Origin of the sequence: Pseudorhodoplanes sp. (assembly GCF_046289595.1) — a bacterium.
In the GTDB taxonomy this organism is placed as follows: domain Bacteria; phylum Pseudomonadota; class Alphaproteobacteria; order Rhizobiales; family Xanthobacteraceae; genus Pseudorhodoplanes.
Map to the genome: position 1 here is coordinate 1 of NZ_JBKBVB010000017.1, position 42,816 is coordinate 42,816.

Consider the following 42,816-nt stretch of genomic DNA (forward strand, 5'->3'; position numbering starts at 1 on the left):
AATTCGGTCCAGCCATAGCCATCGCGCGCGATGGCGCGCACCGCCCGCAAATCCACGGGCGGGCCCGCCCGATTGAGTCTGCCGACCAGACCGGACCAGGCGACATCGAGGCGCAGGTCTTTCGGCTTGTAGACGGCGCGCGCGCCGTCTTCGAAGGTGACGATGAACACCGAACGGCCGTTATTGTGACGGTCGGACAGGCTGCCCTCGATCCGCGAAACGCGGGCCGCGCCGTCGCCGTCTGCGAATTCGCGGCGCAGCATGTCGCGGTCGGCATCGAGCCGGACCGCGAATTCGCCGGCCGCTTCGATCCATTGCCGGGTGAGCGTTGCAATCAGCCGCAGCAGCACCGGCCATTGCTCGAACAGCTGCCGGAAGCCGCCGGCTTTCATGTCCGCGACGAAGCGCGCGTAGAGAGCAGCGCTTCCCGGCGTCGCCGGCTCGGAGCCGGAGGCAGCGCCGGTGCGCGCTGCCGAAAAGCGCTCATAGAGCGGGGGCGCACACAACTCGCACAACTGGTCGAGCAGCATCAGCCGGAGGCAGGCTTCGCCGTCCGGCGTGAACAGATTGCGGATCGATGCGCCGGTATCGGTCCACAGCCGCGCGGTTGCGCGGTCGACGACCGGCATCAGCAGATGCACGAAGGGGCGGTCTCCGGTGGCGAATTCACCGTTCCGGAATGGCTCGCCCAGCGCCGCCTCGATCCATATCGCGTCGTCGAGCCAGCCGGGGACGGGCGCCTGTGGCGCGACGTCAATGGCGGAAAGGCGGGACAGCACGGTTTGCGCAGACCATCCATCCCGCTCAAGCCGGCGCCGGAACAGGTCAGGGTCGCCATTTGCCGCAGCCTGACACCAGGCCGCGAGCCGCCGGTCGGCCGGTGCGGCATCGTCGGCGCGCTCCTGTCGCGCCTCGAAGGCATCCGACAGGCGCTCGTCAATGGTGGCGGCACGCTGCCTCAGCCACTGGTGGAATCGGTCCATAGGCTTCGTCTCAGGCGGCCTTTCGGCCAAAATGTTGCTCATCCCGGCAGGCGATCGATGCCGTCCGGGCGGAGCAAGATGCCCGGTGACGGCGCGATAGCAGGAGATCGGCCGGCTTTAAGGAGATAGGGATGATTTTGTGCGACCCTGGCGATTGGATACGACTCATTATCGATAACAACTCCCGCGCAAGGCAGACCGAAACTAAGGATTGATCAGGGCTGACCGTAAGGATGGTCTGCCGAGAAGCTGGGCGCTGATTGACTTTTTGGCGCACTTGGCCAATCCTGACGCCCGCCAGCAGGGGGAAATTGATCAGTTTCCTCGTTACTTTCTATGCATCTGGCGGATGAAAGGAATTACGCCATGACTCTCACCACCCTCAATCAAAAAGAAGAAGAGATCCTGAGCTTCGACGTGTCCGACGAGGCGCTGGAAAGCGCCGCAGGAACCGAGGCCTCTGCAAACTATACGCTCGGTTCGTGCACCGGCCTGTCGGTTTGCCCGGCCTGGTAATTTCCGGACCGATTTGTCTTTCGGACTGTCTGGCGCTGTTTCCGAAGAGATTCGGAGACGGCGTCATGCATTTTGGGGCCTGATTTCTTTCCCGCCTTTGCGGCGGCGGTCCGAACGCCCTGCCCATGAAGCGCCTCGCGCAACACATGGATCTCGCCCAATACAAGGGCCCCGCCCAATACAAGGGCCCCGCTCAAGAGCAGCGCGGCCGGGCCGCCCTGTTCACAAGCTACGCCCAACTTTCTGATCGATTCGCGCCGCATTCCCCGGGCGCGGCTTGCCGAAATTCGTTACCATAACGACGAATCACTGCGCGGGTCTTTGGCAAGGAGGCCGTGAGATGATCGTCACCGTGGCTACGATGAAGGGCGGCAGCGGCAAGAGCACGGTCGCAAGTTGCCTGGCGGTGTACTGGCATTTGCGCGGCCGCCGCCCGACACTCATCGATGCCGATCCGCAGCGCTCGATCATGGGACTGGCCGCACGCGAGCGCGGGCTCGGCGGTGTTGCCGTGATCGAGGATGCGAGCGAGGAAGCAACCAAGACGGCGCGGCGGCTGTCGAATGCAGGCGGCCTGGTCATCATCGACACGCCGGGCTTTCGCTCCAAAACCACCGTCGATTGCCTCGCGGTTTCGGATTTCCTGCTGGTGCCGGTCAAGCCGTCGCCCTTCGACGTCGACCGCACACTGGACACGCTTGGTTTTCTCACCGAGCGCCCGGACGGACGCCGCCCGCTGTTTCGCTGCTTGTTGACCCAGACCACGCGCGATTCGGTGATCGCCCGGCATATTCGCGCCGAACTTACCGAAGCGGGGCTGCCGGTGCTGCAGACCGAAATGCAGAATCGCGTGGCCTATCCGGAAGCCTCGCTGTGGGGGGCGACGCCCAGTCTGATCAGCTGGAAAGGGCCCGCTGCAAAAGAGATCGCCGCGATTGCCGAAGAAATCGACATGGTGCTCGGCCAGCAACAGGCCGCAGCATGACACGCAAACAGCTCCCAAAGGCGATCAAGCCGTCCGGCAGCAATCTGCGCTTCATCCCGATTGAGACCGAGGCGGAAGCGCCTGCCAGGCCCGGCAGGCCCGCGCCTGAGGCCGCCGTGGAGCCGGCGCCGTCCGTTGCCGCATCAGCTGTCGCGGCCGCGCCCAAAAGCGAGATCGACATCTGGCCGCCCTCGCCGCCGCCTGCCAACGATGCGCTTCCGGTCGCAACACTCGCTTCGCAACAGGCTGAAGCGGAGAAGCGGTTGCGGCTCGCGTTCAGGATCGTCGATCGCTACCGCATGTTTGCCGGTCTCGGCGGATTGGTGCCGATGCCCGCGGTGAATGTCGTCAGCGTGACTGCGGTCAATCTGCGCATGGTGAAGGCGCTCAGCGATCTTTATGGCGTGCCGTTCGAGCGCGACAAGACACGTGCAGTCGTGATCGGCCTTCTCGGCGGCGCAGCGCCGACCGGGCTTGCCGCCGCCACGTCCGCCACCCTGGCGTTTGCCGCGCCCGTTGCCGGTGCCGTGGGTATCGCCGTGTCGTCGGTCGCGGCCGCGACATTGACCCGCAGAATCGGGGTCTATTACGTCGCCCTGTTCGAATCCGACGCAGCCGCATAGCGCCGATCCGCTGAAATTTTGCGGGCCGGGTCGGCGCGCCCATCCGCTGCGGGCATTGGTCGGCGATCCCACCGCGCGCCTCCAAGGAGACCGTGGGCCAGGCGGTTACCGGCCGTGGCGTTGCCGATCCCTTGCCACCATCTGTGTGAGCGGCTTTAAGGGCATCCGGTTTGCGTTTCAGCCTCCGGGAGGTGGCCGAATGAACATGATGACCACGATCAAGCCTGTGCCTGCGGCGCCGCAGCGGCTGTTCATCGGCGGCCAATGGGTCGAGCCGATTTCGAAAGAGATGCTCGACGTCATCTCGCCGGTGACCGAAGAAAAAATCCTCAGCTATCCTGAGGCGGGACGTGCCGACATCGATCGCGCCGTCGCCGAAGCGCGCGATGCCTTCGACAACGGGCCCTGGCCGCGCATGGCGCCGGCCGAGCGCGCCAAATATCTGCGCAAGATCGCCGAGCTTCTGACGCAGCGGCTCGACGACATCGCCAATGCCTGGACGCTGCAGGTCGGCGCGCCGATCATGCTGACCAAGAAGCTGGTCGGCCAGAATCCGACGCTGTTCAATTATTATGCCGATCTGATCGAGCGCTATCCCTTCGTCGACGATCGCAAGCGCGACGACGGCGGCAAGGTGAAAGTGGCGAAAGAGCCGGTCGGCGTCTGTGCGGCGATCACGCCATGGAATGCGCCGCTGGTGCTGCTAAGCTACAAGGTCGCGGCGGGGCTTGCCGCCGGCTGCACCATCGTGTCGAAGCCCTCGCCGGAAACCCCGCTCGAAGCCTATATCCTGGCCGAATGCATCGAGAAGGCGGGACTGCCGGCCGGCGTGTTCAATCTTGTCCCAGCCGGGCGCGAGGGCGGCGACTATCTCGTGCATCACAGGGACATCGACAAGGTGGCCTTCACCGGCTCGACCGCGGCCGGCAAACATATTGCCGCGGTCTGCGCGCAGCGGCTCGCGCGCGTCAGCCTCGAGCTCGGCGGCAAGTCGCCGGCGGTGCTGCTGGATGACGCCGATTTCAACGCCGCGCTGCCGAGCCTGATGGTCTATACGATGCCGATCACCGGGCAGGTCTGCTTCTCGCTGACGCGCATCCTGGTGCCGGAAAAGCGCAAGCAGGAATTCCTCGATCTCTATGTCGGCGCGGTCTCGAAGATCAAGGTCGGCGATCCGTTCTCGCCGGAGACGCAGATGGGGCCGCTCACCATGGCGCGTCAGCTGGCGCGCGTGCAGGGCTATATCGCGGCGGGGCGCGCGGAAGGTGCGACCATCGCCTGCGGCGGCGGCCGTCCGAAAGGTCTCGACAAGGGCTATTTCATCGAGCCGACGGTGTTCACCGACGTGCATCCGTTCATGAAGATTGCGCAGGAGGAGATCTTCGGACCCGTCGTTTCGGTCATCGGCTATACCGACGAGGACGATGCGATCCGCAAGGCCAACAATTCCGTCTACGGGCTGGCGGCCTCGGTCTATACGACAGACGCCGAGCGTGGTTACCGGATGGCGCGGCGTTTGCGCACAGGCACGGTCACGATCAACGGCATGATCGTCGATCCGAAACAGCCGTTCGGCGGCTTCAAGCAATCCGGCGTCGGCCGCGAGGGCGGGCCGGAAGGGCTCGACAATTATCTGGAGACCAAGACCATCCAGTTTGCCTGATTGGCTGGATCAATTCCGGGAACGGCTGCCGGCTTATCGATGCAAATGCAACGATCTTAGAGGCGCGGCCTCCGGTTTCGCCAACGAAACCGGAGCCGGCAAATTGCAGCACGACGCGCGGCATTCGCGGCGTTGACGATAACGATGAACCATGCTGGACCATGATCCGGGCCGCCAATAGATTGCGGGCGGAAAACCGGTGCCAAAAACCGGCGCCAACGGCGCTCATTCAGCAACGCAGAGGAGGAATTGATGCTCAGAAAACTGACGACGATGCTGGCGGCGTCCGCCGCCGCCATATTGATGGCGGGCGGCATCGCGGCCGCTCAGGATGTCATCAAGATCGGCGCCAGCGCGCCGAAGACCGGCCCGCTCGGCGCGCCGGCCGCGGTGACGCATTGGCCCAACATCAAGCTGTGGTCGGAAGAGGTCAACAAGCGCGGCGGCCTGAAGGTCGGCGACAAGCAGATGAAGGTCGAGATCATCGAGCTCGATGACAAGACCACCGCCGACGAGGCGATCAAGAACATCACGCGGCTTGCCACCGTCGACAAGGTCGACTTCCTGGTGACACCCTATGCCACCGGCCTCAACGCCGCCACTGCGCCGCTGATCGCGAAGTTCGGCTATCCGCATATCGCGACCACGGCTGCGACCGACAATGTCGCCGAATTCGCCAAGCGCTGGCCGAATTCGGCCTGGATGCTCGGCACCTCCAGGCAGCTCGCCGAAGGCGCCGCCGAGGCGCTGAAGAAGCTGCGCGACTCCGGCGCCATCGGCAAGCGCGTTGCGCTTGTCAACGTCGCCGATGCGTTCGGTCTCGAACTCGTCCGCGCCGGCAAGCCCGCGCTGGAAAAGGCCGGCTTCGAGATCGTGTATGAAACCTCCTATCCGCTCGGCACCCAGGACGTCGCGCCGATCATCAGCGCGGCCAAGGCGGCCAATCCGGATGCCTTCGTCGCCTTCTCCTATCCGCCGGACACCTTCGCGCTGACCGACCAGGCGCGCATCCAGAAATTCGATGTCGGCGCCTTCTATGTCGGCGTCGGCACCGCCTTCCCGAGCTATATCGGCCGCTTCAAGGACGCCGCCAATGGCGTGATGGGCGTCGGCGGCATCGATCCGAATTCGCAGGCGATCGCGGATTACCGCAAGCGCCACAAGGACGTCACCGGCGTCGAGCCGGATTCCTGGGCGAGTGCGGTGACCTATGCCGGGCTTGAAATCCTCGGCCAGGCAATCGAACGGGCCGGCACCATCGACCGCGCCAAGGTGGTCGCGGAGCTGCGCAAGGCGCCGTTCAAGACCGTCATCGGCGAGGTCGATCTCAAGGACGGCATCAATCACAAGGTCTGGACCGTCGGCCAGTGGCAGGACGGCGTGTTCAATGGCGTGGCTGCCGATGGCATTCCCGGCGCGAAAGCGCCGGTCAAGAAAGAGCCCTGGAAGTAACGCTTCAAGGAGCGAAAATGTCCGGCGCAGCCGAGTGCTGCGCCGGACGATTTCTTGCGGGACCCCAATGGAGACGATCGTTACCGGCATTCTGCTCGGCGGAACCTACGCGCTGATCGCGCTCGGCCTGACGCTGCAATACGGCGTCGCCCGGATCATGAACCTCGCCAATGGCGAGACTTTCGTTGCGGCCTGTTTCATCGCCTTCTGGCTGTTCACGTCCTACGCGGTGAATCCGCTCTGGGGCATTCTGGTGATCGCCCCGCTCGCGTTCGTCGTGAACTGGGGCATCTATTCCATCCTGCTGCGGCCCCTGGTCGATCGCGCCAAGAACCAGGGCATGCTTGAGGTGGATTCCATCCTTGCGACCTTCGGGCTGCTGTTCCTGTTTCAGGGATTGATGCTGCGCGGCTTCGGCGGCGCCTATACGTCCTATACCTTCCTTGCCGATCGCTTCGACATTTTCGGCACCTATTACGGGCTGAACCGCGTGGTCGCGTTTGGCGCCGCCTGCGTGATCGCCGCGGGCCTCTATCTGTTTCTGTACAAGACGCGCTACGGCACCGCGGTGCGCGCGGTTGCGGTCAACCCGAACTCGGCCAATCTGGTCGGCATCGATGTGGCGAAGGCGGCGGCCTTGTGTTTCGCGCTCGGCGGCGCGCTGACCGCCTGCGGCGGCACGCTGCTCTCCACCTTCTATAGCTTCAACGCGTCGATGGGCGTGATTTTCACCATGAAGGCGCTGATCATCGTCATCATGGGCGGGGTCGGCGACGTGCGCGGCGCGGTGATCGCCGCCTTGATCCTCGGGATCGCGGAGACAGCGGTCGCGCGCCTGATCGATCCGGGGCTGACACTCGCCGCCACCTATGCGTTGTTCGTCCTGGTGCTGCTGTTCCGGCCGCAGGGCATTTTCGGCAGGCAACAGGCATGACGCAGCTCACTCCCAGCGAAATCCAGACGGGGGTCGCGGGCGCGGCCGCGTTTGCGCTCGCCGCCACGCTGCCGCTGTTCGATCAGGGCTATTACCTGTCGCTCGCCTTGAACATGGTGATGTATGCCGCGCTGTGCACGGCGTGGACGCTGTTTTCCGGGCCGACGCATTATGTGTCGCTGGCGACGGCCGCGTTTTTCGGGCTCGGCACCTACAGCGTCGGAATCGGCCTCGACCATCTGCCGTTCGGCGTCCTCGTGCTGATCGGCGGCGCGGTGGCGGCGGTCATGGCGGGCCTGGTCGGTGCTGCGACCCTGCGCATTTCCGGCGTTTATTTCGTGATCTTCACCTTCGGCCTTGCTGAACTGGTCCGCCAGGTCGTGTCCTACACGCAGGTCAAGGTGTCGAACAGCATGGGCCTCTATGTCTTCACCGATTTCACCGAGAAGCATATCTACTGGATGCTGCTGGCGCTGACCGCCGTGATCTTCTTCACCGGCTGGATCATCAACCGCTCGCGGCTCGGCTTTGCCATGCAGATCATCGGCAATGACGAAACCGTGGCCAAGCATTCCGGCATCGATACCGCGAAGCTGAAAATCATCCTGTTCATGATCTCCGGCGCCTTTATCGGCATGGCGGGGGCGATCCTTGCCCCGCGTTATGCCTATATCGAGCCGCCGGCGGCGTTCAATCCGATGATCTCGTTCCTTGTCGTGATCATGGCGCTGCTCGGCGGCACGCGCCGGCTGTGGGGACCGCTGGTCGGCGTCATTCCGTTCACGCTGCTGATGGACTTCGTGTCGGTGCGCTTTCCGAACGATACCTCGATCGTCATCGGCATCGCCTTTCTGGTGATCGTCTATCTGCTGCCGGACGGCATCACCGGCCGGCTCGAACAGCTTTGGACGCAGCTCAAAGGGCCGCGCGCGCCGGCCGGGCCGGTTGCTGTGGAAGAGCGCGCATGAGCACGGCGGCACTTACCGTCTCCGGTGCGCGCAAGGCCTTTGGCGGGCTGGTCGCGGTCAATGACGTGAGCTTCGAGGTTCGGGAGGGCGAACTCTTCGGCCTGATCGGACCGAACGGCTCCGGCAAGACCACGATGCTGAATCTGATTTCCGGTGCGCTGCAACCGGATGCCGGCGAGATCGTGCTGTCGGGCACGCGGATTTCCGGGCTGCCGGCGCATCAGATCGCCCGCCGCGGCGTCGCGCGCACCTTCCAGCTGGTGCGCATGCTGCCGGCCATGGATGCCGAGCATAATGTCATCGCCGGCGCGGTTTTCGGCCACCGGAGGCTTTGGGGTACGCAGGCGCGCGACGTGGCGCACGAATTGCTGGCGCTGGTCGGCCTGCGCGGCCGCGAGCATGTGCCGGTCGCCGCCATGACCTATATCGACCAGAAGCGCGTCGAGCTGGCGCGCGCGCTTGCGTCCGATCCGCGGGTGCTGCTGCTCGACGAATGGCTCGCCGGGCTCAATCCGAGCGAACTCAATATCGGCATCGAACTGATCGCGAAGCTCTCCGAGCAGGGCCGCACCATCATCATGGTCGAGCACGTCATGGACGCGATCCGCTCGCTCTGCGGACGCTGCGTCGTCATGAATACCGGCCGCAAGATCAAGGAGGGCGAGGTCGAGGAGGTGCTGGCCGACCCGGAGGTGATCGAAGCCTATCTCGGGGACGACGACGATGCTTGAGGTCAAAAATCTCAGCGTCCGCTACGGCCGCCATCAGGCGCTCGACCATGTGTCGGTCAAGGTCGACAAGGGCGAGGTCTGCGTCATCCTCGGCGCCAATGGCGCGGGCAAGTCCAGCCTTCTGAAGGCGATCGCGGGAACGGTCCGGGCCGAACCCGGCTCCGAGATCCTCATGAACGGCAAGCCGATCACCGGCATGAAGGCGCATCTGATCGTGGAGGAGGGCGTTGCCCTCGTTCCCGAAGGCCGCGGCATTTTCGGCGAATTGACGGTGGCCGAAAATCTCGAACTCGGCGCCTTCCCGAACCGTGCCCGGGCCCGCGAACGCGCGACGCTCGAGCAGATTTTCACGCTGTTTCCGCGCCTCGCCGAACGCCGCTCGCAGGTGGCGCGAACCATGTCGGGCGGCGAGCAGCAGATGGTCGCAATCGGCCGTGCATTGATGTCGCAGCCGGAAATCCTGATGCTGGACGAGCCCTCGCTTGGCCTGTCGCCGGTGCTGACCAAGGAGCTGTTCCGTTCGCTCGCCAAGATCGCCGAGACCGGTGTCGGGATTCTTCTCGTCGAACAGAATGCGCGGCAGAGTCTGAAAATCGCCGAGCGCGGCTATCTGATCGAAGTCGGGCGGATCACCGGCGAGGGCGCGGCGCAAAGCCTGATGACGGATCCGGCGGTGGTGAACGCCTATCTCGGCGGCGCGCGCCGTGACGCGAAGGCAGGTGCAATTGCGGTGCGGCTGCCCGCGCCGTTTCCCCTGCCGGTCGATCTCGCCGCGGTCGGCCGCCTGATCGGCAGTCTCGCCTCGCGCGCCGGTGCGATCCGCTCGGCATTCGTGCAGGCGCTGCGTCAATCCGCACCGCTGCCGAGCGCCTTTGCCGGCCGCTACGATCCGAAAAAGTCGGGCGATCCCTGGGCCGGAATCGCGGCGCTGCCGCAACCGGCGGTGCGCGAGAGCGTCGCCGCCGATGCGAAGCGGCTTGCCGACCACGCGGCCGAACTGGCGAAGGCGGCCTCGCTGCGCCACGCACGGCATATCCGCTCGCTGCGGGCGTCGCGCGAGAATCCGTCCGCCTTTGCCGGTGTTTACGATCCGGCGACGGCGCTGATCGAGGTCGATGCGCTCCATCCGGCAGGGCTGGCGCAGGCTGCGTCGAAACGCATGGCGGACCATATCCGGCAGCGGCGGCTCGCGGCGCCGGTGCCAAGCGCCTTCGCCCGCAAGGAGGAGCGGCGCGCTGACGAGGAACGCAAGGCCGAAGGCGACGCACTGCTCGGCCATAACAGCCGCGGCGTCGATATCGAGGCCGAGGAACAAGCGACCCCGGGCGCAACGCCGCAAGTGAGCGGCGGCATCGACATCGACGCCCTGGTATCGCGCGCGGCGCAGGTCCAGTCGCAGCATGTCGCGGCGCGCAGAAAGCGACTCACCATGGTCAGGCTCAAGCCCGGCGCGCTTCCGGGCGGCGGCGGACCGGATACCAAATAAGGCGCGCAGGGCGTAGGATCACGGCAAAGGCCCGAAACGGCAAAGCTTCAAGGAGACCCGACATGGCACGCGTATTCGAAGGCCAGTTTATCGGTGGACGCTCGTCCAGCCGCCGGATGTTCAAGGATTACAATCCCGCTGACGGCTCGGTCTGGGCGGAAGTCCCCGATTGCGGCCGCGCCGAAACCGCGGCTGCGATCGAGGCGGCGCAGGCCGCCTTCGCCGAATGGTCGGCGCTACCTTTCACCAAGCGCGCGCATTATCTCGAAAAGGCCGCGGAGATATTCGAGAAGCGCCGCATGGAGATCGTCGAGGCGTTGCAGGCGGAGGGCGGCGGCTGGTTCGGCAAGGGCATGTTCGAGACCGGCTATACGGCGGAAGTGTTCCGCGCGGCGGCGGCCTCGGTGTGGCAGGCCACCGGCGAGGTGCTTCCGTCGGAATACGGCAAGATCTCCATGGCGGTGCGCCGGCCGATGGGCGTGGTCTCGATCATCAGCCCGTGGAATTTCCCGTGCATCCTGTCCTCGCGCGGTTTCGCCTTCCCGCTCGCGGCCGGCAACACCATCGTGCTGAAGCCCTCGGAAGAGACGCCCTATTGCGGCGGGCTTCTGTTTGCCGAAGTGTTCGAGGAAGCGGGGCTGCCCAAGGGCGTGTTCAACGTCGTGACCTGTTCGCGCGACAATGTGCAGGAGGTCGGCGACGAGCTGATCGAGCATCCTTATGTGAAAGGCATCTCGTTTACCGGATCGACCGCGGTCGGCCGCCAGGTCGCGGCCAAGGCCGGCGCCCACCTGAAGAAATGCTGCGTCGAACTCGGCGGCAAGGACTCGCTGATCGTGTGCGAGGACGCCGACATGGAGCGCGCGACGCAGGCGGCGAATTTCGGCTCGTTCATGCATCAGGGCCAGATCTGCATGTCGGTCGAAAAGGTGCTGGTGCACGAGAAGATTTTCGACCATTTCCTGAAACGCTTCGTCGAGCGTGCCAAGCTTCTCAAGGTCGGCGATCCGACCAAGAACAAGGAGCACATCATAGGGCCCCTGATCAACGACAAGCAGGTCGCCAAGGTGCGCGAGCAGCTGGAAGACGCCATCGCCAAGGGCGCGAAGGTGGTGCTGGGCGGCAAGATCGAGGGCCGCTTTGTCGAGCCGACGATCCTCACCGGCGTCACGCCCGACATGAAGCTCTATCAGGACGAGACCTTCGGTCCGGTGGTGCCGGTGATCCCGTTCCGCACCGACGAGGAGGCGATCCAGATCGCCAACGATACCGAATATGGCCTCTCGGCCGGCGTGATGACCCGCGACGAGGGCCGGGGCCTTGCCATCGTCAACAAGCTCGACACCGGCAATTGCCATATCAACTGCTCGTCGGTGAATGACGAGCCGCATGTGCCGTTCGGCGGCTTCAAGGCGTCCGGCGTCGGCAAGCATGGCGGACGCTGGTCGCTGGAGACCTTCACCGAGACGCGCTGGATCACGCTCGACCGCGGCGGCCGGCCCTATCCGCCGATGTTCTGAGGCGGCCCGTCTTCGGTTGTCATTGCCCGCGAATGCGGGCAATCCAGTCATAATCGCGGAGCCGACTGGATGCCCCGCATGCGCGGGGCATGACAAGGCGAGAGTTCGACGGAGAACATGCGTGCTGAGTGTAGCGATTGGTAACTATCCGCATACGCGCCTTTTGAAGGAGCGGCTCGCGTCATCGAAGGATTTCACCTTCGTCGAGGTGTCGCCGATCACCAAGGCATTCGCGCAGATGGTGCGGCAGGGGACGTACGACATCTCCGAAATGGCGCTGGTCACCTTCCTGCAGGCCAAGGCTTACGGAAAGCCGCTGGTGCTGATCCCGGCCGCGGTCGCGGCGCGTTCGCAGGAGATCAGTCTGATCAAGCTCGCCAGGAATGACAGCATCAAGGGGCCGGCCGACCTGAAGGGCAAGCGGATCGGCGTGCGCGCCTATAGCCAGACGACGGGTGCATGGGTGCGCGGTATCCTGACGGAGAATTTCGGTATTGCGCCGGAACAGATTCGCTGGACCACGTTCGAGGATCCGCATGTCGCGGAATATTCCGATCCGCCATTCGCGACGCGGGCGAAGCCGGGCAGCGCGCTGCTCGACATGCTGCGCGGGGGCGAGCTCGACGCGATCATCGTTGGCAACGACAAGCCCAGCGACGCCGATCTCGCCGATGTCTATCCGGATGCGGAAGGTGCGGGCCGCGAATTTTCGCGCAAGCACGGCTTCGTTCCGGTGAACCATGTCATCGTTGCGAAGCAATCCCTCATCGACACGCGGCGCGATGCCTTGATGGCGTTCTGGGACGCGGTCAAGGCCGCCTGGAAGGACACCCCGTCGGCCAAGGATCTGCCGATCGGCCGCGCCGCGATCGCGCCGAGCGTCAGGCTCGCGCTCGACTATATTTCCGCACAGAGCATGCTGCCGCGGCCGATGACCGAGGCCGATGTCTGGGCGGGCTTGCCGGACGGCTTCTGAGGGGCGCGCCGCCGCCATCGGTCTGCCGGGCACAAAGCCTTCCGGCGATGGCCAGGCCATGCTGGAATTGAATGCCAGCTCGCCATCTGGCGACGAGCGCGCCCTTGGGCAAATGCGTTCATTGGAAACGGTCAAGACGTCGGCCGCTCAAGATACCGATTTATCTCGCGTGCAAGATGATCATCCCTCGGAAGGACCGGTCCTGGAAAAACAACTGCATTATTTTACGCGATGCAGAGAGATTTCATTCTCCCGCCTCTGTTGAGCGCGAAACTGCCGTCAATTGTTCATGCGACTTTCGTCGCGCGAACGCATCTAGGCGACGAAGTCTGTGCATGTTTTATTCCCGGCGCTCACGCGCATGTCACGCACACAGCCGTTTGCGTTCACGCCGCCTTGATTGGCGTGGAAGCAATCAACGCTTAGCTCCCGTCCCACTGCCGCGAATGCTTCGATGAGGTTCGCGGCCGATTGGAAGGAGACTGAGCATGTCCATCGTCAAGTCCGCCGTTCTTGCCGCAGCGCTGGTCGGCATCGCAGCAACGGCCAACGCGCAGAGCCGCGAAGACCTGAATTCCGGCTATCACGGCAACAGCCCGATCTACAGCTCGCCCTATGGCCCGCGAGACGAGATCGAACAGCGTGCGCGCGACGCGTTCGGGCAACAGGGCGTCTACGTTCCCCGTCGCGGCGCCGTGCAGTCCGTCCAGGCGCGCGTGCGCACCGACAACGGCGCGCGCTGACCGGGCAGCGTTCACGGCACCTTGATGCGCTGCCGGTGTAACGGCGCACTGTGATGGTGCGAATGACACGAAGAGAGGTCCGCGGCACCGTTTCGATGCGGGCCCCGCAACGATCACGAAGGAGCTTGAAGATGACTATTCTGAAGAAGGCCGTGCTGGCGGCATCCGTTGTCGCCGTCATCGGGGTTTCGGTTGCACATGCATCGAGCCGCGCCGAACTCGACAGCGGCTATCATGGCAACACTCCGGCCCAGACTCGCAGCAACCGGTAACCGAACGCGATGAAACCAGCGCCGGCGGGGTCGTCCCGCCGGTGTTGTTTGCTAAACCACCAAAAGCAAGGCGAGCCCCGACGAAGCCGCGTCACACGAACAGCGACATGACGGCTGCGGTTCGTCCGGCCTCGAACGCGCTGCCAAGCAAATAGGCGAACGCCAGCAATGCAAGAAAGCTCAAGAAGAACAGCGCGAACAGCACCATCGCGATCGCCGTGCAAAGGTCGAGATTCCGCTGAGGCCGATGGCGCCCGCGATCAGCGAAATAATCAGGAAGAAGATGGCCCATTTGAACATGAGAGTGTCGCGCTCCGAACAGCCTGTTCAGAACGCAATGCCGCACATTCGGTTCCAGAGCGGAACCTCGTGACATGGCGCTGCTGGCGTCAGGCCGCCATGCCGCAATAGCGCGAGAGCCGGATCGCAAGATCGAGCAGCGCCTCGTCGCCGCCCGCCCAGCCGATAAACGACAGTCCGGCCGGACATCCCTCGATCGTGCCGATGGGCAGCGAGACTTGCGGCAGGCCGGACAGCCCCGCGATGCAGGTCATGCGCATGGCGCGGGTGCGGAACGATTCATGTTCGGCATGGGGCGCATCGGCGCGTGGCGCAATGGCCGGCGATGTCGGCAGCACCAGCAGCGTGCCGGGCTGCGCGATCGCGCGGATGCGGTCGCGGGCACGCTCCTGCATCACCCGCGCCTTGGCCGCCATCTCGGCGGTGACTGTTGCGGCGGCGGCAAAGCGTTCGGCAACACCCGGACCGAATTGCGGCTTGGTGCGCGTGACGAAGTCGCCGTAGACCGACCAGATTTCGCGCGACTGGATGATCCGGAACGCCTCGCGCCAGGTGTCGAGTCCATCCGGTGCGATCCGCTGATGCGACGGCGCGGGCAGTTCGGTGGCCATTGCAGCCAGTGCGTCCTTCATCAGCGCGGCGACGGCGGAATCGGCTTCGGCAAAGGCATCGTCGAGCACCACGAGCCGGGCGATGTCTGCCGCCGTCGAGGCGCCGCCAAGCAGCACCGGTCCGACTTTCCGGAAGACCCCGGGCACATTCGAAAACCAGCCCACCGCATCGAAGGAATGCGCCATGCCCATGGCGCCTGCGAGATCGACGCGGCCATGCGTGGTGCGGATGCCATAAAGCCCGCAGAACGAGGCCGGAATGCGCACCGAGCCACCGGTATCGCTGCCGATCGCAAAATCGCAGGCATCCGATGCCGCAGCCGAGGCGGAGCCGCTCGACGAGCCGCCGGGAAGGCGGCCGGGCGCTCGCGGATTGACCGGCGTGCCGTAATGCGCATTCACGCCGGCGATGGAATAGAAGAATTCGTCGCACACCGTCTTGCCGGTGATGGTGGCGCCGGCATCGAGCAGCTTCTGCACCACGGCCGCATTCGTGGTCGCGGGCTTCTGCGCCGCCAGCCAGTCTGGATTGCCGCCGCCGGTGCGCTCACCGGCAATGTCGAACATGTCCTTGATGACGACGGAGAGCCCGGCGAGTGCGCCGTCGCCGGCTCCTGCGATCGGTGCTTTCAGGTCATGAGGCACGAAGGCCGAGCGGATGCGGGAGGGCATTACGAGGCTTTCTGCTGGCCGAGATACCAGTCGAGAATCTGCTCGCCGGTCCAGGACACGACGCCGGGCTTGGCGAGAATGTCCACGAAGGCGCGCTCGACATGGCCGATGCGGTGCGGCACCCCGGACAGATAGGGATGGCAGGCCATCGCCATGATCTTTGGCCGCTCTGCCGATTCTTCATAGAGGATGTCGAACTGATCCATCGCCCGGTCGTAGAACATCGGCGAGGGATGATATTGCGCGGTGAACAGCACGATATCGTGGATTTCGAAGTTGTAGGGCAGGGCGACCACCGGCTTGTGCGTGGTCTTCAGCGTCACCGGCTCGTCGTCCAGCACCCAGTCGCCGATATATTCGACGCCGGCCTCGCTCAGATAATCGAGCGTATCGAAGGTCTGGGTCAGACCGGGACCGAACCAGCCGCGCGGCCGCTTGCCGGAAAATTTCTCGATCACGTCCATCGCCTTCATGATGGTCGTGCGCTGGTCGTCGAGCTTGTGCATCGGGATCTGCTCGTAGCCATGCGCGTTCAGCTCCCAGCCGGCAGTCATGCAGGCCTCGACGACCTGCGGATAGCTTTCGCAAACCCGGGCGTTCAGCGTCACCGTCGGCCTGGCGCCGACCCGCTCCAGCATCTTCTTCATGCGCCAGAAGCCGACCCGCATGCCGTATTCATGCCAGCTCCAGTTCGGGTGGTCGGGCAGGAGCGGCTGCAATTGCGGCGGCACGATCACCATGCGCGCCATGGCGCGGGAAATATCCCAGTCCTCCAGCGCCAGCACCGGCCAGATCACCATGCGCACGCCGTCGGGGAATTGCAGTTTCGGCCGGGTTTCAATGGGTGAAAACGCGATCCGTTCACGCGGCTGCATGGGCATCGATCCTCCTTCTAATCGTTTGTCCGTTCGCCCCCGCGAAAGCGCGTACGCAAAGCCAAGACGACTCCGGTCCCGACCGCGCGGGAACGAACGGCGGATGTGGTTGCGTCGGCGCTATCCGATCACCCGGACCGGCTTGCCGTCGAGGAAGGCGCGGACCGCCTCCACGGTGCCGCCGTAGAAAATCCGGTAGCCGTCCTGCGTCACATAGCCGAGATGCGGGGTGAGCACGACATTCGGCAGCGTGCGCAGGGCATGGTCGCGCGGCAGCGGTTCGGTATCGAATACGTCGAGGCCTGCGCCTGCGATGGCATTGTTCTGCAATGCCGCGATCAGCGCGCCCTCGTCCACGATCGGCCCGCGCGAGGTATTGATGAGATAGGCCGTTGGCTTCATCATGCCGAGATCGGTTGCGCTGATAAGCCCGCGGGTGCGGTCCGACAGCACCAGATGGATGGTGATGAAGTCCGACTGCTGGAACAGATCGGCCTTGGTCGCATAGGCGACGCCGTGCTCCTGGCAGCGCTCGAGCGTCAGATTCGGACTCCAGGCGATCACCTTCATGCCGAATGCCTGGCCGACTTTCGCGACCCGCTGGCCGAGATTGCCGAGGCCGATAATGCCGAGGGTGTGGCCGAACAGGTCCGCGCCGACGGTCGCCTGCCAGGGCTCGCCCGCCTTCATGCGGGCATTCTCGGCGCTGATATGGCGGGCGAGGTCGATCATCAGGCCGATAGCGAGTTCCGCGGTCGGATGTTTGGCGCCCTCGGTGCCGCAGACCAGGATGCCGCGCTCCTTGGCCGCAGTGACGTCGATCGAGGCATTCTTCAGCCCGGTGGTCACGATCAGTTTCAGGTCCGGCAGCTTTTCGATCAGGCTGCGCGGGAAGGGGGTGCGCTCGCGCATCACGCAGACGATCTGAAAACCCTGCAGGGCGCGCGCGACGGCAGCCTCGTCGCCGAGCCGCTCGTTGAACACGGTCACGTCGATGTCGTCCGTCACTTTGGACCAGTCGGCCATCGACAGGGCCACATTCTGATAGTCGTCGAGCACGGCACAGCGGTAGCGCATCGGAAGTCCCTGTTGCTGGCGGATGGAGCAGGATCGGGGCGCAACACATAGCGGACCTGCAACGCAGCGCAACCTCACCGATCACAAGGCATTGAACCTTCGGACCCCGTCGTGCGACCGACCTTGGATCGATCCTGCCCCGCTGGTAGTCTGCCTGCCGGCACCGGGAGGGGGCTGCGGAGGCATTGGCCATGAAGCGTCTGACCGCAATCCTGTTCGGCCTGTGGGCCGCAGCCGCGCTGGCGGCAGGTCCGGCATTTGCCGAAAAGCGCGTCGCGCTGGTGATCGGCAATGGCGCCTACGAGAATGCGACCAGGCTCGCCAATCCGATCAACGACGCCACCGCGATGGCCGACCTGTTCCGCAAGGCGGGGTTCGACGTTGTGGAAGCCCGGACCGATCTCGGCAATCTGGAATTCAAGCGGGTGGCCCGTGAATTCACCCTGATCGCGCGCGATGCGGACATCGCGGTGATGTATTTCGCCGGTCACGGCATCGAGGTGAATGGTACCAATTATCTCCTGCCGGTCGACGCCAAGCTCGCCACCGATTTCGATGTCGAGGACGAGGCGCTCTCGCTCGACCGGCTGATCCGCGCGCTCGAACCGGCAAAGCGGTTGCGGCTGATCATTCTCGATGCCTGTCGCGACAATCCGTTTGTCACCACGATGCGGCGCAATATCGCCTCGCGGCAAGTGACGTCGGGACTTGCGAAGGTCGAACCGGCGACCAGCGATACGTTGATCGCTTTTGCGGCGAGGGCGGGTTCGACCGCCGAGGACGGCCGCGGCAAGAACTCGCCGTTCACGACAGCGCTTGTCAAGAATCTCACGGTGCCGGGACGCGATGTGCGGATTGCGCTCGGCTATGTGCGCGACGAGGTGTTGCGCACGACCGGCAACCGGCAGGAGCCGTTCGTGTATGGTTCGCTCGGCGGCGCGACCGTTGCGCTGGTGCCGGAACGCAAGCAGATCGCGGCGCCGCCGCCTGCGCCGCCTCCGAGCGTTCGCAGCGCCGATCCGCGCCTCGATTACGAATTCGCCGAGCGGGTCGGCACCAGGGAGGCGTGGGACTCCTTCCTGTCGGTGCACACGTCCGGTTTCTATGCCGATCTCGCGCGCGCACAGCGCGAGAAGGTCTCGCGCGCCGCGCAACCGGTCATCCCGCAAGTGCCGCCGCCGCCGCGGGTGTCTGCGGCGCAGCCGCAGCAGGATGGAACCGCGGCAACCGCCGAGTCGCCGGCCGCTCCAACGGAGTCGGCGCCGCCTGCGGCCGTCGCAGCTCTGCCGGAATCGGCCAGTCGTGAAATCGCGGTTCTGCCTGCGCCAAAAGGCGATCAACGTGTGATTGCGCGCGGTCTGCAAACCGAGCTGCGCCGGGTCGGCTGCGATCCAGGTGCGATCGACGGTGTCTGGTCGCCGAAAGCGCAGGCGGCGCTCGCGCTGTTCAACCGCCATGCCGGCGCCAGCCTTGATACCGAGCAGGCCACGATTGCCGCGCTCGATGCGGTGAAGGCGCAGCGCGGCCGCATCTGCCCGCTGATCTGCGGCGCCGGTCAGCAGGAACAGGGGGGCCGCTGCGTCGCCATCCCGCAACAGCCCAAACCCAAGAAGGAAGCAGTGCGGCCGCCGGAGCTGGGTGCTCGCGAAAAAGCGCGTGAACGCGCGCGCGAGCGCGCGCGTGCCCAACCGAAGCCGGAACCGAGGCGGCCGTCGGCAAGCCGCGCCGTCTGTCCCGCGGGCTCTTCGCCCTTCTCGCAGGGCGGCCGCATGTGCTGCGAAGTCACGCCCGATGGCCGCGGCGCGCCACGCATCTTCTGCCCCTGACGCCGCGCCGCCGGCACCGTCGAGAAGGGCCTGCGATCGCCGGGACCGGCGTCGCTTCGGCGCAACATCCCGCGCAACCGCAGCATGCTGCGGATCGACGTGCAATCGGCGCCGGAACGGGTCGTCCGGCGAATGCGCAGCGCCTCAATGCGCCTGCCGCTGCTTCGGCAACGACGCTGCCGCAGACCGCATCGGGACAAACAGGCAGCGCGTGTTGGCGCCCTGATGCTTGATCCAATGCTTGTCGACATTGTCATAGTCGCAGGCGCATCGGTAGAATTTGCCGTCCGGCGACCAGCCAGTGCGCTTGCGGACCTGACCGGTGGAACGGATTTCCCACTCGTCGTCCGGCAGCGATTTCAATTCGCGCTCCGAGACTTCCCAACAGCAATCGTTGGTGACGCAGCAGGTGGCCGGGATCCAGGACAGAAGCCACGGATTGGAATGGTATTCCCCGGCCATCGCGACGCCCGCAATGGTGAGCGCCGAAACCGCCGCAAGAGCCGGAGCCCAAAGGGCAAATCGGCGGAGCGGCTTGGCGAAAGCCGAACGGGACTTGGGCGTCCCGGCCAGCTCAGACGACACCGAAACACAAACCATCGGTGACTCGGTACAGTTGGTCATTGATCGTGACATGGCTTTTCTTCTCTTCTTTGGTTCGGGTTCATTGCACCCGGCAACGAAGGACCAAGCAAGCTTCGCGCCAATGCACCCTTGCGCAAGGCGCCCGTAAACGCCGCAAATTTTGCGTTTCCATCTTCCTCGCTCACGATCTTCCAGGTGCCCTTTGCTCGCAGACTTCGGACGAGTCCTGACGGATCGGAGTAAGGGGGTGCGATCGTGGTGATGGGGCCGTTACCATGCCGGGCGGATACCTGGCCGCGGCAGCGCCGGTGCCGGCGCATTGCGACGCGCGTCGCTGCAGCTCGGCTGTTTCGGCAATGCGGCCGTCGGGCGGATGGCCTTTCATCATCGCATCGACCGGCCGCACGTCGGCGCCCGCGATCGGTTCCACGAACGGCTTATCCGTCTCATGGTGAAACAAGGTTCACGTCTGTTCGCGCAGAACGAATCACGGCCGCGATTCGCGCTCCGCTTCGTGTATTAAGAGAATCTTGCGCCGCAGAGCCGAAGCTGCTTTTTGCTGCAAGCTGAACCGCCAAGCTCGTTGCGGACGCCGTCACAAGCACATCAGCACCACGATCAGCCAAACAAAAAGCCATATGCCGCTGCGGACGCTGTCGACTTTCGTGACCACCCTGCGCGCGCGTTCGGCCGCCGAGCTTGCGCCCTTCGCCGTTCTTGCGCTCGCCGCTGCCATGCTCGCGCTGTTTGGCAAAATCGCCGACGAGGTTCTGGACGGGCAGACTCACGCCTTCGACGAAGCTGTTTTGCGTGCCTTGCGCAACCCGGCCGATCCCGCCGATCCGCTCGGACCACCGTGGCTGGAGCATGTGATGCGCGACATCACCAGCCTCGGCAGCTTCACCGTCGTCGCACTCGTCACCCTCGGTGCGATCGGATACCTTCTCATGGACGGCAAGCGGCTCGCGGCGGTGTTCGTGCTGTTTGCGGTGGCCGGCGGCGGCTTGCTCAGCGAAGCGCTGAAGCTTGTCTTTGCCCGGCCGCGTCCGGAACTTGTGGCCCATCTCGTCGATGTGCAGACGGCAAGTTTCCCGAGTGGGCATGCGATGCTTTCAGCGGTCGCCTTCCTGACGCTCGGCGCGCTTCTTGCGCGGGTGCAGAGCCGGCGGCGGCTCAAGGCTTATCTGATCTTCGTTGCGATCGCGCTGACGATCCTGATCGGTGCGAGCAGGATCTATCTCGGTGTGCATTGGCCGACCGATGTGATGGGCGGCTGGTGCGCCGGCGCCGCCTGGGCGATGGGCTGCTGGGTGCTCGCAAACTGGCTGCAATCGCGCGGCAGCATGGAGCAGACCGATGCAAATGGACCGGCGAACAGGGTCTGACCGGCGTCGCGGTTAACGCTTCGTCAAGTCCGGTTTCGTAAAATTTGCGTGGCGGACCATCTGGCCGTGTCCGGCGGCCGCGTGCCGCGTAGCCGGGAGCCGAGTATGCCGCATTCGTCGAGTGCCCGCGACACGGGTCGGTGCCGGTCCTGCCAGACTCCGCTTCCGCACAGCGAGCCGATCCTGGTGAAATTCCAGCGCTGCTATTATTGCGGCGGCCACAACCCGCTCGGCGCGACGTGGCCATTGACGACAGCGCCGGTCGTCCTCGCGGCGACGCTCGGCCTGCTTGCGATCGTGTGGACGCATCTGCCGTCCTGACGCCGCTGCCCGCGCGCTCGGGAAAAGCCGCGCACCTCCTGACTTGCGCTTTCTGTATAGTGTCGTGCGAGCGTCAAGATTCGGCAGCACGATAGGACATGAAAAACAAAAGAAAGAAGGAGCGATCCCGAGCCATCGAGGCTGCCGGCGGGATCGTCGTGCGCGGACGGGTGCGCCCGCTTTTTGCGATCGTACAGCTTCGCCGCCAGAAGATCTGGGTGCTTCCGAAGGGCAAACTCAATCGCGACGAGTCGGCGCTGGCTGCCGCCAGGCGCGAGGCGATCGAGGAAACCGGCCACGACGTCGAGGTGCATGAGTTTCTGGGTGCGCTGGCCTACAAGTCGGGCGGCCGGCCAAAAACGGTGCGATTCTGGCGCATGCAGGCGAGCAGCCGGCCGGTTGCGAAACTGATGAACGATGTACGGGCCGTGCGCTGGCTGCCGCTTTCACAGGCAACCGCCAAACTCACTCACGAGCGTGAAAAGGCGTTTCTGGAAAAGACCGGGCGGCAAATTCAGCGGCAGCCGGTTGCGGCGAGGACGGCGCGTAAAGGCTCCGTGCGAAAAGCACAGGCCAGGCCGGCGCCGAGGTCCGGAAAAAGGTCCGCATCCGGGACTGGAACCAAATTAGAGGCGCTGCGGCTGAAAACCGGGTCCGGGCCCGGCACGACCAGGCCAAGAGCCAGGACTGCAAACAAGGTTCATCCGAAATCCAGCACCAAAGCAGGTGCACAGACGAAAGCCGAAGCGAAGTCCGTTGGCGCACGGCCAATCTCTGCGGCGCAGGCCAAAGGTGCTTCCAAGGGCGCTTTCAAGGGTGCTTCCGTGCGCCGCATCGAAACGAGCCGGAAGCAGCCTCGGAAGCCGGTTGCACGGCTGCGTTCCCGGCCGGCGCTGGCGCATGCTGGAAAGCCGCGGCGCAATGCCTTGCAAAAGCTGTGGACAATATTGGGCCGCTAGCAGATGCTCGCAGTCGACCGGCGGTTATGATGGGGTTCGGCGCGGCAGATGGCATGGCCCCGACTGCGGCGGAAGGAGAAGGATTGGTTATGGGACGTTCGAGCCATCGGCGATGCGTATCGGGCTACGCGTGGGGGCTTGCCTCTGCCCTTGCCCTTGCCGCGTTCGGCGGATCCGCGGAAGCCCGCTACGTCGATGGACGCGCGCTGGCATCCGGCGTCATCGGCGGGATGTCCGCCGGTGCGATTATGGGCGCTCCCTATTACCCGGCCTACGGTCAGGGGTTTTACCCGAGCTATCCGGCGCCGGTTTACTACGTCCCGCCGGCGGGCCCGCCGCCCGGTTGCGTGATCCGGCGGCAGCGGGTCTGGGACGGTCATCGCTGGCGCTGGCAGAAGCTGCGGATCTGTCACTGACGGTACCGCCCGCGTTCTGGCCGGTGGCTCGCGGCCTTGGAAATGCGGCCTTGGAAGTGCGGCCTTTGCAATTCGCTAACCTTGTGGGCCGCCCTTCCGCGATCACGCGGCTATCAAAATTGCGACAAATTGGCTGGCGACACTACGTCTCCGTAAGCTTTTACGGCTAGTTTCGCGCGCGGGTCATGAATCGCGCTGGCGCCCCCAGCCGGCCCCAGAAGGAGAACGTGCATGAGGAAGCTTTTCGTCGCGCTCGTCGCTGCGGTGACGATCGCGGGTGCGGTGGTCGCGTCGCCCGGTAGCGCCGACGCCCACTGGCGTGGCGGTGCTGTCGCCGCCGGCGTCGTTGGTGGTCTTGCCGCCGGTGCCATCATCGCCGGCGCTGCTGCCCCGTATTACTACGCGCCGCCGCCGCCGCCGGTCTATTACGCGCCGGCTCCGGTCTATTACGGCCCGCCTTGCCGCTGGGTGAAGCAGCGCTGGTGGGACGGCTATGGCTGGCGCGTGCGCCGCGTCCAGGTCTGCGGCTGAGCCGCCTTCATCTGTTTAAAAAAGCCCGGCTTCCGCCGGGCTTTTTCATTCGGGTTGTCACCGCAGGCCCGACATCCGTTGCGCCAGCGACTGCGAGGGCCAGCAATCGAGCGCGACACCGTTCGCCTTTTGCCACGCCCCGAGTGCGGCGCGGGTTTTCATCCCGGCCTTGCCGTCGATCTTGTCACGATAGAAGCCGGCCTGCGCGAGGTGGCGCTGGATCGTCTCGATATGGTCGGAGCGCGCCTGTTGAAGCTTGCCCCATGGCGTTGCAAAGCCGCCGCCGCCGGCAATGCGATCGGCCAGATTGCCGACGAACAGCGCGTAGAGATCGGCGAAGTTATAGCCCTTGAAGACGTAGAAATTCTTCAGCGTCAGAAAGGCGGGCCCGTTCAGACCGGCGGGCAGAAAGAGCGACGCCTCTTCTGTCATTTCCTTGCGCGTCGGCTTGTGCGTGAGCGGGGCATAGCCGCGCTTGATCCACTCGGCGACGGTCAGCCTGGTATCGGGTTCGGCGATCGAGCAATCGACGGTCGCGGGCAGCTTTACTTCAAAGCCCCAGCGCCGGCCCTTGTCCCAGCCCTTGGCGAGGAGCTGGCTTGCCGCAGAGGCCAGCGCGTCCGGCACCGAGCCCCAGATATCCCGGTGGCCGTCGCCGTCGAAATCGACCGCGTATTTGAAGAAGTCGGTCGGGAGGAACTGGGTATGCCCCATGGCGCCGGCCCATGACGCCTTCATCGCGGCGCGGGCAACGTGCTGCTCCTCCAGGATTTTCAGCGCCAGCAGCAACTCGCCGCGAAACATCTCCTTGCGGCGGCCGAGAAAGGCCTGAGTCGCCAGCACCTCGATCGTATCGTGCGGCAGCTTGGCCGCGCCGAAATTGGTTTCGCGGCCCCAGATCGCAAGGATCACCGCAGGCGGTACGCCGAAGCGCCGTTCGATCGCGGCAAGCGTTGCGCGATGTTCGGCGGCAAGCTTGCGCCCCTGCGCGGTCAGCCGCGACAGCGCGGCTTCCGACAGATATTGCGCTGGCGTGCGCTCAAATTCCGGCTGGCCGCGCGGGATCGCCTTGGGCTTGCCCGGGATCACGAGGTCGGGCAGCGACAGGTTCGGTTTCAGCCCGCGCGTGGCTTCGACAAAGGTTGCGCGCGACACTCCGATCTTCTCCGCCTCCGGCCACAGCGACTGGATGAAAGCGCGGAACTCGGCCTCGCTCTGCGCGGTGGCAGGCGGAGGCGCATAGAGCATCAGCAAAAGCACAAGAGCGGCCCGGATCATTCCGCGACTCGAGACCTGGAGTGGATCACACAGGTTGCCACAATGTTTGCGGCGGCACCTTGACCGTGACGGCTTCGCCTGCGCGGATCGTGCCCGGCCGTTCGACGGTGGCGACCACGCCCCGAAGGCCCTTGGCTTTGGCGGGAAAGGCGAGGTCCAGGCCGCCGGACCCCGCCCCGTGCGTGAGGTGCCGGGCGATCGCCTTTCCCGCGATCCGGCACGGTGCGTTCGGCGCCTCCACGACGATCGCCGCCTCGGCGAAGACGATGCGGGTTCCCGGCGGCAGCAGCGTGAAATGCGGGATGCCCGAGACCACGATATTGGCGCCGATCCATTCCGGCGCGACACGCTCAACCTGCATCGCGGCCGCGATCGCGGACAATTCCTCGCGTGACACGGCGGTGATCTGCCGGCCCGAACGCATATCCATGCCGCGCTTGTACCAGGGCTCGCGCGGGCCTGCCTTGCGCGTGAAGCCATAATGCCGGGTGCCGGCAATTCCCTGAAGATCGAGCGCAATTTCGAAGACGGCCCGCGTTTCCGGATAGGGCTCGGTTTCGACGAACAGCGCCTCGCAGAGCCCTTTGACCTCGCGGCCGGGCAGCGATTGCAGGGGCCCGGATACGGACGGATTCGGATTCATCGTCGGACTGCCATGCTTGCCTGCTTCATTCCGCGGGCTGCGGGTCTCCACTGCGCGCAATCAGATGCTGCTTCAGTTCCGCGATCTCGGCGCGCAACCGCTTCATCTCCTCGATGATCGGCTCGGTCTCCTGATGCAGCATTTCGCGTTCGGCCTCGCGCTCCTCGGCGAGGCCCTTCTCGTGCTCGGTCTGCATCGCGTTCACCACGACGCCGATGAAGAGGTTGAGCACAGCGAAAGTCGTCATAATGATGTAGGGCACGAAGAACGCCCAGGCATAGGGATATTTTTCCATCACCGGCCGCACGATGCCCATCGACCAGCTCTCCAGCGTCATGATCTGGAACAGCGAATAGGCCGAGGCGCCGATATTGCCGAACCATTCCGGAAAGGATTCCGCGAACAGCTTGGTCGCCATGACCGAGAAAACGTAATAGATCAGCGCCAGCAGCGCCACGATCGATCCCATGCCCGGCAAAGCCGTGATCAGCCCGCCGACCACCCGGCGCAGCGACGGCACGACGGTGATGAGGCGCATCACGCGCAGGATGCGAAGGGCTCGCAAGACCGACAGATTGCCGGTGGACGGAATGAGCGCGATCGCCACCACCGCGAAATCGAACAGGCTCCAGGGATCCTTGAAGAACGCGAGGCGGTGAACGAATATCCTCGCCGACAGCTCGATCACAAAGATCGTCAGCACAATCGCGTCGATTGCCAGCAGCACGGGGCCATAGGCATCCATCGCGGACTTGCTCGTTTCGAGCCCAAGCGTAATGGCGTTGAGCACGATCACAGCGGTGATGAACCATTCGGTGCGTGGGTTATCGAGGATCGATCGCAGCCAGGTGGTCACAGACGTCTCTCCGACATGTTGACGCCGGAAGCGACTGTCTTGCCGGCGTCATGTGCGATGCGCGACGCGGTAATCGCGTCGCGAGGTAGGGATGGATCAGTGTTACACGACTCATTGCAACCGGTCTGCCGGGTGCGGACGCAGCGGGTCGGCTTGCCGGACCGTTTTGATCAGACCGCGGGCATTCGTGAATGCCGGTTCAGACTTTTTGGCGGCATTTTTCCGGTACGCCCGGGCTAGCGGATCGCCACAATGAAGAGGCGCGGGAACCGCAGCAGCACCGTGCCGTCATATTGCGACGGATAAGCCGCTGCGATCCGCGCCGTGTAGGCCTCGAGAAAAGCCTGACGCTGCTCCGCGGTCAAGGGATCGATGAAAGGCCGCAGCGCCGTGCTCGTGAACCATTCCGTGACGGCCGTGCTTCCACTCAGCGCATGCTGATAATGTGCATGCCAGATGTCCAGCCGCGCGCAGAGCGGCTTCAGCGCATCGTAATAGGCGGACGGGGAAGGCAGGTCGGCGCGGCCGAGCGCCGTCCGGGGGTTGAGGGAGGCCCAGCGCGACTCGTTGGCGATCTCGCGCATCGCCAGATGCGAGGGCTCGTTGGTGTTGTCGGGCATCTGGACCGCCAGCACGCTGCCGGCCTGAAGGTTGGTCAGCAGGCGCTGCAGGACCGCGAGATGGTCCGGCACCCACTGGAAGGTCGCGTTGGAATAAAGCAGGTCCGCGCCGGCCGGCGCAGCCCAGTCCGTCAGGTCGGCTTGCACGAAGACGCATTGCGGCAGGCGATTGCGGGCCTTGTCCAGCATGTCGGGTGAGGAATCGACGCCGACGACGTCCGCATCCGGATAGCGCGCGACCAGAATCTCGGTGGAATTTCCCGGCCCACAGCCGAGATCGTAGATCGTCCGCGGCTCTGCGAGCGGCACCTGCGCGAGGAGATCGCGCGCCGGACGGGTGCGCTCATCCTCGAATTTTAGATATTGGGTCGCGCTCCAGTCGGCCATGGTGCTCTCTCGGCGTGGCCGTTGCAGCATTTTGTCCGGCAACGGCTGGAAAAACCCGATCGCCGCCGCGCTTATAGGCGATTCGCGACCTGACTCCGGGGGACAAAGGCCGTGGCAATCGTGAAATCCTGACGACAGGGATCGGCGAACATGCTTTCATGTCGTGGCAGCACTGGGGGGTGCACATGAAGAAAACCGCAATTGCCGCAGCCGTGATCGCAGGGCTGACGCTGTCCGCGCAGCCGGCATCGGCACAGTTTTGCATGGCGGGCATTATCGTTGCCGCGTTCTATGCCAATGCGACCGAAAACCGCGAGCTCAGCGCCAAGGAAGCGTCCACCTGCGGCCTGTTCTACGGCGCCGACCGCGACAAGGCGGTGCGGGGCGGCAAACCACCCGCTCCGCAGGCGAAAGCCAAGCCGGCGCCGAAGAAGACCGCGGCCAAGGCCAAGCCGAAGCAATAAAGCCTGCGCAATCGCGGCCTTTGCGGTCCCGGCGTGACGGCGGTCGCGCACAGCGCTACCGCGTGAACTTCTTGTATTTCAGCCGGTGCGGGATGATCGAGTCGGTGCCGAGCCGGCGCATCTTGTCGGCCTCGTAATCCTGGAAATTGCCCTCAAACCATTCGACATGGCTGTCGCCCTCGAAGGCCAGCATGTGGGTGGCGATGCGGTCGAGGAACCAGCGATCGTGGCTGATGATCACGGCGCAGCCGGCAAAATCCTCCAGCGCCTCTTCGAGCGCGCGCAGCGTGTCGACGTCGAGATCGTTGGTCGGCTCGTCGAGCAGCAGCACATTGGCGCCGGACTTGAGCATTTTGGCGAGATGCACGCGATTGCGCTCGCCGCCCGAGAGCGATCCGACCTTCTTCTGCTGATCTGCGCCCTTGAAGTTGAACGCCGAGCAATAGGCGCGGGAATTAACTTCCTTCTTGCCGAGCAGGATCTGGTCGAGGCCGCCGGAGATTTCCTCCCAAACCGACTTGCTGCCGTCCAGCGCGTCGCGCGACTGGTCGACGTAACCTAGATGCACCGACTCGCCGATCTTGATTGTGCCCTTGTCCGGCTTTTCCTGACCCGTGATCATCCGGAACAGCGTGGTCTTGCCGGCGCCGTTCGGTCCGATGACGCCGACGATGCCGCCGGGCGGCAGCTTGAAGGTGAGGTTGTCGATCAAAAGATTGTCGCCGAAGCCCTTCGTGAGCCCGTCGAACTCGATGACATTGTTGCCGAGCCGCTCCGCGACCGGGATGATGATCTGTGCGGTGGTATTCTGCTTCTGTGCGGATTTGGCCAGCAATTCCTCGTAGCGCTGGTAGCGCGCCTTGGACTTGGCCTGACGCGCCTTGGGCGACGCCGAAATCCACTCCTGCTCGGCGGCCAGCGTGCGCTGGCGCGCTTCCTCCTCGCGGCCTTCCTGCTCGAGGCGCTTCTGCTTCTGCGCCAGCCACGAGGTGTAGTTGCCCTGGTACGGGATGCCGCGGCCGCGGTCGAGTTCGAGAATCCAGCCCGTTACATTGTCGAGGAAATAGCGGTCGTGGGTGACGATCAGGATCGCGCCCGGATAATTGCGCAGATGGCCTTCCAGCCAGGCCACGGATTCGGCGTCGAGATGGTTGGTCGGCTCGTCGAGCAGGAGCAGTTCGGGCTGGTCGAGCAAGAGCTTGCACAGCGCGACGCGGCGGCGCTCGCCGCCGGAGAGCTTCGACACATCCGCGTCGTCGGGCGGGCAGCGCAGCGCGTCCATCGCCTGATCGACCTTGGAATCGAGATCCCACAGACCCTTGGCCTCGATCTCGTCCTGCAGCGCGGTCATTTCGTCCGCGGTCTCGTCGGAATAGTTCATCGCGAGTTCGTTGTAGCGGTCGAGGATCGCCTTCTGCTTGGCGACGCCCTCCATCACATTCTCGCGGACGGTCTTGTCCGGATCGAGCTCTGGCTCCTGCGGCAGGTAGCCGACCCGCGCGCCCTCGGCGACCCAGGCCTCACCGTTATAGTCGGTATCGATGCCGGCCATGATCCGAAGCAGCGTCGACTTGCCCGAGCCGTTGACGCCGAGAACGCCGATCTTGGCGTCCGGATAGAATTGCAGGTGGATATTCTCCAGAACCTTGCGGTTGCCGGGATAGACCTTGGTCAGGCCCTGCATGAAATAGATGAATTGGCGGCCGTTCATCGCTTGTCTTTCAGCCTTTCGGGCAAATCCGCGGCGGCTGCGCGGACGCGCCGGGCCTGCGGGATGTCGGGAAATGCGAGCTCTAAGTAGCGGCGGGCGGGGCAAAGGGCAAGATTTGCCGCGAGCACGAACGGGACTGTCCGTGGCTCGGTCCCCGGGCCGGTCGCATATCCGGGAGCCGCTTGCGGACCATGGAGGCGGGCGGCTTCCCGGGGCTGTTGTCAGGGCTGAATCTGCACAAAGCCGTCCTGGACCAGCTGGATAATGCGGAAATTGGCGCCGCTATTGACCGCAATGCCGGGGAGCAAATCCGCATTCACCCATTTGTTGTCGCGCGCGGTCTGACCGCAGATTTCGAAGCGGATCCCGCCTTTCTGGAGCATGGCGATCTGCTTCGCATATGGGTTGCCGGTCGTGGTCTTGCGGACCCGGTCATAGGCCTTGTCGTTCAACGCCCAATAGCCGGCGGCGCCATGAAAGATCGCGATGACCTGCCAGTCGGTTTTGTCGGCCGAGAATTGCTCCTGCATGATGCGGGCATAGAGGAGGCCGAAGGGCTCCGTCCCGGCATAGGCGAGGTGGTCGAGATTGAGAACGACTTTGGCGGTCTTCAGCTTGACGTCGACATCGATGCGCAAGTCCGGCGCGGCCTGCTGAGCGGAGGCGGCCGTGACCGACACAAGTAATACCAACATCCAGCCGGTCAGAAAGCGCCGCCAGCGGAGAACGAAGTGAGGCATGCGTGTCTCGCGGAAAATATCGTGCAGCAATCAATATCGTGCAGCTTGCGAAAATTCCATATCGCATACGAACGAAGGCGTTTCTGCCGGACGCGCGTCCCATCAGCTGCCCCAGATCAGGTGCGGGACGGTGAGCGTCACCTGCGGCACATAGGCGATGATCAGGACCGCAATCAGCAGTGCGAGCAGGAACGGGAAGAGCGGGCGCATCAGCTTGTCGATCGGTACGCCGCTCAACCCGCTGACGATGAACAGGGTCAGTCCGACCGGCGGCGTGACATGGCCGAGCGCCAGCGCGGACAGCAGCATGATGCCGAAATGCAGGGCGTCGAAACCCATCGCCATGGCGATGGGATAGAGGATCGGCGTCAGGATGATCAGCGCCGTCGCCGGGGTCAGAAAGCATCCGGCAATGAGCGACACCAGGATGACGTTGACCGCGAACAGTTCCTTCGAAGGCAGGTAGGTCAGGAGGAAGGCGGCGAGGTTCTGCGGCACACGTTCTACGGTCAGGATCCAGCCGAATACCTTGGCCGTCGCCAAAAGGAACATGATCGAGCCGATGGCGATCACAGAATCGCGCAAGAGCGGAACGATCGCCTTCAGCGGCAGGTCGCGATAGACCCCGAAGGTCAGCAACAGCCCGTAGACGAAAGCAATGGCGGCCGATTCCGTGACGGTGAACATCCCGGTGAAAATGCCGCCAAGGATGATCAGCGGCAGCAGCATCGTCGGCCCGGCCTTGAACAGGCTGCGCGTCAGGCTCGGAAACGAGAACGGCACCGGTTCGCCATAGCCGTTGCGCCGGCAGATGATATAGCTGATGACCATCAGCGCGATGCCGATCAGTACGCCCGGCACGATGCCTGCCGCAAACAGGCGGTCGACCGGGGTTCCGGTTAGCCACGCGAAGATGATCAGATCGATCGAAGGCGGGATGAGATTGCCGATCACCGAGGAGGTGCAGGTGACGATGGCGCTGAATGCGGCCGGATAGCCCCGCCGCTTCATCTCCGGGATCATCACCGAGCCGACTGCGACGGTGTCGGCGGTCGCCGCACCCGATATGCCCCCGAAAAAGATGCTGGCCAGTACATTGGCGTGTGCAAGCCCGCCGCGAATCCAGCCGACCAGGGCCTCGCACAGCGCCACGAGGCGCGGCCCGATGCTGCCCCGGCTGACCATTTCGCCGAACACGATAAAGAGCGGAATGGCGAGAAGCGGCGCGGAATCGATCGCGGCGACGATCTGCTGCGGCACGATGGTGCCCGGCAGGCGGCCTTGCCACAGAAGCGCCGCCGCGCAGGCCAAGGCCAGCGCGAATACCACCGGCACCGAAACAATGAGTGCCGCGAAGAAGGTGACGACCAGAACCGTGATCATTGCGGCCGGCTTTCGCCTGGATCGTTTTCAGCGCCGGACCGCAAGCGCAGCAGATTAAGGACGACGCCCGCAATCATGCAGGCCGACGACACCGGCATGGCCGCATAAACCCACGCCATGGAAATGCCCATGGTAGACGAGGTCTGGCCGGACACCCGCATGGTGATGCGGATGCCGTAAAACAACAGATAGGCGAGGGTGGCGAGGACGATCAGCAGGACCGCGGCTTCCAGAGCGCGGCGGCCGTCATTGCCGAGACGGCGCAGCAGCACATCGACGCGATGCAAGGCACCGGTCTGCGCCGCCGCGGCCGCGCCCATCAACGCGCACCAGACGAACGAAAAGCGCGCCAGCTCGGCGGTCCAGTGCAGCCCGATATTCAAGAGCGAACGGGAGACGAACTGACCGAACACGCAGAATACGATCACGACCAGAAAGAGCGCGGCCAGCCCGGCCTGGACGGCGAGCAGCCCGCGCTCGATCCTGCTCAGCATCTTCCAAGCTGCAGCGACGAACGATCAGCGCACCGCGCGGATGCGCTCGATCCACGCCTTGCCTCCGACCTTATCGGCCTGCGCATCGATGACGGACGCGGCACGTTCGGCCCAGGCGTCGGCATCCTTCAGCGTATGCACGGTCACGCCCATCTTCTGCAATTCCTTGAACAGCGCCTCCTCGCGCTCAAGGAACAGCTTGCGTTCGAACCGCACCGCAATATCGCCGGCCTTCAGCACCGCCTGCTGCTGTGCCGGCGTCAGGCTGTCGAAGGTCGACTTGGCCATCATCAGGTTATGCCAGCTGAAAATGTAATTGATGCGGGTGTAATGCGGCGCCACGGCCTGGAAGTTCATCGACTTGTAGCTGACGCCGGTGCCTTCGCCGCCATCCACCAGCTTCTGCTGCAGGCTGACATAGACGTCGTTCCAGGAAATCGGCGTCGACACCGCACCGAGCTTGTTCCAGGTCGCGACGATTGCCGGGTTCTCCATGGTGCGGACCCGCTTGCCTTTCAGGTCGTCGAGCTTGGCGACCGGGGCATGGGTGTAGAGGTCGCGCGCGCCGCCATAGCCGTAGCCGAGCTTGATCAGACCCTTCTTCTCCATCTCCTTGGCCAGTTCGTCGCCGATCTCGCTGTCCATCACCGCGAACAGATGGTCGACGTCGCGGAACAGGAAGGGCAGGCTGAAGGCGCGAAATTGCGGTACGAAATTCGCGGTCAGCGCCGAGGTCACGGTGGCGATGTCGACGCTGCCGGTCTGCAAGCCCTCCACCAGGGTCCGCTCGTCGCCCAATTGCCCAGCCGGGTAGATTTGAACCGTCAGGCTGGGATCCAGCGTCTTGAGTTCTTCGGCAAAGCGCAGCGCCATGTGATGGTATGGATGATCCTGCTCCAGCACATGCGCAAAGGTGAGCTTGCGGGGCGCGGATTGCGCCTGCGCCAGCGAGGGCGCGGCAAGCCCGAGGGCAACGGCCGCAGCCAGAATTGCGCGTCTGTGGATCGACATGCCGGGATCTCCTTTTTTCGGAAGGGGTATCCCAAGCAGGTTTCATTGGGGTATTTCAGTTTCGTGACCGCCGCATGACTTTTGCTTGAAGTTTGGGGATTGGCGGCGGAATCACTATCCTCAAAGCCTGCAGTCGCTTTCGGAGTCCCCCCTCATGTGCCGCAACATCAAGACGCTTTTCAATTTCGAGCCGCCGGCGACCGAGGAGGAGATCCGCGCCTCGGCCCTGCAATTCGTGCGCAAGCTGTCCGGCTTCAATGCGCCCTCTCAGGCGAACAGGGCGGCGTTCGAGGCGGCGGTGGAGGAGGTCGCTTCCGCGGCCCGAAAGCTTTTGACCTCGCTGCACACCCACGCGCCGGCCCGCGACCGCGAGATTGAGGACGAAAAGGCGAAAGCGCGCGCGAAGGTGCGGTTCGGGTAGTTGCGGTCTACAGGCCCGTGGTTCGTTTGCGCCAGATCAAACGCCGTGGCCCCAGGCAGCGCCTAGACACATGCTCATACAGCATTTTGGAACGGAACCATGAACCATCATCACCGCAAGACGCTCCATGCCCTGTTCGCGCATCCGCTCAGCGCCAATATCGACTTCAGGAAAGTGATGCATGTGTTCGAAGAACTTGGTGCCGAGATTGACAACAGCGCCAGAAACCGCGTGAAAGTGAAGCTGAACGAACACTCGGCCGCTTTCGTCCATGCCCAGCATAGTCTGCCGAAAGACGAAGTGGCGCAGATCAAGAAATTTCTCGAACAATGCGGCGTTACGCCGGAGCGCTACCCGCTCTGAACGACCGTCAATCGCCGTAGCGGTCAGGCCGGGCGGCCGAGCCCGATGGCAGCATAAGCCGTGACCGCGACACCGATCAGCGCGCCGAGCCCGATCAAGGCCAGAGTCACCATGTCCGCCGCGCCGTGAAGATTGGCAAAGCTGGCCTGGGTCGCAAACGGTGCGATCGCCATCGCAGCGATGGCCCCGGCTGTGCCGATCACAATGGCGCGCCGCGCCGCGGCGCCGCGGAAGCCTCGCTGCCGCAGCAAGGCGAGGAGGAAGGCCAGTGCGATAACGGCGCCTGCAATCACGGCCGGCCAGAACCACATGCCGAGCATGTCGTGGGTGATGGCGTACAGGCTGATGAACGAAAAATCTTTCATGGCATTCCTCCTTCCGCTTTGCTCAGGCCAGGCCGTGCAGCATCGCCGTATAATTGGCCTTCAGCGCCTTTTCCTTGATGACCCAGGCGAGCCAATGCTCCTGCAGCGGATCGATGAAGGGGAAGGACGGCGTCAGGTTGTCGTTATAGTCGAACTCGACGAGCATCGCCTGACCGATCCGTGTGATCAGCGGACAGGAGGTGTAGCCGTTATAGGTCTCCGTGGCCGGCTTGCCGGTGATGGTGGCGACCAGGTGATCGACGGCGACGGGCGCCTGCCATTTCACGCTTGCGGCGGTCTTGCCTTTCGGCACGCCATTGATGTCGCCGACGCCGAATATGTTGGCGAACCGGACATGGCGCAGCGTGGCCCGATCGACCTCGATCCAGCCGTCGGCGGCCCAGGCCCCGGTCTGCCATGGAAGCGGCGAGTTGCGGATCGCGACCGGCGCACGCATCGGCGGGATGACGTTGATGAAATCCCATTTCATCTCGACCGGCCCGCCCGGGGTGGTATAGGTCGCGACGCGCTTGGCCGGGTCGATGCTTTTCAGCACATGGCTAAAATTGGTCTTGATCTCCTGCCGCGCGAACAATTCGCGGACCCGCGCATCGACTTTCGGTACGCTGAACAGCGTCGGATTATGCGCGTTGTAAATAAGCTCGGCCTTCCCGCGCATGCGTTTGCGGCGCAGATGATCGTCGCCGAGGAAGGTCTGCTTCAGCGGCGCGCCGGCGCATTTCATTTCGGTTTGCGGCCGGCCGAACAGGCCGGTGCCGCCGGTCTCGCAGAATGCCGCCAGCGCTTTCCACGATGCCTCGGCCTGTTCCGGTCCGGCATAAACGCTGGCAATGCCATGCTGGCCGATCAGATCGCGTGACATGCCCTGGATCGCGTCATAGTCGAGGACGAGGCCGGTCGCGACCACAAGAAAATCGTAAGACAGCGTCGTGTTCGTGTCGGTGACGACCTTGTTTCCGGTGGGGTCGAATTCGGCAATGCTTTCCCGCACCCAGCGCACGCCGGACGGCACGAAGTCTGCGGTTGCGAGCTTCACATAACTTGCCGGCTTAAGACCCGCGCCGACCAGCGTATAGCCCGGCTGGTAATTGTGCTCCGCCCGCGGCTCGACCATGACGATCTCTGCGCCATGCAGCCGGCGCGCGAGGCGCGAGGCGACCGTCAATCCTGCGGCGCCGCCGCCTGCGACGACGATGCGGGCCTTGGTGTTGACCGGCGCTGTGGCGGATGCATGGCGCGGCGTCGCCAAGGCCAGCGCGAGTGCCGAACTGCCGCGCAGCAGCGCGCGCCGGCTGAGGCCGCTACCGGACGATGCCGTGATCGGTGGCATGTACGTTTTCTCCCTGACCGGACGCGGCGACGTTGCCGCCGCGGTGCCTTTTACATATGCAATAAATTGCAAGTATAATGGCGCGGACGGCCGCCGTCGCTTTGACATGGGTCAAGCGCCCGAAAGTGCCTGCGGGGTTCTGCCAAGGCCCCCCGTGCGTGTATTGCTCCGGCCGTAATCGGCTAGGCGCGCGGCTTGCGCGCGGTGAGATTGATCACTGCCGACATGCCGGCATGTCCCGCGCCTTCGCGCATCTCGCGCTCTTCCGCGACGATGCGCACATCGTCGAAATCGCCGAAGGCCTGTTCCAGCATCTCGCGTGTATAAAGGTGCTCGATCTGCTTCGGCCCGCCGGTGCCGTATTGCAGCTGCTTGGGCGCATAGCCCTCGATGATGAGCAGGCCGCCGGGCTTCAGCGCGCGCCGCATGCCGGCCCATTTCAACGGACGTTCGGCCGGTGTCGAGAACTGGGTGAAGATTTCTGCGACAACATCGAACGCTGCGTCCGGATAGTCCCAGCTGTGAGCATCACCCTGGATCAGGGTGAGCGGCACGCCACGCTCGGCGGCGAGCGCCGCCGCCTTCTTTTGCGCCGAGGGCGAGAAATCGATCGAGGTGACGTCGAGGCCCTGTTCGGCGAGCCAGACCCCGTTGCGGCCCTCGCCATCGGCGACCGCGAGCGCCGTGCCGGATGCCGGCAACAGCGGCTTGCAGCGCACCAGAAAATCGTTTGGCGCCTTGCCGAATTCGTATTCGGGCTTGGCGAAGCGGGTTTCCCAGCGGGTGTATTCGGGCGATTGGGTCATGGGGCCTGCAGCCCTTTGGTCCGGTGCGGCTGCCGATATAGCGCGGCGGAGCGATGAGCCGAAATTGAATTGCTCCACCGAGCGGTAACGTCTGGTTAACCATACCGCAGCGAAAGCGGCCTCCATGCCCGCCGGCCGGTGGTTTTCGATTGCGCCGGACCGGGCTTCGCGATGCGCGATTCGAGAGACCCGATTCGTTCCTTGCGAACAGATGCGAACCATGTGCCGTTGTGAAACGGATGAGCCGTTCTATGATTGCGTGCCTGCGCGCCTCGCGCGCGGCGTGCAAATGCAATTTGTGGACGCGTTCGAACCCGGAGCGCTTGGAGCCTGGCGATGACCTACGAGAAGCCGAGCGTTACCGTCGATTGTGTCGTGTTCGACGACCGCGATCGCGTTCTGCTGATCCGCCGCCGCCATCCGCCCTTCGCCGGACAATTCGCGCTGCCCGGCGGCTTCGTCGATCCCGCTGAGACGACGGAAGCTGCGGCGCGCCGCGAGCTTCGGGAGGAGACGGGACTGGAGGCGCGTGACTTGCGGCTCGTCGGCGTCTACTCAAAACCCGGACGCGATCCGCGCGGCTGGACCATCAGCATCGCCTATCTGGTCACGACGGACGCGGCCGCGCCGAAGGCGGGCGACGATGCGGCCGAGGTGGAATTCCGCAGCGACTGGCACGAGATCGATCTGGCATTCGATCACAACGAGATTGTCCGGGATGCCATCAAATTGCGCGGGGGTTAGACCGGACGCAGACGTCAACACTCTTTTCAGACTTCGCCGCTGCGCCGAAGCGCCGTCCCGATTCGTTCTGCGCGAACAGATGCGAACCTTGTCTCATTGTGAGGCAGGGCCTTCAGTTCAGCACCACGATCGCGGCATTTAGCAGCGACGCGAACGCGACCCACGCCGCATAGGGGACGAAGAGGAGCGCGCTCACGCGGTCGGCGTTCCAGCGCGCGACGATGAAGGCGATGATGGCTGCCAGCATGCCAAGCACAATGACCAGCGCCACAGCCGGCCGTTGCAGGGCGAAGAAGGCCGGCGACCAGGCGAAGTTCAGCGCCATCTGCGTGAACCACAGCCGCATGCCCGCGCCGTACTCGAAGCTTCGCGCGCCGGCGATGCCGATCATGACATAGAGCAGCGCCCAGACCGGGCCGAACACCCAATTCGGCGGATTGAAGGGCGGCTTGACGAGCGCCGCATACCATGCACCCGGCCGCGTCACCGCGCCGATGGCCATGCCGATGGCGACGACGGCGATGATGAAGGCAGCATAGATCATAATGCGGCGCATGGGGTGGTTTCTCTTTTCAGGATCTTTGATCGCCGCCGGCAACGATCAGCTGCGTATTGGTCGTGAGCGCTATTGCCGCAAAATCTTCTCCATCGCCTTGCCTTTGGCGAGTTCATCGATCAGCTTGTCAAGGTACCGGATTTCCCGCATCAGCGGTTCCTCGACATCTTCCACCCGCACCCCGCAGACCACCCCCTTGATCAAGGCGCGTGCCGGGTTCAGTTGCGGTGCTTCTGCAAAGAATGTCTCGAAATCGGTGTTATTCTTGATCTGCGCGTTCAGTCCTTGGTGGTCGTATCCGGTAAGCCAGCAGATAATGTCGTCTACCTCGGCCTTTTTGCGACCTTTCTTTTCTGCCTTGGCGACGTAATGCGGATACACGCTTGCAAAGCTCATGGAGTAGATACGGTGCTTCTGCATGTCATTTCCTGGTCCGGCAATCGAAGGGCGGGTAATGTCTTCGACAGCCCCGCCCTTTAGAATTAAGCATCGACAGTGATCCCCTGGGCGCTGAATCAGACCCAAAGGCTCACAACACCTTATTGCTCGCTTTCACCTTTTCCGCATCAAGATAAACCTGACCGCCGAGCGCGTTGAACTTCTCGCTCATTTCGGCCATGCCCTCGATCGCCGCCTTCTCGTTGTCGCCGAGGCTCGCCGCATAGTCGCGCACATCCTGCGTGATCTTCATCGAGCAGAATTTCGGCCCGCACATCGAGCAGAAATGCGCGACCTTGTGCGCCTCCTTCGGCAGCGTCTCGTCGTGGTATTCGCGTGCGGTGTCGGGATCGAGGCCGAGGTTGAACTGGTCCTCCCAGCGGAACTCGAAGCGCGCGCGCGACAGCGCATCGTCGCGAAGCTGCGCCGCGGGATGGCCCTTGGCGAGATCGGCGGCGTGCGCCGCGATCTTGTAGGTGATAACGCCTTCCTTCACGTCGTCGCGGTTGGGGAGCCCCAGATGCTCCTTCGGCGTCACGTAGCAGAGCATGGCGCAGCCGAACCAGCCGATCATCGCGGCGCCGATGCCGCTCGTGATGTGGTCGTAGCCCGGCGCAATGTCGGTGGTGAGCGGCCCAAGCGTGTAGAACGGCGCCTCACCGCATTCCTTCAGCTGCTTGTCCATGTTGATCTTGATCTTGTGCATCGGCACGTGGCCGGGGCCTTCGATCATGACCTGGCAGCCTTTCTTCCAGGCGATCTTTGTCAGTTCGCCGAGCGTCTCGAGCTCGGCAAATTGCGCGCGGTCGTTGGCGTCGGCAATCGAACCGGGCCGCAGGCCGTCGCCAAGCGAGAACGATACGTCATACTTGCGCATGATGTCGCAGATCTCCTCGAAGCGCTCGTAGAGGAAGCTCTCGCGGTGCTTCGACAGGCACCACTTCGCCATGATCGAGCCGCCGCGCGAGACGATGCCGGTGACGCGGTTCGCGGTCAGCGGCACATAGGCGAGACGCACGCCGGCATGGATGGTGAAGTAGTCCACACCCTGTTCGCATTGCTCGATCAGCGTGTCTTTATAGACCTCCCAGTCGAGCTTGGCCGGATCGCCGTCGACCTTCTCCAGCGCCTGATAGATCGGCACGGTGCCGATCGGGACCGGCGAGTTGCGGATGATCCATTCGCGGGTGTTGTGGATGTTACGGCCGGTGGAGAGGTCCATCACGGTGTCGGCGCCCCAGCGGATCGCCCACACCATTTTCTCGATCTCTTCTTCGACCGACGAGGTCACGGCCGAATTGCCGATATTGGCGTTGATCTTCACCAGGAAATTGCGGCCGATGATCATCGGCTCGATTTCGCCATGGTTGATGTTGGCCGGAATGATCGCGCGGCCGCGCGCGATTTCATCGCGCACGAATTCCGGGGTGATGAAGGGCGGGATCGCGGCGCCGAAGCTTTCGCCGTCGGCAAGCGCGGCCTCCGCGCGCTCCAGCATCTGCTTGCGGCCGAGATTTTCGCGGGCCGCGACGTAGATCATTTCCTTGGTGACAATGCCGGCGCGGGCAAATTCGTATTGCGTCACCGGCGCGTCGCCTATGCCGCGCAGCGGCTGCGGCGTGTTCGGGAAGGCGCGCGCGAGATACTTGCCGGTGGCGTTGCCGTTATCGACCGGCTTGATCGCGCGGCCTTCATATTCCTCGACGCCGCCGCGCTCCTTCACCCATTGAATGCGCGTTCGCGGCAGTCCCTTCTCCACATCGATGGTCACGTTCGCGTCCGTGTACGGGCCCGATGTGTCGTAGACCGGCAGCGGCGCCTCGCCCGAGGCCTCCGACAGGACAATCTCGCGCAACGGCACCCGCAGATCCGGCGCGGCTTCGGGTGCGACATGGATCTTGCGCGAGGCGGGCAGGGGGCCGGTCGTGACCTTGGGGGTGACAAGGTCGTTCGGTGATACGGGCTTGTTCATGATGTCCTCCTGTCAGGCCGGCACGGCCGGTTGTTCAGTCAATGTCAGCCAGGCGCGCACGCGGGCGTCCGGATCGGAGTGTCTCGTTATGTCGCTGACAACGGCGATGGATTCGGCGCCTGCCTTGAACACAGCAGGCGCCTGTTCCAGCGTGATGCCGCCGATGGCGACCAGCGGAACATGGCCGATGCGTCTTTTCCAGAGGCCGATCCTGTCGAGGCCCTGCGGCGCGAACCGCATCGCCTTTAGTGTTGTCGGAAAGATCGGGCCGAGAGCCACATAATCGGGATCGTGACGCAGTGCATTGTCCAGTTCGGCGTCGTCGTGCGTGGAGAGACCGAGCGTAAGACCGGCGCGGCGGATCGCTTTCACGTCCGCGTCGGCGAGATCTTCCTGCCCGAGATGCAGATGCTGCGCGCCGGCATCGATCGCGGCCTGCCAGTAATCGTTGACCACGAGCTTTGTGCCGGTGCCTTTGGTCACGGCGAGCGCGTCGCGGACCAGTGCGAACGCCGCGGGCGGCGCGAGCTCCTTCGCGCGCAACTGCACGGTGCCGGCACCGAGCCGCGTCAGGCGCTCGACCCAGGTCAATGTGTCGACGACGGGATAAAAGCGGTCAGGATACGGCATGCCAGAACGGTGTCCCGATGACTGGAGTAGAGGGAGACGCGAAATCGCGCGGTCCCATCAGACCGGCCTTGTAGGCGGCGCGTCCGCCTTCCACGCAAAGCCGAAAGGCATTGGCCATTTTCACCGGATCGGCCGCCTTGGCGATGGCCGTATTGAGGAGAACGGCATCGTATCCCAATTCCATCGCATCCGCGGCATGCGACGGTGCGCCGAGCCCGGCATCGACAATGAGCGTAACGTCCGGCAGACGCGCCCGCATCAGCTTGAGCGCATCGCGGTTCACGAGTCCGCGGGCGCTGCCGATCGGTGCGGCCCAGGGCATCACGACTTGGCAGCCGGCATCGACCAGCCGTTGCGCGATGCCGAGATCTTCGGTCGTATACGGCAGAACCTCAAAGCCATCCTTCACCAAGACGGTGGCTGCTTCCACCAGTGCGACGACATCGGGTTGCAGCGTCTCGTCGTCGGCGATGACTTCGAGCTTGATCCAGGACGTGCCGAACAATTCGCGGGCCATTTGCGCTGTCGTCACCGCTTCGCGCACCGAGCGGCAGCCGGCGGTGTTCGGCAATACCGTGACGTCAAGCTCGCGGATCAGGTCCCAGAACCGCTCGCCGGCGCGACCGCCAGCGCTTTCGCGGCGCAGCGACACGGTGACGATCTGCGCACCGGAAGCGCGGATCGCCTGCTGCATGATCGCGGGCGACGGATACAGCGCGGTGCCGATCAAGAGCCGCGAGGCGAATGTCCTGCCATAGAGGGTCAGCGTCTGCCCGGCTTGCGGTGCACAAGACATGGTTATCCTCCCTGCCGCGGCGTGAGGATTTCCACCTTGTCGCCATTCCTCAATTCGGTTTCGTTCCAGCGCGCGCGCGGTACGACGCGGTAGTTCACGGCAACAGCGTAATGCGTGCCCTCATATTCGAGCTCTCGCAGAAGGGCATCCACCCGCATCGACGTGATTGTCATTGCCTTGCCGTTGACGATCAATTGCATTGCATGACCTCGTTATCGATCGAGCCGTCCCGGACAAAAGCAACCGTCATCTCCGCGAGGGCCGGCGCAATCAGGAAGCCGTGCCGGTAAAGACCATTCACGGCAATCCGAGAGCCGCTGATGCTGATGCGCGGCAGGTTGTCCGGATAGGCCGGACGCAGACCGGTGCCGATTTCGACGATGCGCGCTTCGCCAAGAGCGGGATGCACGGCATAGGCGGCACTTAGCAATTCCAATGCCGAGCGCACGCTCACCCCGTCATCTTCGCTCTCAAGCGACGTGGCGCCGATCATGATGCGGTTTTCGGCGCGCGGCACCAGATAAAGCGGCCAGCGCGGATGCAGGAGCCGCACCGGACGGGACAAGACAAGCTCACAGGTCTCGACAACAATCGCTTCGCCTTTCACGCCGCGCAAGGCGGACGCGGCCTGGTTACCCGCTGCATCGCGCGAGGAGAGGCCGCGGCAATCGATCACGATGCCGGCGATGTCGTCGGGCTCGCACGCACTGTCGAACCGGATCTCGGCGCCGTGAGCCGCAAGCTGCGTGTGCAAGACCGGCAGCACGCGGCGCGGCTCGACATGGCCTTCGTCCGGAAAGAAAAGTGCGTCGTGGAAGCGGCCGGCGAGGGCGGGTTCAAGTTCGCCGATCCGGTTGTTACGGATGCGCTCGTGATGCGTCGTCATCCGCGCGAAGCGCTCGAAATCGGCCCGGTCGCGCGGATGCGCCACGACCAGTGACCCGTTGAAGGCAGTTTCGGGCAGATGTTCGCGCCACAGGGCCAGCGCGCGGACACCAAGGCGCGCGATCAGAGGTTCCGCCGCCTCCTGTTCGCACCAGGGTGCGAGCATGCCCCCAGCACGATTGCTGGTCGATTGGCCAAGGTCAGGTCCGCTACGTTCATGAAGCGTCACCGGAAAGCCGGCCTTGGCGAATAGCAAGGCCTGCCACGATCCGGCGATACCGGCACCGACAACATTGATATGCGGCGGAGACGATGAAAAAGCGGATTGCGCGTGCGCTGGCATGATGTCCTGTCCCTTCGCCGGCATGACCCGGATCAGGTTCAAAGGGTTACCGCGGCGTCTTTCAAAAAGACCTTGCGGAATCTCAGCCCCTTTAGGGACTCCCCTCGGAACGGAGCTAATGTAAGCCGTTGCGGACGGGTGTCAACGCG

The 42,816-nt window shown here is 64.2% G+C and carries 46 protein-coding genes, 1 pseudogene and 1 riboswitch; of the genes and pseudogenes, 23 read left to right on the top strand and 24 right to left on the bottom strand.

Translation table 11 applies throughout. The annotated features are described in order from the left end of the window. On the bottom strand, positions 1–983 hold a 983-nt coding region (locus tag ACK41X_RS05740; RefSeq protein WP_409720173.1), incomplete at its 3' end, for a DUF4135 domain-containing protein. Positions 984–1,349: 366 nt separating this feature from the next. Between ACK41X_RS05740 and ACK41X_RS05745 the strand changes: the two genes are divergently transcribed. From ACK41X_RS05745 to ACK41X_RS05805, 13 genes and pseudogenes are all read left to right on the top strand, one after another. Beyond that, complete coding sequence (locus tag ACK41X_RS05745) at positions 1,350–1,499, top strand: hypothetical protein (protein WP_409720175.1); 150 nt, start codon at positions 1,350–1,352, stop codon at positions 1,497–1,499. A gap of 340 nt (positions 1,500–1,839) precedes the next feature. After that, on the top strand, positions 1,840–2,484 hold the full coding sequence (locus ACK41X_RS05750) for a hypothetical protein (RefSeq protein ID WP_409720177.1): 645 nt from the start codon (positions 1,840–1,842) through the stop codon (positions 2,482–2,484). Further along, complete coding sequence (locus tag ACK41X_RS05755; RefSeq protein ID WP_409720179.1) at positions 2,481–3,107, top strand: DUF697 domain-containing protein; 627 nt, start codon at positions 2,481–2,483, stop codon at positions 3,105–3,107. The genes ACK41X_RS05750 and ACK41X_RS05755 overlap by 4 nt, the downstream gene beginning before the upstream one ends. 199 nt (positions 3,108–3,306) lie before the next feature. Continuing rightward, positions 3,307–4,770 carry an aldehyde dehydrogenase gene (locus tag ACK41X_RS05760; protein ID WP_409720181.1) on the top strand — a complete coding sequence of 488 codons (1,464 nt, stop codon included), beginning with the start codon at positions 3,307–3,309 and terminating at the stop codon, positions 4,768–4,770. Between the two features lie 252 nt (positions 4,771–5,022). Further along, positions 5,023–6,222, top strand: a complete 1,200-nt coding sequence (locus ACK41X_RS05765; protein WP_409720183.1) for an amino acid ABC transporter substrate-binding protein — start codon at positions 5,023–5,025, stop codon at positions 6,220–6,222. Positions 6,223–6,289: 67 nt separating this feature from the next. Further along, positions 6,290–7,156, top strand: a complete 867-nt coding sequence (locus tag ACK41X_RS05770) for a branched-chain amino acid ABC transporter permease (protein ID WP_409720185.1) — start codon at positions 6,290–6,292, stop codon at positions 7,154–7,156. Next, positions 7,153–8,124: a branched-chain amino acid ABC transporter permease gene (locus ACK41X_RS05775; protein WP_409720187.1), complete on the top strand. Its 972-nt coding sequence runs from the start codon at positions 7,153–7,155 to the stop codon at positions 8,122–8,124. The genes ACK41X_RS05770 and ACK41X_RS05775 overlap by 4 nt, the downstream gene beginning before the upstream one ends. After that, the gene (locus tag ACK41X_RS05780) at positions 8,121–8,855 is read left to right on the top strand and encodes an ABC transporter ATP-binding protein (RefSeq protein WP_409720189.1); all 735 of its coding nucleotides are present in this window, start codon (positions 8,121–8,123) and stop codon (positions 8,853–8,855) included. The genes ACK41X_RS05775 and ACK41X_RS05780 overlap by 4 nt, the downstream gene beginning before the upstream one ends. Further along, positions 8,848–9,552, top strand: a pseudogene (locus ACK41X_RS05785) (ABC transporter ATP-binding protein); the annotation flags it as partial. The gene ACK41X_RS05780 and the pseudogene ACK41X_RS05785, both read left to right, overlap by 8 nt. Before the next feature lie 851 nt (positions 9,553–10,403). Continuing rightward, positions 10,404–11,861, top strand: coding sequence for an aldehyde dehydrogenase family protein (locus ACK41X_RS05790; RefSeq protein ID WP_409720191.1), 1,458 nt, complete (start codon positions 10,404–10,406; stop codon positions 11,859–11,861). A 121-nt stretch (positions 11,862–11,982) separates the two neighbouring features. Then, complete coding sequence (locus ACK41X_RS05795) at positions 11,983–12,837, top strand: ABC transporter substrate-binding protein (protein WP_409720193.1); 855 nt, start codon at positions 11,983–11,985, stop codon at positions 12,835–12,837. A gap of 488 nt (positions 12,838–13,325) precedes the next feature. Then, positions 13,326–13,580, top strand: a complete 255-nt coding sequence (locus tag ACK41X_RS05800) for a hypothetical protein (protein WP_409720195.1) — start codon at positions 13,326–13,328, stop codon at positions 13,578–13,580. Positions 13,581–13,711: 131 nt separating this feature from the next. Further along, positions 13,712–13,852 (top strand): hypothetical protein, encoded by a 141-nt coding sequence (locus tag ACK41X_RS05805; RefSeq protein WP_409720197.1) that lies wholly within the window; start codon positions 13,712–13,714, stop codon positions 13,850–13,852. Between the two features lie 389 nt (positions 13,853–14,241). On the opposite strand, the gene ACK41X_RS05810 is transcribed toward ACK41X_RS05805, so the two are convergent. From ACK41X_RS05810 to ACK41X_RS05820, 3 genes are all read right to left on the bottom strand, one after another. Next, positions 14,242–15,435 (bottom strand): amidase, encoded by a 1,194-nt coding sequence (locus ACK41X_RS05810; protein WP_409720199.1) that lies wholly within the window; start codon positions 15,433–15,435, stop codon positions 14,242–14,244. Next, positions 15,435–16,316 carry a polysaccharide deacetylase family protein gene (locus tag ACK41X_RS05815; RefSeq protein ID WP_409720200.1) on the bottom strand — a complete coding sequence of 294 codons (882 nt, stop codon included), beginning with the start codon at positions 16,314–16,316 and terminating at the stop codon, positions 15,435–15,437. Before ACK41X_RS05815 ends, ACK41X_RS05810 begins: the two co-directional genes overlap by 1 nt. A gap of 114 nt (positions 16,317–16,430) precedes the next feature. Continuing rightward, entirely contained in the window at positions 16,431–17,387 is a 957-nt protein-coding gene (locus ACK41X_RS05820; RefSeq protein ID WP_409720202.1) for a D-2-hydroxyacid dehydrogenase family protein, read from the bottom strand. 191 nt (positions 17,388–17,578) lie between these two features. On the opposite strand from ACK41X_RS05820, the gene ACK41X_RS05825 reads away from it, so the two are divergent. Next, positions 17,579–19,213, top strand: coding sequence for a caspase family protein (locus ACK41X_RS05825; protein WP_409720204.1), 1,635 nt, complete (start codon positions 17,579–17,581; stop codon positions 19,211–19,213). A gap of 144 nt (positions 19,214–19,357) precedes the next feature. Here the strand turns inward: ACK41X_RS05825 and ACK41X_RS05830 are convergent, their stop codons facing one another. Next, positions 19,358–19,813: a hypothetical protein gene (locus tag ACK41X_RS05830; RefSeq protein WP_409720206.1), complete on the bottom strand. Its 456-nt coding sequence runs from the start codon at positions 19,811–19,813 to the stop codon at positions 19,358–19,360. A 623-nt stretch (positions 19,814–20,436) separates the two neighbouring features. Here ACK41X_RS05830 and ACK41X_RS05835 point away from each other — a divergent pair. The 5 genes from ACK41X_RS05835 (at position 20,437) to ACK41X_RS05855 (ending at position 23,410) form a co-directional block, all read left to right on the top strand. After that, a complete protein-coding gene (locus tag ACK41X_RS05835) occupies positions 20,437–21,183 on the top strand; it encodes a phosphatase PAP2 family protein (protein ID WP_409720208.1) in 747 nt (248 codons plus the stop codon). Between the two features lie 105 nt (positions 21,184–21,288). Next, a complete protein-coding gene (locus tag ACK41X_RS05840; protein ID WP_409720210.1) occupies positions 21,289–21,504 on the top strand; it encodes a hypothetical protein in 216 nt (71 codons plus the stop codon). A gap of 98 nt (positions 21,505–21,602) precedes the next feature. Then, entirely contained in the window at positions 21,603–22,463 is an 861-nt protein-coding gene (locus tag ACK41X_RS05845) for an NUDIX hydrolase (RefSeq protein WP_409720212.1), read from the top strand. 89 nt (positions 22,464–22,552) lie between these two features. Further along, on the top strand, positions 22,553–22,879 hold the full coding sequence (locus tag ACK41X_RS05850) for a hypothetical protein (RefSeq protein ID WP_409720214.1): 327 nt from the start codon (positions 22,553–22,555) through the stop codon (positions 22,877–22,879). Positions 22,880–23,110: 231 nt separating this feature from the next. After that, complete coding sequence (locus ACK41X_RS05855; RefSeq protein ID WP_409720216.1) at positions 23,111–23,410, top strand: hypothetical protein; 300 nt, start codon at positions 23,111–23,113, stop codon at positions 23,408–23,410. 57 nt (positions 23,411–23,467) lie between these two features. Here the strand turns inward: ACK41X_RS05855 and ACK41X_RS05860 are convergent, their stop codons facing one another. The 4 genes from ACK41X_RS05860 to tam form a co-directional block, all read right to left on the bottom strand. Further along, a complete protein-coding gene (locus ACK41X_RS05860; protein ID WP_409720218.1) occupies positions 23,468–24,688 on the bottom strand; it encodes a lytic murein transglycosylase in 1,221 nt (406 codons plus the stop codon). Positions 24,689–24,713: 25 nt separating this feature from the next. Beyond that, the gene (locus ACK41X_RS05865) at positions 24,714–25,331 is read right to left on the bottom strand and encodes an MOSC domain-containing protein (protein ID WP_409720220.1); all 618 of its coding nucleotides are present in this window, start codon (positions 25,329–25,331) and stop codon (positions 24,714–24,716) included. Between the two features lie 25 nt (positions 25,332–25,356). Continuing rightward, on the bottom strand, positions 25,357–26,187 hold the full coding sequence (locus ACK41X_RS05870; RefSeq protein ID WP_409720222.1) for an ion transporter: 831 nt from the start codon (positions 26,185–26,187) through the stop codon (positions 25,357–25,359). A gap of 236 nt (positions 26,188–26,423) precedes the next feature. After that, entirely contained in the window at positions 26,424–27,194 is a 771-nt protein-coding gene (tam, locus tag ACK41X_RS05875; RefSeq protein ID WP_409720224.1) for a trans-aconitate 2-methyltransferase, read from the bottom strand. A 185-nt stretch (positions 27,195–27,379) separates the two neighbouring features. Here tam and ACK41X_RS05880 point away from each other — a divergent pair, with 185 nt between their 5' ends. Beyond that, on the top strand, positions 27,380–27,658 hold the full coding sequence (locus ACK41X_RS05880) for a hypothetical protein (protein ID WP_409720226.1): 279 nt from the start codon (positions 27,380–27,382) through the stop codon (positions 27,656–27,658). A gap of 55 nt (positions 27,659–27,713) precedes the next feature. Here the strand turns inward: ACK41X_RS05880 and ettA are convergent, their stop codons facing one another. From ettA to ACK41X_RS05905, 5 genes are all read right to left on the bottom strand, one after another. Beyond that, positions 27,714–29,369: an energy-dependent translational throttle protein EttA gene (gene ettA, locus ACK41X_RS05885; RefSeq protein ID WP_409720228.1), complete on the bottom strand. Its 1,656-nt coding sequence runs from the start codon at positions 29,367–29,369 to the stop codon at positions 27,714–27,716. A gap of 221 nt (positions 29,370–29,590) precedes the next feature. Then, a complete protein-coding gene (locus ACK41X_RS05890) occupies positions 29,591–30,109 on the bottom strand; it encodes a DsrE family protein (RefSeq protein ID WP_409720230.1) in 519 nt (172 codons plus the stop codon). Positions 30,110–30,211: 102 nt separating this feature from the next. Further along, positions 30,212–31,492 carry a TRAP transporter large permease gene (locus tag ACK41X_RS05895; RefSeq protein WP_409720232.1) on the bottom strand — a complete coding sequence of 427 codons (1,281 nt, stop codon included), beginning with the start codon at positions 31,490–31,492 and terminating at the stop codon, positions 30,212–30,214. Further along, positions 31,489–31,986 carry a TRAP transporter small permease gene (locus ACK41X_RS05900; RefSeq protein ID WP_409720234.1) on the bottom strand — a complete coding sequence of 166 codons (498 nt, stop codon included), beginning with the start codon at positions 31,984–31,986 and terminating at the stop codon, positions 31,489–31,491. The genes ACK41X_RS05895 and ACK41X_RS05900 overlap by 4 nt, the downstream gene beginning before the upstream one ends. A 24-nt stretch (positions 31,987–32,010) precedes the next feature. Next, a complete protein-coding gene (locus tag ACK41X_RS05905; protein ID WP_409720236.1) occupies positions 32,011–32,997 on the bottom strand; it encodes a TRAP transporter substrate-binding protein in 987 nt (328 codons plus the stop codon). 154 nt (positions 32,998–33,151) lie between these two features. On the opposite strand from ACK41X_RS05905, the gene ACK41X_RS05910 reads away from it, so the two are divergent. Together ACK41X_RS05910 and ACK41X_RS05915 are read left to right on the top strand one after the other, a co-directional pair. Then, a complete protein-coding gene (locus tag ACK41X_RS05910; RefSeq protein ID WP_409720238.1) occupies positions 33,152–33,418 on the top strand; it encodes a DUF2277 domain-containing protein in 267 nt (88 codons plus the stop codon). A 99-nt stretch (positions 33,419–33,517) separates the two neighbouring features. Next, complete coding sequence (locus tag ACK41X_RS05915) at positions 33,518–33,781, top strand: hypothetical protein (RefSeq protein WP_409720240.1); 264 nt, start codon at positions 33,518–33,520, stop codon at positions 33,779–33,781. 23 nt (positions 33,782–33,804) lie between these two features. Here ACK41X_RS05915 and ACK41X_RS05920 read toward each other — a convergent pair whose 3' ends face one another. The 3 genes from ACK41X_RS05920 to ACK41X_RS05930 form a co-directional block, all read right to left on the bottom strand. After that, positions 33,805–34,146 (bottom strand): DUF5368 family protein, encoded by a 342-nt coding sequence (locus ACK41X_RS05920; protein ID WP_409720242.1) that lies wholly within the window; start codon positions 34,144–34,146, stop codon positions 33,805–33,807. A 22-nt stretch (positions 34,147–34,168) separates the two neighbouring features. Beyond that, a complete protein-coding gene (locus tag ACK41X_RS05925) occupies positions 34,169–35,497 on the bottom strand; it encodes an NAD(P)/FAD-dependent oxidoreductase (protein ID WP_409720244.1) in 1,329 nt (442 codons plus the stop codon). Positions 35,498–35,679: 182 nt separating this feature from the next. Next, entirely contained in the window at positions 35,680–36,303 is a 624-nt protein-coding gene (locus tag ACK41X_RS05930) for a class I SAM-dependent methyltransferase (protein ID WP_409720246.1), read from the bottom strand. A 336-nt stretch (positions 36,304–36,639) separates the two neighbouring features. Between ACK41X_RS05930 and ACK41X_RS05935 the strand changes: the two genes are divergently transcribed. Continuing rightward, positions 36,640–37,047: an NUDIX domain-containing protein gene (locus ACK41X_RS05935; protein WP_409720248.1), complete on the top strand. Its 408-nt coding sequence runs from the start codon at positions 36,640–36,642 to the stop codon at positions 37,045–37,047. Positions 37,048–37,159: 112 nt separating this feature from the next. Here the strand turns inward: ACK41X_RS05935 and ACK41X_RS05940 are convergent, their stop codons facing one another. The 7 genes from ACK41X_RS05940 to ACK41X_RS05970 form a co-directional block, all read right to left on the bottom strand. Beyond that, positions 37,160–37,603, bottom strand: coding sequence for a TspO/MBR family protein (locus ACK41X_RS05940; protein ID WP_409720268.1), 444 nt, complete (start codon positions 37,601–37,603; stop codon positions 37,160–37,162). A 69-nt stretch (positions 37,604–37,672) separates the two neighbouring features. Continuing rightward, positions 37,673–38,023, bottom strand: a complete 351-nt coding sequence (locus ACK41X_RS05945) for a DUF2200 domain-containing protein (RefSeq protein ID WP_409720250.1) — start codon at positions 38,021–38,023, stop codon at positions 37,673–37,675. Between the two features lie 109 nt (positions 38,024–38,132). Further along, positions 38,133–40,013 carry a phosphomethylpyrimidine synthase ThiC gene (thiC, locus tag ACK41X_RS05950; RefSeq protein WP_409720252.1) on the bottom strand — a complete coding sequence of 627 codons (1,881 nt, stop codon included), beginning with the start codon at positions 40,011–40,013 and terminating at the stop codon, positions 38,133–38,135. Positions 40,014–40,025: 12 nt separating this feature from the next. Further along, complete coding sequence (locus ACK41X_RS05955) at positions 40,026–40,643, bottom strand: thiamine phosphate synthase (RefSeq protein WP_409720254.1); 618 nt, start codon at positions 40,641–40,643, stop codon at positions 40,026–40,028. After that, on the bottom strand, positions 40,630–41,439 hold the full coding sequence (locus tag ACK41X_RS05960) for a thiazole synthase (RefSeq protein WP_409720256.1): 810 nt from the start codon (positions 41,437–41,439) through the stop codon (positions 40,630–40,632). The genes ACK41X_RS05955 and ACK41X_RS05960 overlap by 14 nt, the downstream gene beginning before the upstream one ends. A 2-nt stretch (positions 41,440–41,441) precedes the next feature. Further along, positions 41,442–41,639, bottom strand: a complete 198-nt coding sequence (thiS, locus tag ACK41X_RS05965; protein ID WP_409720258.1) for a sulfur carrier protein ThiS — start codon at positions 41,637–41,639, stop codon at positions 41,442–41,444. Continuing rightward, the gene (locus ACK41X_RS05970; RefSeq protein ID WP_409720260.1) at positions 41,630–42,667 is read right to left on the bottom strand and encodes an FAD-dependent oxidoreductase; all 1,038 of its coding nucleotides are present in this window, start codon (positions 42,665–42,667) and stop codon (positions 41,630–41,632) included. The genes thiS and ACK41X_RS05970 overlap by 10 nt, the downstream gene beginning before the upstream one ends. Further along, positions 42,659–42,782: riboswitch (TPP riboswitch) on the bottom strand. It overlaps the preceding gene by 9 nt. Between the last annotated feature and the right edge of the window lie 34 nt (positions 42,783–42,816).

Excerpts from the sequence above, each read along its gene's own strand:
- ACK41X_RS05745 (WP_409720175.1), top strand. The coding sequence starts at position 1,350 with ATGACTCTCACCACCCTCAATCAAAAAGAAGAAGAGATCCTGAGCTTC.
- ACK41X_RS05750 (WP_409720177.1), top strand. The coding sequence starts at position 1,840 with ATGATCGTCACCGTGGCTACGATGAAGGGCGGCAGCGGCAAGAGCACG.
- ACK41X_RS05755 (WP_409720179.1), top strand. The coding sequence starts at position 2,481 with ATGACACGCAAACAGCTCCCAAAGGCGATCAAGCCGTCCGGCAGCAAT.
- ACK41X_RS05760 (WP_409720181.1), top strand. The coding sequence starts at position 3,307 with ATGAACATGATGACCACGATCAAGCCTGTGCCTGCGGCGCCGCAGCGG.
- ACK41X_RS05765 (WP_409720183.1), top strand. The coding sequence starts at position 5,023 with ATGCTCAGAAAACTGACGACGATGCTGGCGGCGTCCGCCGCCGCCATA.
- ACK41X_RS05770 (WP_409720185.1), top strand. The coding sequence starts at position 6,290 with ATGGAGACGATCGTTACCGGCATTCTGCTCGGCGGAACCTACGCGCTG.
- ACK41X_RS05775 (WP_409720187.1), top strand. The coding sequence starts at position 7,153 with ATGACGCAGCTCACTCCCAGCGAAATCCAGACGGGGGTCGCGGGCGCG.
- ACK41X_RS05780 (WP_409720189.1), top strand. The coding sequence starts at position 8,121 with ATGAGCACGGCGGCACTTACCGTCTCCGGTGCGCGCAAGGCCTTTGGC.
- ACK41X_RS05790 (WP_409720191.1), top strand. The coding sequence starts at position 10,404 with ATGGCACGCGTATTCGAAGGCCAGTTTATCGGTGGACGCTCGTCCAGC.
- ACK41X_RS05800 (WP_409720195.1), top strand. The coding sequence starts at position 13,326 with ATGTCCATCGTCAAGTCCGCCGTTCTTGCCGCAGCGCTGGTCGGCATC.
- ACK41X_RS05805 (WP_409720197.1), top strand. The coding sequence starts at position 13,712 with ATGACTATTCTGAAGAAGGCCGTGCTGGCGGCATCCGTTGTCGCCGTC.
- ACK41X_RS05810 (WP_409720199.1), bottom strand. The coding sequence starts at position 15,435 with ATGCCCTCCCGCATCCGCTCGGCCTTCGTGCCTCATGACCTGAAAGCA.
- ACK41X_RS05815 (WP_409720200.1), bottom strand. The coding sequence starts at position 16,316 with ATGCCCATGCAGCCGCGTGAACGGATCGCGTTTTCACCCATTGAAACC.
- ACK41X_RS05820 (WP_409720202.1), bottom strand. The coding sequence starts at position 17,387 with ATGCGCTACCGCTGTGCCGTGCTCGACGACTATCAGAATGTGGCCCTG.
- ACK41X_RS05825 (WP_409720204.1), top strand. The coding sequence starts at position 17,579 with ATGAAGCGTCTGACCGCAATCCTGTTCGGCCTGTGGGCCGCAGCCGCG.
- ACK41X_RS05830 (WP_409720206.1), bottom strand. The coding sequence starts at position 19,813 with ATGGTTTGTGTTTCGGTGTCGTCTGAGCTGGCCGGGACGCCCAAGTCC.
- ACK41X_RS05835 (WP_409720208.1), top strand. The coding sequence starts at position 20,437 with ATGCCGCTGCGGACGCTGTCGACTTTCGTGACCACCCTGCGCGCGCGT.
- ACK41X_RS05840 (WP_409720210.1), top strand. The coding sequence starts at position 21,289 with ATGCCGCATTCGTCGAGTGCCCGCGACACGGGTCGGTGCCGGTCCTGC.
- ACK41X_RS05845 (WP_409720212.1), top strand. The coding sequence starts at position 21,603 with ATGAAAAACAAAAGAAAGAAGGAGCGATCCCGAGCCATCGAGGCTGCC.
- ACK41X_RS05850 (WP_409720214.1), top strand. The coding sequence starts at position 22,553 with ATGGGACGTTCGAGCCATCGGCGATGCGTATCGGGCTACGCGTGGGGG.
- ACK41X_RS05855 (WP_409720216.1), top strand. The coding sequence starts at position 23,111 with ATGAGGAAGCTTTTCGTCGCGCTCGTCGCTGCGGTGACGATCGCGGGT.
- ACK41X_RS05860 (WP_409720218.1), bottom strand. The coding sequence starts at position 24,688 with ATGATCCGGGCCGCTCTTGTGCTTTTGCTGATGCTCTATGCGCCTCCG.
- ACK41X_RS05865 (WP_409720220.1), bottom strand. The coding sequence starts at position 25,331 with ATGAATCCGAATCCGTCCGTATCCGGGCCCCTGCAATCGCTGCCCGGC.
- tam (WP_409720224.1), bottom strand. The coding sequence starts at position 27,194 with ATGGCCGACTGGAGCGCGACCCAATATCTAAAATTCGAGGATGAGCGC.
- ACK41X_RS05880 (WP_409720226.1), top strand. The coding sequence starts at position 27,380 with ATGAAGAAAACCGCAATTGCCGCAGCCGTGATCGCAGGGCTGACGCTG.
- ettA (WP_409720228.1), bottom strand. The coding sequence starts at position 29,369 with ATGAACGGCCGCCAATTCATCTATTTCATGCAGGGCCTGACCAAGGTC.
- ACK41X_RS05890 (WP_409720230.1), bottom strand. The coding sequence starts at position 30,109 with ATGCCTCACTTCGTTCTCCGCTGGCGGCGCTTTCTGACCGGCTGGATG.
- ACK41X_RS05895 (WP_409720232.1), bottom strand. The coding sequence starts at position 31,492 with ATGATCACGGTTCTGGTCGTCACCTTCTTCGCGGCACTCATTGTTTCG.
- ACK41X_RS05900 (WP_409720234.1), bottom strand. The coding sequence starts at position 31,986 with ATGCTGAGCAGGATCGAGCGCGGGCTGCTCGCCGTCCAGGCCGGGCTG.
- ACK41X_RS05905 (WP_409720236.1), bottom strand. The coding sequence starts at position 32,997 with ATGTCGATCCACAGACGCGCAATTCTGGCTGCGGCCGTTGCCCTCGGG.
- ACK41X_RS05910 (WP_409720238.1), top strand. The coding sequence starts at position 33,152 with ATGTGCCGCAACATCAAGACGCTTTTCAATTTCGAGCCGCCGGCGACC.
- ACK41X_RS05915 (WP_409720240.1), top strand. The coding sequence starts at position 33,518 with ATGAACCATCATCACCGCAAGACGCTCCATGCCCTGTTCGCGCATCCG.
- ACK41X_RS05920 (WP_409720242.1), bottom strand. The coding sequence starts at position 34,146 with ATGAAAGATTTTTCGTTCATCAGCCTGTACGCCATCACCCACGACATG.
- ACK41X_RS05925 (WP_409720244.1), bottom strand. The coding sequence starts at position 35,497 with ATGCCACCGATCACGGCATCGTCCGGTAGCGGCCTCAGCCGGCGCGCG.
- ACK41X_RS05930 (WP_409720246.1), bottom strand. The coding sequence starts at position 36,303 with ATGACCCAATCGCCCGAATACACCCGCTGGGAAACCCGCTTCGCCAAG.
- ACK41X_RS05935 (WP_409720248.1), top strand. The coding sequence starts at position 36,640 with ATGACCTACGAGAAGCCGAGCGTTACCGTCGATTGTGTCGTGTTCGAC.
- ACK41X_RS05940 (WP_409720268.1), bottom strand. The coding sequence starts at position 37,603 with ATGCGCCGCATTATGATCTATGCTGCCTTCATCATCGCCGTCGTCGCC.
- ACK41X_RS05945 (WP_409720250.1), bottom strand. The coding sequence starts at position 38,023 with ATGCAGAAGCACCGTATCTACTCCATGAGCTTTGCAAGCGTGTATCCG.
- thiC (WP_409720252.1), bottom strand. The coding sequence starts at position 40,013 with ATGAACAAGCCCGTATCACCGAACGACCTTGTCACCCCCAAGGTCACG.
- ACK41X_RS05955 (WP_409720254.1), bottom strand. The coding sequence starts at position 40,643 with ATGCCGTATCCTGACCGCTTTTATCCCGTCGTCGACACATTGACCTGG.
- ACK41X_RS05960 (WP_409720256.1), bottom strand. The coding sequence starts at position 41,439 with ATGTCTTGTGCACCGCAAGCCGGGCAGACGCTGACCCTCTATGGCAGG.
- thiS (WP_409720258.1), bottom strand. The coding sequence starts at position 41,639 with ATGCAATTGATCGTCAACGGCAAGGCAATGACAATCACGTCGATGCGG.
- ACK41X_RS05970 (WP_409720260.1), bottom strand. The coding sequence starts at position 42,667 with ATGCCAGCGCACGCGCAATCCGCTTTTTCATCGTCTCCGCCGCATATC.